Source organism: Actinoplanes sp. NPDC049802 (genome assembly GCF_040656595.1).
GTDB lineage: Bacteria > Actinomycetota > Actinomycetes > Mycobacteriales > Micromonosporaceae > Actinoplanes.
This window is the reverse complement of sequence record NZ_JBFAMR010000018.1, coordinates 1-57212: the sequence shown is the minus strand read 5'-3', so window position 1 is coordinate 57212 and position 57212 is coordinate 1. Positions and strand designations below refer to the sequence as shown.

Sequence of the window (57212 nt, the reverse complement as noted above, 5' to 3'; positions counted from 1 at the left end):
CCCGGGCAGTACCGGGTCTTCGCCGACTTCCAGCCCGCCGGGCGCACCGACGGGCTCACCCTCGGCGCCGACGTCCCGGCACCGGGTGACTACCAGCCCCGTCCGCTGCCCGCGGCCGAACGCAGCACGACCGTCGACGGCTACACCGTCACCCTCACCGGGGACCTGGTCCCGGGCGGCTCCTCGCGGCTGGCCCTGTCGGTGAGCAAGGACGGAGCACCGGTCACCGACCTGCAGCCCTACCTCGGCGCCTACGGCCACCTCGTGGCGCTGCGCGACGCCGACCTGGCCTACCTGCACGTGCACCCCGACGGTGCGCCCGGCGACGGCACGACCGCGGCCGGACCCGACATCGTCTTCCACGCCGACGTCCCGTCGACCGGCGCCTACCGGCTCTACCTGGACTTTAAGCACGGCGACACGGTGCGCACCGCCGAGTTCACCGCGACCGCCGGCAGCGTTGTGCCGCAGACCGGCGCACCCGCGGCCAGTCCGGCCCCGGCCACCCCGTCACCGGCACCGTCCGGGTCGGGGCACGGCGCCGACGGCCACACCCACGGTTAGGAGAAGCACTCATGGCGATCACGCGGCCGCTCCCGGTGGCCCCGAACCAGATCGAACTGTCGATCGGCGGCATGACCTGCGCCTCCTGCGCGTCGCGGATCGAGAAGAAACTCAACCGCATGGAGGGCGTCACCGCCACCGTCAACTACGCCACCGAGAAGGCATTCGTCACCGTCGACGGCGAGATCGAGGCAGCCGACCTGATCGCCACGGTGGAGAAGACCGGCTACACCGCCGCCCTGCCGCCGCCCCCGGCGTCCGCCGACAACCCGCACGAGCCGGAGCCGGTCGACGAACTGCGCTCGCTGCGGACCCGGCTGTTCACCGCGATCGCGCTCAGCGTCCCGGTCATCGTCCTCGCCATGGTGCCGGCCTGGCAGTTCACCTACTGGCAGTGGGCGTCGCTCACTTTGGCCGCACCGGTCGTCGTCTACGGCGGCCTGCCGTTCCACAAGGCCGCCTGGACCAACCTGCGCCACGGCGCGGCGACCATGGACACCCTGGTCTCGCTGGGCACCCTGGCCGCGTTCGGCTGGTCGCTGTGGACGCTGTTCTTCGGCACCGCAGGCGAGCCGGGAATGACCCACCCGTTCAGCCTCGCCATCGGCGGCAACGGGATGGACGCCATCTACCTGGAGGCCGCCGCCGGGGTGACCATGTTCATCCTGGCCGGCCGCTACTTCGAGGCCCGCTCCAAACGACGCGCCGGCGCCGCGCTGCGCGCGCTGCTGGAGATGGGGGCCAAGGACGTCACCGTCCTGCGAGCCGGCGCGGAGGTCAAGATTCCGGTCGCTCAGCTGGCCGAAGGCGACCGGTTCCTGGCCCGGCCGGGCGAGAAGATCGCCACCGACGGTGTCATCGAGGACGGCACCTCCGCCGTGGATGCGAGCATGCTCACCGGCGAGTCCGTGCCCGTCGAAGTCGGCCCCGGCGACACCGTGGTCGGGGCCACCGTCAACGCCGGCGGCCGGCTGATCGTGCGGGCCACCCGCGTCGGCGCGGACACCCAGCTGGCGCAGATGGCGAAACTGGTCGAGCAGGCCCAGACCGGCAAGGCCGCCGCGCAGCGGCTCGCCGACCGGATCTCCGGGGTGTTCGTGCCGATCGTCATCACCCTCGCCGTGGCGACGCTCGGCTGGTGGATCGGCACCGGCAACGGCCTCACGGCCGCGTTCACCGCCGCCGTCGCCGTACTGATCATCGCCTGCCCGTGCGCGCTCGGCCTGGCCACCCCAACCGCGCTGCTGGTCGGCACCGGCCGCGGCGCCCAACTCGGCATCCTCATCAAAGGCCCCGAGGTACTGGAGTCGACGCGCCGGGTGGACACGATCGTGCTGGACAAGACCGGCACCGTCACCACCGGCCGGATGACCCTGGTCGCCGCTCTCGCCGTCGAGGGCCAGGACGACGGTGAGCTGCTCACCCGGGTCGCCGCTGTCGAGGCCGCCTCCGAGCACCCGATCGCCCAAGCCATCGCCAAGGCCGGCGCCGAACGTGCGCCGCTGCCGGGGGTGACCGGGTTCACGAACCTGGAAGGGCTCGGCGTCACCGGCACCGTCGACGGCCACCAGGTGCTCGTCGGCCGCCCGCAACTGCTGCGCGAGCACGGCTACACCCTGCCCGCCGACATCGAGCAGGCACTGACGGCGGCCCAGCAGGCCGGGCAGACCGCGGTCGTCGCCGGCTGGGACGGCCACGTCCGGGGGATCCTCGCCGTCGCGGACGCCATCAAAGCGACCAGCCGCGAGGCGATCACCGCCCTGCGCGGTCTCGGGCTGACGCCGATCCTGCTCACCGGCGACAACGAGACCGTCGCCCGGGCGGTCGCCGCCGAGGTCGGTATCGACGAGGTGATCGCCGACGTGCTGCCGGCCGGCAAGGTCGACGTCGTCAAACGGCTACAGGATCAGGGCAAGGTCGTCGCGATGGCCGGCGACGGCGTCAACGACGCCGCCGCGCTCGCCCAGGCCGACCTGGGCCTGGCCATGGGCACCGGCACCGACGTCGCCATCGAAGCCTCCGACCTGACCTTGGTACGCGGTGACCTGCTCGCCGCCGCCGACGCGATCCGGCTGTCACGGCAAACGCTGCGCATCATCAAGAGCAACCTGTTCTGGGCGTTCGCCTACAACGTCGCCGCCCTGCCGCTGGCCGCGGCCGGGCTGCTCAACCCGATGATCGCCGGAGCGGCGATGGCGTTCAGCTCGGTGTTCGTCGTCGGCAACAGCCTGCGGCTGCGCCGCTTCACCAGCATCACCGCCCGGTAACCTGACGGCCGTGCGTTGCCCTGCCCACCTGCCCGTCGGCAGGGCAACGCCGCCACCGGAGACAACACGTACCTGCGGCAGAAGCCAGCAGGGTGCGGGTCAGGACTTGACGAGACGGGCGATCGCGGCGGTCGCTTCCTTGATCTTCTCGTCGGCGTTGCCGTCAGCGGCCGCCTGCATCACACAGTGCCGCAGATGATCCTCCAGCAGGCCCACCGCCACCGCCTGCAACGCCTTGTTCGCCGCCGAGATCTGCGTGAGCACGTCGATGCAGTACGTGTCCTCGTCCACCATCCGCGCGATTCCGCGAACTTGACCCTCGACGCGTTTGAGCCGCGCCAGCAGCGCCTGCTTCTCAGCGGAATACCCGTGCGGCCCGGTCGGCGTCGCCTCACTCATGCCCGCCAAGATACCCCACACCGGTATCCGCCGACCTCGGCGGCGAGGCCGGCGAAGACGCACCCGTACGCACCCGAGCGCAGCTGCCGGCCACGAGCCGGTCATGTCGTAACCTGACCGGTGTGAACCGCCGCCGGCCCGCCATCCGCACCCGAGTGCTGCGCTGGCTGCTGGTCATGGCCGTGCTGGCCGGCGCGGGAATCCTGCAAGCCGGCCACTGCCTCCCGCACACCGCCCCGATGGCCACCGCGATGACCGTCACCGTAGCGGCCGCGCACGTGAGCACCACAGGCTCCGGCGCACACGAACACCAGCATGCGCACAGCAGCGTGGCGCAGCACACCAGCACCACCGCGGACGACTGTCACCTGCAACCGGCGCCGAGCACCGCGGCAACCATCACCAGCGGCACACTCGCCCCGCCGCCAACCGCGATCCGCCTGCCCCCGGTTCCCGCGCCGGTCCCGGTGATAAAAGCCCGGGCCCCGGTCGCGGTGGCACTGACCGCGATCGGTATCAGCCGCATCTAGGACACCGGCCCCCGAGCCGCGCCACGTGATGGCCGCGGCCCCCGCCGGCCGGTCCCACGCCGGCCATCACACCGCGCTCGTGCGCGGTGGTGTCCGCATACTCCTTGTGCTGAAAGCCGAACCCATCCATGAATCTCTTCGCCGTCCTGCTCACCGGGCTGGTCGCCGGTGGTGTGTCCTGCGCCGCCGTCCAAGGCGGCCTGCTCACCGCCGTGGTGATGCGACACCGCACCACCACGCCTACCGCTGTCCCTCCAGCCGCTGCCGGTGGTGTCGCGCGGCTGGCCGATGACCTGGCCCCGGTCGCCGGGTTCCTCACCGGCAAACTCGTCTCCCACACCCTGCTCGGCGCGCTGCTCGGGACGCTCGGCGCCACCATGCAGCTTTCCGTCACGGTCCGCACCATGACCCAGCTCGCCGCAGGCGTCCTGGTCGTCGTGTTCGCTCTCGCCCAGCTCGGCGTCCCCGGATTCCGCAACGTGGTCATCGAGCCACCCGCCGCCTGGTCCCGGCTGGTCCGCGGCCGCACCCGTACCGCCGGTGCGGCCGCACCCGCAGTGCTGGGCCTGCTCAGCGTGCTCATCCCGTGCGGCGTCACCCTCTCGGTGCAAGCCCTGGCCCTGGCCTCCGGCTCCCCGCTGGACGGGGCCGTCATCATGGCCGTGTTCGTCGCCGGCACCGCCCCGCTGTTCACCGTCCTCGGATACCTGGCCCGCAAAGCCGCCGGAGCCTGGCGTACCAGGCTCGCCACCGCCACCGGCCTGGTCGTGCTCGCCATGGGCCTCTACACCCTCAACGGTGGCCTCGAACTGCTCGGCTCCCCGCTCGCCGCCTCACGCATCGGCGAAGCCCTCGGTGTCGGGCCAGCACCGGTCACCACCCGCGCCGCACCGGACGACGCCCCACCACTGACCCGCACCGCCGACGGGATCCAGCAGGTCATCGTCACCGCGGTCACCGGCGCCTACCAGCCCGCCAACATCGCCGTCGCCGCCGACATCCCGACCCGGCTGATCGTACGATCCGAGGACGCCACCGGCTGCGTACGCGCGTTCGTCATCCCCGACCGCAACCTGCAGAAGATCCTGCCCGTCGACGGCGACACCGTCATCGACCTCGGCACCCTCGAACCCGGCACGCTGCACTACTCGTGCGGCATGGGCATGTACACCGGCCGGCTCACCGTCACCGCGAAGGAGCCGGCATGACGCGGTCGCAGGTCCTCGCCACCGGCCGGCGGCCGCGGGCAGGGCAGCAGTGATGCCGACGAACCTGCCGCCGGTGCGCGCTACCCACCAGTTCACTGCCCCCGCCGGATCGTGGGGCTACGACACCTGGGGAAACAACGGCCGCCCGGTCGTGCTGATCCCGGCCGTGCTGTTCGACCGGACCAGCTGGTGGCCCACCGCAGCCGATTTGCGCCCGGACGCCACCATGATCGCCGTAGACCTGCCCGGACACGGCACCTCCAGCCGACGCGAGCGCTACCACCCTGACGACCTGGTCGACGAGCTCGCCGAACTCATCGCCGGCCTGCAGCTGCGGCGCGCACCCGTGGTGGTGGGTCACGGACCGTCAGCGACGCTGGCCACCCTGTTCGCCGCCCGCTACGCCACCCACGCCGTCGTCGCCGTCGACCCCTGCCCGCCCGCGGTGCTGACCAGTGGCCTCGACGCCTACCTGCACACGATGGGCGCCGACGCGATCCCCGAGCAGTACCGCTGCATCGTCGCGCCGGCCCGAGACCCCGACCTGCTACGCGGCTACGCCCGAGCACTGAGCGACCGGCGACCAGCCACCACCATCGCCGGGGTCACCCCGGCCCGCCTCGCCGTCCACAGCAGCACCCCCGACCTGCCCGCCACCGATCCCGACGTCGCGCAGCAGTGGCGTCACGAAATCTACGACGTCACCGGCCGCTTCGCCCACCTCAGCGCCACGGACCGCTTCGCCAATCACCTACGGGCTCTGCTCTGAGCAGCGGCCGAACCGTTCTCACCGGCATCGACACTTTCGAGGACTCCACCATGAACGGCAGCACCTTCACCTTCACCGTCACCGGCATGCACTGCGGCAGTTGCGGCCTGCTCATCGACGATGCACTCGAGGAGACCGCAGGGGTGCATCGGGCGCAGACCTCCGTGCGCGACGGTCGCACCGTCGTGGACGCCGACCCGGCCGTCGTAGCACCTGCGACGCTGCTCGCGGTGATCGAGACGGCCGGATATCAGGCCGTGCTTTTGCCGCACTGACCGGCGGGCCGCTGGAGCGATGATCCGCACAGGTGCGTATCCACCAGGCGCGAGACACATCAGCCACGGCCGACCGGAGCCGGTCTGGCCGTGGCTGTGAGCGCTCCGGCACAGCAGGGGGAAGGGAATCCGTCGCCCGCGATCAGGCCGGGCGGCAGCCCGCGATCGCTGCCATGACCGGGGTGCGGGACGCGCAGTCCTGAGCCGCGCCAGCATGGCTACTGCTCGGCACGGTGGCTGAGCTCGACGAGGCGACGCAGGCAGTGCTCGCGTAACGGCTCGGGGAAGTCGGCGGCGAGCCGGTAGTAGACCATTCTGCCGTCGCGGCGGGTGGTGACCAGCCCGGCACTGCGCAGCATCCGCAGTGCGTAGCCGGTGGCGTCCATGCTGGTCTGCAGGGCGAGGGCGAGGTCGCCGACGCACAGCTCCTCGACGGTGTCGAGGGCGTAGATGATCCGGGCGCGAGTGGGGTCGGCCAGCATCCGTAGCAGCGCCGTCAAGCGCTGTGCGTCATCATGGCTGATCAGCCGGGCCCGGGCAGCCGCGACCCGCTCCGGGTCGACCGGATGACTGTGCTCGGCAGCCGGCTGCGCTGCGGGTGACGACATGACAACCTCCTACTTCCGTGTTACCCGTGCATTCGTACGGGTATGCGGTTGACGAGTTCCTATCCCTAACGTGGAGGTCGTCATGACGAGCACCACCCTGCCCATGCTGGAGACCTACCCGCAGCCGATCAACCTGGACCGGCAGAAGCTCGCCGCCACCATCGACGCGCTGAACGCCTGCAGCCAGGCATGCACCGCGTGCGGCGACGCCTGCCTGAGCGAGGACATGGTCGCCGAGCTGACCAAGTGCATCCGCACTAACCTGGACTGCGCCGATATCTGCGCCACCACCGCGCGGGTGCTGTCGCGGCACACCGGCTACGACGCCAACATCAGCCGCGCCCTGCTCGAGGCGTGCATCGTGGCCTGCAAGTCCTGCGGCGACGAGTGCGCTGGCCACGCCGACATGCACCAGCACTGCCGGATCTGCGCCGAGGCGTGCCGGGCCTGTGAGCAGGCTTGCCGGGACCTGCTCGCCACCATCGCCTGACCCGCCCGAACTCCTCGCCCTCGGTGGGCCGGTACATCACCCGGCTCGCCGAGGCGCGGGCATCCTTACCGACCACGCTGACGCTCGCGGGCTCGCGCCCGCACGGGAGACAGCCATGAATCAGCACGACGACTCCGCCGGCGCTGCACACCACGGTGAGCACGCCGCGCACGACTCCGGTGGCCATCACTGTCAGGGCCTGGATCCTGACAGCCCGCCGGGCGGCGGGAACTGAACCGGCTGGCGATCTCCGCGACCGCGCACTGCCTCACCGGCTACGCGATCGGTGAGGTCCTCGGCCTGATCATCGGCATCGCGCTGGGCTGGTCCACGGTGCCGACCATCGTGCTGGCTGTCGCGTTGGCGTTCGTGTTCGGCTACAGCCTCACCATCGTGCCGGTCCTGCGTTCCGGGCTGGCCGTCGGCGCCGCCCTGGGCGTGGCGCTGGCCGCCGACACGCTGTCGATCACCGTCATGGAGATCGTCGACAACGCCATCATGCTGCTCATCCCCGGCGCGATGGGCGCCGGCCTGACCTGGTGGGTGTTCTGGGCGTCGCTGGCCGTCGCCCTCGCCGTGGCGTTCGCCGTCACCGTGCCGGTCAACCGGGCACTGATGCGCCGCGGCAAAGGCCACGCCGTCGTGCACCAATACCACCACTGACCCTTCGGCACTTACACCGGTCGATTGGACCGGCGTCGGGTAGCGGCGATCACGCTCGACGTAACCGCGCGGACGCCGGGCCGCCTTGCCTCGCGGGGGAAATGAGCAGAACTCACGACGAAGAAACGGAGCCTGAAGCAGTGATGGACAAGAAGAACTCGGACCGGGCCGGTCACGGCGACGGGCAGTCGCACGACAAGAAGATGTATCTGCGGTTCGCGGCGATGATTCTGACCGCCATGGTCGTCATGTACGCCGTGATGTTCGTCAGCAGCTGGCAGTGGAACCACATCCGGTTCAGCGAGAGCCGGGTGTTCATGGCGCTCACCATGGGCGGCACCATGGGCCTGATCATGCTCGGCTACATGCTGCACATGTACCGCAACACCAAGGCCAACCTGGGCGTCGTCGCGGCGAGTCTGCTTTTGCTCGGTACCGGCGTGTTCCTCGACCGCAGCCAGACCACCGTGCAGGACAGCGGGTGGATGAACTCGATGATCCCGCACCATTCGATGGCCATCACCCGCTCGGAGCGTGCCGAGATCTCCGACGTGCGGGTCTGCGAACTCGCCAAGCAGATCAGCAAGGCCCAGCGCGAGGAGATCCTCGAGATGAAGTGGCTGATCGAGGACATCGAACGCAACGGCGTGGCCGCGACTGCGCAGCAGGCGCAGGCCCGGCCGGTCCCCACCTTCGAGGAGTCCGCCGACCGCCAGTGCGGTAGCGAGTGACACCGCGGCGCTGATGGCCGACGTGCCGGGCGTTGAGCACCGGCCGGGCCCTGCCCCCGGTTGTGGTTCCGCGACGCTCGTCCTGGCGTGCGGCTTCTGGCGTTGAGCTGGTTCATGACTGCTCGGCGGGGCGGGCTGCCGCCAGTTCCTTGCCGATCTTTCGTCCTCGCCCGCAGGTCGGCGTGGGCCGCTTCCCATGTGTGGATCTGCATGCTGCGGCGGAGCGCTGGATCCGGGCCGGCTCGCAGGGCCCTCGCTAGGTCCAGCGAGCCGGCCGGTTCGGCAGGCGGCAGAGCGGCCGCCCGGTGCGGCGGTCGCCGTCAGCCGAGAGCCCGCCTGGGCCACCGACGCCTTGACGGTGTCGCTGCCCAGCGGTGTGGCGCTGGTGACCGTGACAGCGCCGGCGGCCACGTCGACGCTGACGTCGCTGACGCCCTCGATCTCGGCCAGCTGCTTGCTGACGCGTGCCGCGCAGCCGCCGCACGTCATTCCGGCAACCTCATACACCGCCTGCACGGCGCCGGGGCCGCCGTTCGCGACCGTGGTCGTGGTCGCCGCCGTGGTCGAGCAGGCGCAACCGGTCTCGCTGGTGCACATCGCAGCATCCCTTCGTCGATGGGTGAAATCCGGTGACGGCGAGCGCGGGGTCAGGACCGCACGAGCCGGGCGATGGCGTCGGAGGCTTCCTTCAGCTTCGCCTCGGCGTCCGGGCCGCCTTCGCGGGCCGCGTCGACCACGCAGTGCGCCAGATGGTCGTCGAGCAGCCCCAGCGCCACCGTTTCCAGGGCCTTGGTGGCCGCCGACACCTGCGTGAGGATGTCGATGCAGTACACGTCGTCGCCGACCATGCGCTGCAGTCCGCGGATCTGGCCTTCCACCCGGCGTAGCCGCTTGAGGTAGTCGTCCTTGTCCTTGATGTAGCCGTGCGCCATGACCCGCTCCCATCACCGGTCTTTACCGTACCCCCCTAGGGTATCTCGCGGAAGTGGCAGGGTGACCGGTGTGACGCGGATGCCACTTCCGCATCGGCCTTGACCGGGCATACCCCCAGGGGGTAACAATAGCGCCGAACAGCGATACCCCCCAGGGGTACTAAGGAGGTTCGGTCATGTCCCGCAGTCCGCAACGGTGGTGGGCTCTCGCGCTCATCGCCCTCGCCCAGTTCATGGTCATCATGGACACCTCGATCATCGGCGTCGCCCTCCCGCAGATCCGCGAAGACCTCGGCTTCACTCCGAGCAACCTGTCCTGGGTGTTCAACGCCTACGTCGTCGCGTTCGGCGGCCTGCTGCTGCTCGGCGGCCGCCTGTCCGACCTGTACGGCGCCCGCCGCATCTTCACCGCAGGCTGGGCCATCCTGCTCGCCGGCTCCGCCGCCGCCGGCCTCGCCGGCACCGTCGAGGTCGAACTCGCCGCCCGCGCCGTGCAGGGCGCAGGCTCCGCACTGATCGCCCCGTCGGCGTTGACGCTGCTGATGATGCTGTTCGGCAACCGGCCCGCCGAACTCACCAAGGCCCTGGCCCTGTACGGGGCGGCCGCCCCGGCCGGCGGCACCGCCGGCGTCTTCCTCGGCGGCGTCATCACCGAATACACCAGCTGGCCGTGGGTGTTCTACCTCAACATCCCGATCGCCGTCCTCGCCCTGATCGCCACCCCGGCACTCATGCCCGCCGGCGGCAACCGGCCCGGCAGCCTCGACCTCGCCGGTGCCCTCACCGTCACCGGCGGCCTCGCCGCCGCCGTCTACGCCATCGTCCGCGCCCCGCAGATCGGCTGGAACACCGCCACCACCTGGCTCACCCTCACCGCGGCCGCCGTCCTGCTCGCCGCGTTCCTGACCATCCAGGCCCGCCGCCGCCAACCGCTGATGCGGCTCGGGATCTTCGCCAGCCGCAACCTCTCGGCGGCCAACCTCGCCCAGCTGCTCCTCGGCGCCGCGTGGATCCCGATGTGGTTCTACCTCAACCTCTACCTGCAGCAGGTCCTCGGCTACAGCGCCTTCCCCAGCGGCGCCGCGCTGCTGCCGATGACCGTGCTCATCATGGCCGGCATGATCGTGCTCGCCCCGCGCGTCATCGCCCGGTTCGGCACCAAGACCACCCTCATCACCGGGCTGGCGGTCCTCGCCGCCGGGCTCGGCTGGCTCGCCCTGATCCGCCCCACCGGCAGCTACCTGACCGACGTGCTGCCCGCCTCCCTGGTCGCCGCCCTCGGCATGGCACTGGCCTTCATCCCGTCGCTGGGCACCGCCCTGTCCAGCGCCCGCCCCGAAGAAGGCGGCCTCGCCTCCGGCATCGTCAACACCAGCTACCAGATCGGCTCCGCCCTCGGCCTCGCCGCCATGACCGCACTCGCTGCCGCCCACGGCGCCGACGCACTCGGCGACCCGGCCGCCCTCACCAACGGCTACTCAGCGGCCCTGCTCGGCGCCGCCGGCATCGCCGCCGCAGCCGCCCTGCTCGCCGCGGTCACGCTGACCCGCGACAGCAACCCCACCGTCCCCGCCGAGAACACCCCGGTCACCCGATGAGCGACGGGTGCTGTCCCCACGCTGCGCCGGGGCCACCAGCAGCCGGCCCCGGCGCAGCACCGGGCACCCACACCCCAATCCGCTTCCCACCGCTGCGCTACGGCACCCCGAAAAGAGATGATCGAGATGTCCGCCCTCCTTGTCGACACCACACCGACCAGCCCCGTCTCGGCCCGCACCGCAGCACACGCCGCCCGCGTCGGCCTGTGGGCCCTGCCCGCGTACGGGCTCCTGCTCGGCCTGAGTACCTGGACCCACCAACCCTCGATCGACGACTTCGACGCCTACGCCCGCTACATCACCACCGACGTCTTCCTGGCCAGCCACCTCGGCGCCAGCATCCTCGGCGCCGCACTCGCCATCCTCGGCACCACCGCCGTCACCACCTACCTCGCCAACGGCCGCGCCGCCCGTACCGCCATCACCGGCCTCGTACTGACCACCATCACCAACGTGTTCCTGGCCGCCACGTTCGGCAGCGCCACGTTCGTCCAACCCGGCATCGGCCGCGCCCACCTCGCGGGCACCCCCGGCATGCCGGCCCTCAACGCCGACACCGCCTACGGCCCCGCCTTCGTCGCCACCGCCCTGGCCGCCACGTTCCTGCTCATCGTGTCCGCGATCGTCCTCGGCACCGCGATCGCCCGCACCAACCGGCGGCTACGCTGGCACGGCATCGCCTACGCCACGCTCCTTCCGGCCTTCGCCGTCTCCGGCTTCGCCCTGCAAGTAGCGCAGCCCTGGACCGGCTTCGCCCTGGCCGCCGCGGCCGCCGTACTGGCCCTGCGCCTACCGGCGATCATGGACGCCAGCACGCCCGCCCCGTGATGCTTCCCCTCCCGCTTCGCGGAAAGGCGCCGGATACCGGTCTACGCTCATCGGCCTCATGTCCACCGCAACAACGACCCCACCACCGCACTCTTCTGGGCAGCAACCGGGTCGCCGATACGAACCCTACGGTCGGCGATCCGGCCGCCGGGCCGTGTCGCTGTCGGCCAATGCAGTGGTGCCGGGCACGCGCCGGAGCCCGGCACCGGTGCGTCCTCGGTGAAGGCAACCGAGTTGCACCTGCCCGACTGATCACCCGATCGCGTCGTCGGACGATGAAGGACGGCTGATCGACGTCGCCGCGATGGCGTGGTGGGCCGGCAGTCCCACCGCTGTCACTCGTCCGGAGCAGGCTCCAGCGGCATCCATATACGTGAGGAACCAAGCCAGCGATGATGCGCCTATTCGCCCAGCCCGGCGCCAGCGCTGCAGAGACCGCGATCCTCCCTCAGCGCGCCAGAACGGTTACGACCACCGCCATGGCGCTGGCCTTCGCCGTCAGCGCGTGCTTCGGCGTTCAACCCGCGTACGCCGCGCCGCCCGTAGAGACCTCGACGTCGAGAGTTCTCGATCGGTACTCCGCCGCCTCGGTTGCCGGCGGCGCGGCGCTGTCCGCTCGCGGCGGCATAGTCCTGAATACCACCGGCGCTCAGACTGCAGCGTTCCAGACCCGGCTCAACGGCGCGCTGCAGAACATGCTGGACGCGGTACTCGGACCAGGCCGCGCCGTGGTCACCACCAACGCCGAACTCGACTTCGATCAGATCGACACCGTGACCACCACCTACAGCCAGGATCCCGCTGTCGGCGCACTGTCGGAGAGGCTCAGCGAGAAGTCCTACACCGCCAACAGTGGCAGCACCCGATACGACAGCAGCAGCACGGCCCGCACCAACGCCCTGAACTCGCTGCGCGAAACCCGCCGCAACGCCCCCGGCGACATCACGAGGCTGACCGTCGCAGTGCTGATCGATGCCACCGCCGCCGAGAACCTCGACCTGGCGCAGGTGGAGAAGCTGATCGCTGCGGCCGCCGGTATCGATGCCCGCCGCGGCGACACGGTGACGGTCGCCGCCATGCCGATACACACCAGCGCGACCCCCACCGACAGCACGCTCACCCCGCCGGTCACCGCATCGGCAACCGGCCGCCCATCGGCGCTTGTGGCCGCAATCCCGGTACTGCTCGTTGCGATCCTGCTACTGGCCGGCCGCCGCTACCGTAGCCTCCGGACACGGAGGCAAGTACAGCGTGACCAGCTCGAACGGGTGCGTGCCGAGCTTCACCAGCAGCGGCCCGCCGCGGCGGGCGCCACCGTCGCCGCCTCGGCAACGGCAGCTGGCCTTCGGTCCGACCGCCTCCAAGGGCGTGAGATCAGCCGATGGGCCGCCGACAGCCCACAACAGGCCGCTGCGGTGCTGCGCGACTGGACCGGATCCGAGCGGTGACCCCGCCCCTGCACGGCGGGGAAGACCCAGGAAATCGGAGGCGCTGCCCGCCCGACGGCTGCCGCAGACGCCCGAGCCCGTTCGGCGTTGCCTCGTCACGCCCGTAGCCGCCGAACAGCAGGATCCTCACAGCGGTACCAGCGCGAGGCTCGGCTGCGCCCGTACGAACGCCCACCCCGCACGGGTTCGCGGCACCGGGGCGGCGGTCGCTTGCGCCAGGCGCGCCCATGGCGCGATACGGCCGTCGTAGATCCACACGTAGCCTGTCGGACGGATCACCCGGCGCAGCTCGCGGACAGCGGCGGGCACGTCGGCCCAGTGGTGGAAACTGACGGAGGAGACAGCCAGGTCGACGCTGGCATCGGCCAACGGCAGATCCGCGACGTCGGCTCGGGACACGTGGACCCGGTCGGCCACACCCGCCGCCGTTGCGCGCTGGCGTGCCTGCTCCACCATGCTGGGCGAGATGTCGACCGCGTACACCGTCAGATCAGGCCGGCGTCGCGCCAGGGCGACCGCGACTCGGCCGGGCCCGGCGCCGACGTCCAGGACGACACCGTTCACCGGCGCGGCGACCGCCGCGTCGTCCAGCACCCGGGCGTGCAGGCGTCCGAACGCGGTGCGAGTCAGTCGGTCGTAGCCATGGCCGTGGTGGTTGAACAGGTCCTGCATGCCATCCATGAGTGTCCGCACATCACCCTCCTGAGTTGTATGATGCAACCGTTGTTGGTGAGCGTAGCGCGGCAGAGTTGTATGGCACAACCATTGAGGGGTGGCGCAGGTGGCCGATGGGCCGGACGTCCTACAGCAGGGCTTGGGGTGGCTGTTCCGGATGCGCGGGGTCCTCGATCCCGCGCAGGCCATTCCCGGGCTCGGCGCATCACTGTCCGAAGCGATGGCGCTGCAGGAACTGCGGGCCCGCGGCCAGGCCACTCAGTCGCAACTCGGCGACTTCCTCGGCCTGGAGAAAAGCACGGTCAGCCGGCTCGTCGAAGCCATGTCCGGCAAAGGCTGGGTCGTCAAGGAACGCGACCCCGCCAACCGCCGCTTCGCTCAGGTGCGACTCACCGAGGCTGGCGAACGGGTCGCCGCTGAGCTCGCGGCCACGATGCGGGCCCGGCACGAACGCATCCTGGCGGCACTCACTCCGGCCGAGCGGGACGCTGTGGCCGTCGGGCTGGCGGCACTCGGGCGGGCAATGGCCGCCGAACTGGGTCCTTCGCACGTCGACGGCACTCAGTCCTGAACCCTGCACCACCCCGACGGCACCGCCGATGCCGAGGTCGCGCGGTGCGAGCGGTGGCGCGGGCAGGTGAGGCGCCTGTCCCCATGTCGCCGCCCTGCAGAGTATGCCGATCCCGGCGGCTTCTCTGTTCGCCGCAATGCCGCACGAGCAGGTGCGGCAGGCGGCACCGACCGCTGTGGCCCTGTTCCCGGCACAACGCCGTCTCGCCGAAACGCTGCCCGCCGAACCGATGCGCCGGTGAACAGGTCCGAGGGCAGCGGCCTCGATAGAGGGCGTCAATCCTCGGCGTTCGACCCTGATGAACGGCGGTCCGGAACTCGGGCGGCGAGGCCGGTCCGTCTTCCGGCGATCAGATAGATGACGACGCTCGCGAGGGCGAACGATCCGACCCCGAGGAACATGGCCGTGGCGCCGTACGCACCGAGGAGCAGACCGCCGGTGAAGGGTCCGATGAAGACGCCGAGCTGAGCGAAGGTCTGTGCACCAAAGTAGGCGCCGCGGTTGTCCTCCGGCGCGATCCGGTCGATGATCGCGAACTCGGCCGGATAGATGAGGACCTCGCCGAGGGAGAACACCACCATCGCCGCGACGAACTGCCAGAGTCCGTCCGCCAGAGCGAAGCCGACCATGCCGGCGACGGTCAGCAGCCCGCCGACGGTGATCGACGTGACGGGATTGCGTTTCGTCGTGAACCGGGACACGGACACCTGCAAAGCCACCACGGTCACCGCGTTGGTGGCGAGCACGTACCCCAGGATCGTGACACCGTCGGCGAACCCTACCGACAGATGCTGGGCCAGCAGCGACGAGATCCGGCCGTGCACGGCCTCCAGCAGCAGCCCGGCAATGATGAGGAACAGCAGCCTGCGGTCGACCCTGACGATCCGTGCGCTGTCCGCCAGTCCACGGAGCACACTGCCGACACGCTGCCTCGGCCCGTCGCCGGCGGCCGTCGCCCTGGCGGCGGGTTCGCGCAGCAGGACCACGGACAGCCCGATCAGATAGATGCCGTAGCCCACTGCCCCGGCGAGGAACGCCCGCCGATCGCCGGCCAGCCCGACAGCCGCGCCCGCGACCGGGCCGACGGCGTAGCCGATGTTGGTCGCCACGTACTGGTAGGAGAACGTCTTCGCCCTCCGCTCCCGCGGCAGCAGGTCGCCGAGCAGCGCCTTACCGACCGGGGCGAAGACGCCGCTGCTCAACGCCAACGTCGCGTTGAAGGCGAACACCGTCGTCGCGCTGTCGCTGAGGTACAGCCCGACAAGAGAGCCGATCACACCGCACAGCGAGATCAGCAGCAGCCGGGCACGTCCGAGGACGTCGGACAGCGAGCCGCCGACGAACCCGGCGAGGATCGAGAAGAACACCGACGAGCCGATGATGAAGCCGATCAGCGCGGGTTGCAGGCCGACGTCGGTGCGCAGGAACACAGCCAGGAACGGGATGGTGACCGAGTTGGCGAGGCTCATGATGCCGGCCCCGGCGATCAGCATCCGGGCAAGCACCGGCAACGGCGCGGCCTTCGTGGTGGAGGTCATCGCGCTGTCGTCTCCCTTCCCGGTTCGGGTGCCGGCCTGCCGCCGGGATCTCTCGGTCTCGCCGTTTGTGACTGGTGAAGATGACGGTGGAGAACCGGCTGTCCGGCCCGGCCGCCGAGGGAGATCCGTAGCGGCCGGGCCAGGGTGGTGATCAGCCAGCCGGGTGCCGGGCGGCCGGGGTCAGCAGACCCGCGACGACGGCGGCGCCGGCCGCGGCGAACGCCGCCACGAGGAACCCGTCGCGGAAGCCGTCGAGGCTGTCGCCCACGAGGCTGACGGTGGCGACGCTGGAGACGACGGCGGCACCGATCGAGGCACCGAACTCGTGGAACGTGCTCACGATGCCCGAGGCGATGCCGGCTTCCTGCGGGGCGACCTGCCCCAGAGCGGTGGCCGAGGCGATCACGAACAGGGCGCCGGTCCCGGCACCGGCGACCGCGATGCCGACGGTGACAGCGACCGGCTGCATCGTCAGCGCGGGGACTGTCATGCCGGCCGCCGCGATCAGCAAAGCCACGACGGCCAACGGTCGGGCCCCGAACCGGCCGAGGATCCGGCCGGTCAGGTTCGCGCCCGCCATCGTCGCCACGGCGACGGGCAGAAACAGCAGCCCGGTACGCATGGCACCGTAACCGCGAGCATGCTGGAAGTAGAACGTGCCGAGGAAGAACACGGCCACCATCAGCGCCGTGGCCATCAGGATCAGGAACGCGCCGGTCGTGACCGGACGCCGGGCCAGCAGCGCGACATCCATCAACGGTGAGCGGGCACGTTTCTGCCAGCCCGCGAACGCCACATAGCCGATCAGCGCGAACAGCACCAGCCCACCGGTGACCGTGGTGAGCCAGCCGTGGTCCCCGGCCTGAATCAGGGCGTAGATCAGGGCCGTCGACGCGCCGGTGACCAGCAGGGCGCCCACAAAGTCCAGCCGAGGCCGCGGCCGCATCCCTACGCCGGCCGGCAGCATGACGGCGAGCGCGGCGAAGATCAGCAGGCCGATGGGGACGTTGATGAAGAACACCCAGGGCCAGCCCGGGCCGCCGGTGATCAGGCCACCGAGCAGCACGCCCAACGCTGCGCCGCCGCCGCCGAGCGCGGACCACACACCAAGGGCCTTGTTGCGGTCGTCGCCGTCGAACAGCGTGACCACCAGCGACAGCGCCGCCGGTGACAACAGGGCCGCGCCGACGCCCTGGCCGATACGGCCGCTCACCACCATCTCTGCGGAACCGGCCAGCCCTGTCAGCAGCGACGCCCCGGTGAAGACCAGCAGGCCGGTGAGCACCACCCGCTTGGCGCCGACCAGGTCGGCGATCCGTCCGCCGAGCAGCATCAGCCCGCCGAACGTGAGGGTGTACGCGCTGACCGTCCACGTCACCGCGGCGCGGCTCAGGCCGAGGTCGGTCTCCATGTGCGGCAACGCGATCGCGACCACGGTGACGTCCAGGATGAGCATCAGCTGGGCGATACCGAGGAACCCCAGGATGCGCCAGCGTTGCGGATGCGGTGCCGTCGTCTCGTGTATGTCGTGTGTGGTCATGCCACCCTCCACCGGAACTCGTATACGCCTGTACGACTTGCAACGGCGAGGGTAACTCGTACATTCCCGTACGAGCTAAAGTGGTGGCATGGTTCCCGCCGAGACGCGTCCACGCCGTCGCGCCGACGCCGAGCGCAGCATCACGCGCATCGTGTCCGCCGCCCGTGACTGCCTCAGCCGCGACCCGGACGCCACCGTCGACGACATCGCCAAGGCCGCCGGCGTGGGCCGCATGACCGTCTACGGACACTTCAAGACCCGGCCCGAGCTGGTCGAAGCCGCCCTGGTAAATGCCTTGCAGGCTGGGGAGCAGATGCTCGTCGACGTCGGCCTGGACGGTGACGCCCAGCAGGCGATGGACCGGCTGCTGACATCGAGCTGGTCACTGGTCGCCGAGTCCGCGGCACTGCTGACCGCGGCCCAGGCGGTCCTGCCCGCCGGGCGCCTGCGAGAACTGCACACCGGCGCGGCCGACCGGGTGGAACACCTCATCCGCCGTGGCCAGCAGCAGGGCGTGTTCCGCGCCGATCTGCCCATCGCGTGGCTGGTCAACGCGGTGCACTACCTGCTCAACGGTGCCGCAGAGGAGACCCGCCTCGGCCGCCTCGACCCGGCGAGCACCGCCGAAGTCGTCACCGCCACCGTGCAGGCGGTTCTCGCGATACCACCAGAGCCCAACGCGCACCCACCACACTGACACCGCCGCAGCGATCAGCCGTGGTGGCGAGTGTGCCCTCCGGCAGGGATGGAATGGGACGGGCCCGGCTGCGGTGCGCTGTTCCCGGCACCGCGCAGTGCCGGGCCGATCACCAGAGTCGACCCGGCGAACATGGCCGCGAACAACAACACCGCGACGCCGGGCGCCCACCACGAGCTGAACCGGCTGCGCAGCCGCAGCAACATCGGCGTCATCATGGCCAGCCCGAGCACGCCGAACAGCACGGTGCCGGCGAGCCCGGCCACCAGTGCCGTGCCGGCGAACAAGCCGACGTGGTGCAGCAGGTGCGGCGCCAGCCCCATCGCCGCGCCGAACACCGCACCAAAGCTCCACCGGCCTGCCCGGCGACCCGTAGCTGTGCTCTGCGTGGCGTCAGCCGACGAAGCGGTCATCGGAATCTCGCCCCAGTGCCGGGCCGGCAGAGCCACACCAGCCGGAGCTCCGGCTCGCCGGCGGACCTCAGGGTAGGTGTCCTAGCGCAGTGGCCCATCGCGGTGCAGCCTCGCGAGGACGCCCAACCTTCAGCCACGTGCCGGCCCGCCTGCATCCGACGTGGCCAGCTGTCCGCTGGCGGCTTCGACCAGAGTCGTCAACGCGTCGATGATCGCCGGACGCTGCTCAGCAGGAATGTTACGCAGCAGGTCGGCGAAGCGTGCCGCACGAGCAACCGCCAGCTCCCCGGCGGCACGGCGACCGTCCGGCGTCAACTCCAACCACACCAGGCGCCCATCACCACCCCGGCTAGCCCGACAGACCCAACCCCGAGCAGTCAACTGCGAGACAAGGCGGCTGACCGTGCTCTTCTCCAACCGCAGCCGCTCACCCAACGCAGTCTGCGTCAACGAGCCATCCCGATCCAACTCGCCCACCGCGTGCGCCTCAGAAGTCGGCACCGGCGTCCCACACGGCGTGCGATCCGGCTGATGCAACCCGAACGCCCGCACGAACGCAGTAATCCGCCCCTGCAAGGCAAGGGCTTGATCGAGATCATCATCTAACATGGTTCGACCATACAACTAATTAGTTCGACGATGCAACCTTCCACTGTGGCGTTCGAATTAGCGCCGTATGGGCTGATTCGCCTTGTGGGCGGCCTGCTTCCGTCCACGCAGTTCCGGTAACCAACGCGAGTGAGATACGACTGTCAGTCCCGCGTTCAGGCTTGGGTCATGGTGCCGACTGAGGGCTCTGAGTGGTTAGCGCTGGTCCTCGAAGGCGTAGTGTCCTGCTTCTACCCACCTGGGTATTCCGCTTGTTTCAATAGCGGACTCCACCATCAAGCGAGGCCCTGCAGCTGGTTCGGGCCTGGTACTTCGCAAACAGGGGCGAGCACCTGCTGATCGCGACGACCCAAGCCGCCAACGTACAGTCTCGCCGACTGCTTGAACGGTCCGGTGCGGTGCTCGCGGGGGAATTCCAGCAGTACGGTTTCACCCAACTTCGATTCGAGTTCCACCGCCTCGGCCGACCCTAGCCACCCGGTCGTCCCGTACCCGTTCCTACGGCTCGTCGTCCCCTGCCAGATGGTCGAGGAACGGGGCCTCCGTGTAAAGCCGACGTGCCTCCGCCTCCAGCACCTGTGCGTACCGCAAGGGCGTGCCGGCCTCGTCGCCAGCCGGCTGCCCGAACTGGTCCACGATTGTGGACGCCAGCTCCTTCGCGCGCCACCGGCCAGATCGACGGCTCGTTCCCGCGAGGAACGAGGTGTGGAACCAGGCATACCAGTACTGAAGTCGGGGCTTCTCCGCTACGTCCTTGCAGCAGGCAGGTGGACCTTGAGCGCGGCGCGACCCCGGAGCCGTTCACCGGCACGTTGGAGGTCCCAACGTAGGCCAGCATGTGGGCTGCCGCTGAGGCGTCACGCTCAAACGCTCCGGCGGCAGCCTCAAGGGCCTGTGCCTGTTCCGAGACGAGGAGGGCGTGTCCTTCCACGTCAACCCGGCCCGCAACGCCCACAAGTGCTTCGGCTGCGACGCTGATGGCGACGTCATCCGCTTCATTATGGAGATCGACGGACTCTCCTTCATTGGAGCCATCGAACGCCCCCGCCCCGATCGCCGCATCGACCTCACTACACCGACAGCGCCCCCGAGGATGCCGCCGCCCGGGCCCAGGCCCGCACCCAGCGCCAGCGGCTGCTCGACGCCCATCGCCTCGCTCAGAAGTCCTACGCCGACGAACTCATGGAACCCGAAGCCGGCGAAGTCCGTCGATCGGCTGATTCGGCGCCGTCGGGAGATCACCGCTCAGCAGCGGGCGCTGTAGGCGGCGGTAGGTTCTCTCGCGGAAAGCCATCCTCCGCACCGGCGGGCGAGGAATGAAGCCGCCTGACGTCCTCCGTCCAGATCGTCAGGTGTGCGACTCAGTCGGATGTGGTGTCAGCCTCGACTCCGGCTGCCCGGAGGATTCTGCGTACCTGTTCCCTGCTGTACCCAGTGACCTGCATGATGTCGACCTGGCGGGCGCCGGCGACGGCCGCGGCGACGATTGCCTCACCGAGAGCCATTCGTGCTGGCGGAACGGCGGCACGGGCTTCTGCCAACTGTAGCGCCGCGTTGGAGACGCGTTTCCGTGCGTCGTCGTAGCCGCGTACGGCTGCCTCCAGGTCGTCCAGCACAAATCGTAGTCAAGCATCCACGCTGCGACGCCAACTCAGCGAGATAAAATGTGGCCTACAAACGAAACTAGATGAGGCCACAACAGTTATTCATGTGTGGCATCGTTGAAGTGGGTCGTTCGTTCTGTTGTGATTGCCGGAGTGTCGAGATGAAGGCGCATGCGGCACGCGCCGTGGCTGCTGGCATGCCGCCCAGGCCCGAGGAGTCTATGTGCTCCTGGCTCCGGCGGCTGGCCGTGCATCAGGCGGTGCCGATCGCCGACCTGCTGCGGCGGATAGGCATCGAGAGCGGGTCCGCCGGACTAGGTGACCTGAGTACCTGGCTTCCCGTCCGGACCCGCAAGCGCCTGAGCGCGTTCACCGGGGTCGAGGAGCAGCGCATCGATGGTCTCCTGCTCGGGCGCTACCACTCGACGGTCCTGGACCTGCGGTCGAGTTTTCCCCGGCGATACCGGCTATCGCGGGTCACCATGTTGCCGCTGTTCGTACGGAATCGACTCCGCCTGCTCCCGTGGGACCGCGAGGAGTCCTTGGCGGAAGGGCGTCAGACCGACGGACGCTGGCTAAGACACAGCCGGTATTGCCCGAAATGCCTCGTCGAGGATGGGGGCGTATGGAGGATCTCTTGGCGCCTCGGCGGCACGTTCGTCTGCGTGAATCATGGGGTGCTGCTGTGCGAGCAGTGCCCGGCCTGTGGAGGGTTTGTAGGTCAGGACGATGTCGGTGCAGAGAGCGGCGCGCGATTGACCGCGTCGCAGTTGCTCGAGTGCGGGAACCGGATAGCGTCGTCGGGCGGCGTTTGCCGGCAGCGCCTGGACGACTCCCCAACCGTTCAGGTGCCGCAGACCGTGATCGAGGTCCAGCGGCTGTTCCTGGGGGCGGCTGAGGGCGGCGACATGATGCTGGCAGGCCAGCGGCTGACTGCTTCCGCCTGGGCCACTCTCTACGACGTCATGATTCGCTTGGCGCGCGACGCGGCGGAGTACGAGCCGGACCTCTACCTCGACCCCGATGTCGTGGGCCTGGTCGAGGATCCCGGAAGGCGCCGAGAGCCTATGGAGGGCGGCCTGCGTCCCTACCGATGTCCGTACTCGCTCACTGACGGCCTACCCCGGTCGCCGGCGCGCATGGCTGTTGCGGCGGCGGTCGTCGCTCCCGCCTTCTCGTTCGAATCCGTTGAGGCGGTGGATGGGGCCCTCGCGAGCCTGGCCTGGGATACCTACGGGCACCAGGCCCGCGATTTGAGCAGTTACATCACCGCGCAGTTCCCTGTGAAGCGGTCGAGCGCACTGCTGTGGTTCTCCATCCACCGTCACCTCTGGCAGGAGGAATCAGTAGACCTCGACGCCGACGGGTTCATTCTCCCGTCGATGCGGGTTCTGGCGGCGCGTATCGGGTCACCGTGAGCGATCCCGAAGGCTCGACGCCGTTGGACCCTTGCCGAGGCGGCCGATCGACCGATGGTAGGCGTCGGCCATGCCCACGCCAGCATTGCGGTGTCGCTCGTACGCTTCGGCTTGCTGGTCGCGGAGTCCGACGGGCCGGGCGTACGACGATCCCGTCGTCCGTTCGGGGCTGGCGCCGTAGGCCACGACGCGATCAATCGCCGAGGGCTCTCGATCGCCGACTGTCGTCCATATCGTTGTCCGTCCTGCGGCGTGGCGAGCCAGGAGATCGGTTCTGGCGGATGCGATGGTGAGGAGTGCCGGGTGCGAACCCGCACGCCGAGCGGCTCGTTCTGCCCGGTGGGCGGCCTCTGTGTACGCGACCTCAGTCAGGCAGCCGAGGCGTCCGGTTGCCCAGATCAACTGGTCCAGCAGCGGCTGGTCCGGGTGCTCCTGAGCGCGTACCTCCCGTAGCCACGCCACCAGAGCCGGGTGCGGCAGGGGATAGCGGAGAGCGGCACGGCGCCGGTACGGGGTTCGTCTTCTCCGGGACAGCCTCCAGAGCCTGCCGGGTGTTCGAAGACGGGCTCGAGCCGCGGCTTGCGCTGGTGTCCTTCCGTCCATGCGGAGGATGTCGTACCAGCCGGCCTGTGCAGCATCCAGCCCGTCCGGTGCGGCATAGGCGCGACCGACATCCGCATGGTCAAAGTCGCTGTAGGTGATGCTGATCTCGACCAGGTCGAAGTCTTCCTCTGGCCACCAGCGATCGGGGTTCTCCCATGATGAGGTCACGTCGTTCGTGGCGCCGTGGAGGTCCAGCCACTCAACAGGCAGGAGTTGAGGCTCGACACAGACGATCTCCAGATCGGTCACTTGCCTGCCGCCGGCGTGCTTGAAGGCTTTGGAGAGGGCTCGATCGAGAGCAGACCCGAACGAGCGAGGGCTCAGCCGTCCTGCACCGAGCGCCCAGGCGATCCGATCACGTAACCCCTCGCTGCCGGTGCCAGGCCGTCGACACACCTCGGCGTACCACCGGGCGAGGAACTTTCGGCCGTGGTGGCTGTACATGCCGACAAGAGTAACCAAATTAGGCCACATTTCGTTCAGTAATGTGGCATAAACGTTGGAGGGCCTCGCAAACTGGAGTGTCGAATTGAGCAGCTGTGACCAAGCAACCCGGCGACCTGCCCCCTGGGCCGGCCCTCGTACGACCGCCCGGTACGCCACCACATGCGGCGGCTGCGGCGAGGAGATCAACCCGGGAGACGTGATCGGGCGGGTGCCCCGACAGAAGGCGCGCTACGGGGACCCGGGCTGGGTCTGTAGCCCGTGCCAAGCCGGCTACAGCGTCCCTGGTCGCCCGTCCCTGCACGAGGTTGTCGCCCGGATCTATCTACGGTGGGCGGTGGGTAAACCGGTCAGCCTCAACAAGGCCGAGACGGAGACCCTCGCTGAAGCGGCGCTCGAGATCGACCCTGACCTCGTGCCGGCTCGCCGATGGCAGGAAGTCATAGAGACAGGCGAGTATGCGGCTGCGTGGCGGTCCTGGAGTCAGCTCGACACGTCGGTCGAGGAGATCGTCGGCTACATGGTCGACTCGGTCGACGGTGAGTTCGCGTGCAACCTCATGACGTCGTCAGCAGTCACCCTGCTCAGGCATATGACTGCTCGTGCCGCCGGCGCCCTGCCGTCTCCCGAACTCGCTCGGGCCTACGAGTTCCTGGCGATGGTCGGGCTGTGGGACTCACTCGACTGGCGAGATCCGCTGCGACGAGGCGGTGTCCCGCGCTTCCTCGAACGGTATCCCCGGAAGTTCCTACCCGGGCTGCCATGACTGGCGCGAGGCCAGGACTCCACACCGTCGTTTATCACCTTGAAAGGGCGCCGTGGCCGACGAGCCCGTGACCGAACTGGAGGGACGAAGGTCCCAGCCAAATACCTTCCTCCGCACTGCCAGCGACCTCCGAGCATGGACCAGAAAACAGACCTTCGAGGCCCTGGACCGTCTGCTGGACGACCGCTCGCGGTACGTCGAGCTTCACGCGGAGGTCACCGGGCAGGACCACCTCGGAACTGTGGCCGTACGGATGGAGGCCCTGCGGCAGTTTGAGGAGAACCGGGCGGAGATGCGCGCTGCACACCCGGAAAGGATGCGACGGGTCCAGCGATGGGCTCGTGATGTGACCCGCGAGGCAGCGGCACGCCAAGCCCGGCTGCCTCGACCCGCCGGCCCGGTCGACTTCGCTCGTGCGCTGAGCAGGCGGCAGAGCGCGCCTCGGTTCTCCTGGCCACCGGCGAGCATCTCCCGGCGACAGCCGATCTGATCGCGCAACTCGCTGATCCCATCGTTTACGGACCTGTCGTCGCCGAGGAGGAAGCACCTGCGATCGGAATCATCAGGCTTCCATCATCGGACGACGACCTTGCCCGGTACGGCGATGACAAGGACGACTCGAAAGAACCGGATACCGCGGCGGAGGAACAGCCGGCTCCAACGTTGCTGCCCGCCGGTGCACGTGAGGCCATCGCCGCGCAGGTCCTGGCACTTCTTGCCGTCTGCGTCCACCAGATCGGTCGTTTGCTCGTGCTCGTGGACTCTGTTGACCGGCCGGACATGATGTCTCCTCTGCCGAGCGGCATGCTGTTCCCGAGTGATCTCAACCCGACCGTCCTGCTGGATATCGCTGTCGAGGTGGCGGGTCTTCGTGCCGCCCAGCGCGCCCGCGCGCACGTGCGGGTGCAACGGGCGTTAAAGCAGGCCGGCGTCCGTGCGCCCGAGGAACCCGATGGATCCTGAACCTGTCGAGCCGACGCCCGGGCCGCGGCATGTCGGCGATGCATCCAACGTCCCGGTGGCGATAGAGGTCGGTCGTCTCCTTCTCGATCCGGAGATCCACGAGTGGATCATCGACCACGGCCACCGGAACGGCGGCGAGAGGTGGACGCCCGGCGAGGCCATCCGTGACCTGCTCGGTATCGCATACCGAAGCGAGATGAGCCAACAGGCAGGCAAGAAAGACCAGGAATCGTGGCTGCGGAAGTACAAGACGGCCCTGGGCGCGATGACGGAAGAGCAGCTGCATGCTCTCGCCGTCGACAACGTATGTCTGAACCTGGCGATCGCCGTCGGTGAGGCTGAGAACGCCCTTGCGGCGGCGGAACGACTTGGCCTGAGAGTGCGCTGGTATGAGGGAGACAGGGAGGTAGAGCGTCCCGGGGCCTGGCCGCTGCCACGGCTGCCCGATCCCGGGGCCTGGTGAGTACCGAATTAGACCGGCACCGAGGTTCGACCTGATGGATGGGATTGAGGCGGGCGTTCTCGGCGAGGCAGGAAGGTTCAGCAGGAGCCCCGGCCCGGGGTGGGATAGCGGTGTCCCTATGCCGCGGACCGGCGAAACCCGAAATCGAAAGGCGACGAATGAACGGTCAGGACTGGCGCGTCGAGATGACCTTCGATGCCGTCCCGCCCGCCGAGAAGCGAGAGCAGATCTGTGACGGCTTTCCTCCCCGAACGCAGACGATGTTCGACGACGACACGAACCGTTGTCACATCGCCATCACCGTTCGCGCCGATAGTGCTGCGGGTGCTCACGCCCCAGCCGAAGCAGCCATCCGCCCCGGGTTGGAGGCGCAGTTGACCGCACCGGATCCGATCGTCGTCACGATCATGACCTGGGCAGAGTACAGCCGGGGGGGCTGGCTGGGAACCAGCAGCGAAAGGGGCTCAGTGAGGCGGTCTCGCCACCGGCGCCGAGAGCCGCTCCGGCGTACGAAAATCTAGGGAAGGGCTGGTACAGCGAACCGCAGGGTCTGCCGATACCGTGAACACGTGATCACCGAGACCTAGAGGTTCCCGTGTTCGAGACGTACCTTTGCACTTCGGCTCGTCAAGTCGCGCGGGCGTTATCTGCTTGGACCGGCCAGACACCTACCTGCATCATCGACAGGTGACCTCACTGAACGACGACCAGGAGTTGGAGCGCCTTGCAGCGCTGCACCTGGCGGCAGCCCATGCCTGCCTTGACCACTGGCGCACGGCACCCGCGTTCGTAGTCGACGCCGAGTCGACGAGAAGGTTCAACGCCACCTACCCGGTTGTCGCCCATGCGATGGCGCAGGTCGTGGCGGCCCTCAGTCTGCATTCACAGGGCTTGGTCTACGCCGCCCGTGCGAATATCCGCGTGGCTTTCGAGCACGCCCTCGCCGCCCAGTGGGTGGTCCATACCGACCAAGGCGAGGAAGCGCTGATCGGGTCGATGAGCCGTCTCCACCGCAACGTCGTCCGGGGCATGCGCGATGGTGGCGCCGTCATCCCGCCGAACCTGCTAGCGGATCTCAACCACCCCGTCGGGGAACCTCAGCTCAAGATCGAAGTGGTGGCAGAGCGTTTCGACGGCGGGACCAAGAGCATCTACGGCCTGTACCGCGGGCTCACCGGCGCGGTTCATGTAAGCCTGGCGACGCTGGCGACATACATCGAGTGGCGAGGCGACGATCAGCCACCGGCCCTTCGGCTCGCTGCTGAGCCCGACGCTGACCCTGACCAGCTACTCGTGCTGGGGTGGAGTCCCGTGTTGGCCCTGAGCGCCATCGAGAGCCTGCGAAGCGGACAGCCGTACCTGGCGAAGATCCGCCACCTCGCGGCGGCTCACGAGCTGGTCGCCGACCTCGGACAGTTCGACAGCCAGCCAGATCTGCAACCTTCTCGGCCATGAGAACGCCTCACGGGCAGTATCAATCTGCGCCGAGGCGGGGGCAGTGGCCACTCGGTCCTGGCGGGTGTTCCTCGCCTGGTACAGGTGCTGGTCGGCAAGGAGTGTCAGTTGGTCCATGTCGGTGGGGATGCACGCCCCGTCGGCCGAGACGGTCACCGTGATGGCGGTGTCGGCGACAGCCAGATCGGTATGTTGAGGACGGCGGCGTGGGATGCGGTCTGCGATCGCCCGCGCATCCTTCGGAGAGGCATCGGGGGAGCAGGATGGTGAATCCTTCGCCGCCGCAGCGGGCGACGACGTCGTGAGAACGAAACCGTTCCGGCTCAAGCGGTGGGCGACCTCGCGCAGACCCGATCGCGTCGTCGTGGCCGTATGTGTCATTGACGAGCTTGAGGTGGTCAACGTCCAGCAGCCGCGTGCCAGGCCGCAGGAACGAGGCGCTCTCGGTACTTTCGAACACATCAGGCCCTAGGTTCCTAGGATGCTTTAGCGAGTGTGACGAGCCGCGCGCTCCCGACAGCAGCTCGTCGAACGAGGACCTTGCCGCCTCTACCCCCCCCGAGGGGCGGGAGGCCAGAAGTCAGTCCGAAGTTTCCCCGGTGCTGCCGGCCTCACCGTCATCTGCGACCGCTACGTTCCGTCCGCCGCGCTCGACCTGCTCCGTGGCGTCCCCGCCCCGATCCTCTGGTGACTGCACGAGGACCTGCCGCAACCGGACCTCGCCGTGATCCTGACCGCCGCCGAACCCACGGTGACGAACCGGGTCCGCCAACGCGGCCCACATAGCCGATGGCAGACCCGGCCTGGCACCGCCGCGCAGGAAGCGGCCGTCTACCGTCTCGTCCGCGACCACCTGCAGCAAGAGGGCTGGCCGGTCGTCACGGTCGACACGACCTCCATATCGGCTGCCGATGCAGCAACGGAGATCATTGCGAAAGTCAGCGGAGTCCGCCGCCCCTGCGCTCCCCGCTAGACCCGCCGGGCTGGTTTGAAGTTTGGACGGCTGGAAGCGTCGACTCACTCCTTTGCGGTGCTTCGACGAAGTGCCCCCTCTCGCCCAGCCGGTCAACTCTGGTGACATGGGAGACAACCGACCGGGCGAACTCGGTCCGTCGGCTGCTCTTGTGACGGTCGAGAACGGCGCGATCACCATCGGGAGAGCGAAGACATGGCCGAGTCTTCCTGACGGGAACAACAGATCACCGCGACTCCTGATCATCGACAACTGCGTCATCGGCAGCAGCGTAGGGAGTGGCAAGACCGCCATCCTGACGCAGGCCATCCTTGCTGCGCTTCGAGACGCCGACTCCATTGCCGTGACAACCGCCCGCGAACTGCGGATCGGCGACTCACGATTCGGCCTAAGCACTGACCCAACCGGCGGGTACCAGCTACACACCGCAGCAGGAAGTCAGGTCGGACCGGCTCCCTGTCACCTAGTCACCCGGCTTCCTGGACCGGCATCGAATTCGGTGCTTCATCGGATCACACCCGTCGAACAACGCGCGGCCAGCGCAGATGCCAATGATCGACCAGTACCGACCGAGCCGGAGAAGGCAGAGCCTCGGTACGGGCGCCTCATCCAACGGGCCGCGGTCCGCCTGCAACGGCAAATCCGGCGGGCCGGGCAGAGCATGACGGTCGCCTGGCTACGGCGGCGAGTACTCCGCGCGGCGATCCGGATCCTGCTGCAGATCCTGCGCCTGCAGCGTCGGCAGCACACCGATGTCCCCGAAACGGCGCGGCACAGCCATACCGTCGATCAACACCGCACCCGAGGCCCAAGCGGCCACCGGACGACCTCATCCTTCATGGTCATCCGGGAGCCGGTTGCCGCCTGACAGGCTGCGCACTCCCACACCGAGGGAGCGCGTTTCCGGTGCCTGCCTGGCTGCTCGAACTAGTAAAGACCTCGCCCTACCTTGCCGTGCCGCTCGGCGGCCTGTGGCTCCTGACGAAGAACTGGTGTCACCTCGTCGCCGGCACCTATGCCGTCCTGCACCCCGATCCCCAGCGGCGAAGAGACGCTCGCGCGGCTATGCGGATTCTCCAGAGCAACGGCTCCGAGCCAGAGGAGCCGGAGCAGCCGGAACTCAGCAGCGCTGAGCCGGACCGACGACGTCGTCGGCGAAGGCGATCCCGGACCGACTCCGATCCGGGGACAGAGAACACCGGCGGATGACCTACCTGTGCCCTCGCCCCCGGAAACGCGACCCAAGGTGTTGCGCCGTCCGGGACAAGAGCGGTTGACCGCAGGACCGGAACACCTGGCGGGCGTGACTCGCGAACCGGCGGTACATCAGATCCGCAGTCCTGACGCGTAGTCTCACGGGCGTCCCCGGACCCCGTAGCCCTGGTCTCACCGGAGTGGTCGCCACCAATGCCAAATGGTCAAACCGGACGTGCGGAGCGGTACCTGTACGAGCGGCTGGGAGAGAAGCGCTTCCAGCAACTCGTCAACGCGGTGCTGGCATGGCACTACCGCGACGTCGTCTGCTTTCCCGTCGGGCAGAAGGACGGAGGCCGCGACGCGATCCGCAGACGCGACGGCAAGCCCGTGATGATCTACCAGGTCAAGTGGGCCAAGGAGTCGATCAAAAGCCCGGTCACCTGGCTGACCGCGACGATCAACGCAGAACGAGCCAACATCCAGCGCTTGGTGGCCGACGGCGCGCAGGCGTACATCCTGGTCACCTGCGTGGCGGGCACGAGCGCGATGCGCACAGGCACCATGGACCAGCTCGACCAGAAACTGGCGGAGTACTCGAGAGAGTTCGGTATCCCGGTGACCTGCTGGTGGCGCGCCGACCTCGACGCCCGCATCGACAGCGCCCCACGGGACCTCCTCTGGTCCTACTCCGAGATGCTCGCCGGCCACGACGCCGTCCGGTACGTCATCGAAGCCGACAAGATCGAATCCGAAGAGCAGGCGCTACGCGGATTGCTGCTTCAGGTGATCGCGACACAGGGGGAAGAGGACGCCAAGGTCAAGTTCCGGCAGGTCGAGCTGGACACCTACAACCTGCTTGACCTCTTCGTCGATGTGGAGGCCATCCGGACCGCCCGGGCACGTCAGGACCCCGCCTCGGCTACAAGTCAGGCGGCCCGCCGTGATCCACAGCGTCGTCCCGTTCCACTTCCACCATCAGCCCGACCAGTGCCGGTCCGACTCGGCGAACTCAGCCGGGCGAGCGACGAGCCAGCCGAGGTCGGCGGCGCGGCGACGTACCTGCTCAGCACCCCCCAGCCCTTGACTCTGGTGCGCGGCGAACCCGGACAGGGCAAGTCGACTCTCGCGCAGTACCTCTGTCAGGTGCACCGTGCCGCATTCCTACCCAAGACGCACTACCTCTCCGGCCCACGGCCGGAAACTGTTGTGGACCAGCCGCGGCTGCCGCTGCGCGTAGATCTGCGCGACTATGCCCGATGGCGAGCCGGCGAGGATCCCTTCGCCGAGGGCGACACACCACCGGCCCGACGCCCGCGTCCCCGTGCCCAGCCATCGCTGGAGAAGTTTCTCGCTCACCTGTTGTCGGCCCGTGGTTCGGGGTCCGAAGTCTCAGTCGAGTTCGTCAACGACATGATCGGCCGGTTCCCGATGCTGATCGTGCTCGACGGACTTGACGAAGTAGCCCACCAGGACACCCGAACTCGAGTGGTCAAGGAGATCAACGAGTTCGCCGCACGCCTCGGAGCCGGTGCTTTGGCACCCCAGTTGATCGTCACGACCCGTCCGAACGCTTCCGACCTGGCCGAACCCTCCGCGGACAAGTTCGAGAGCCTCGCGCTGCTGCCCCTCAGCGCGCAGCTGCGGACCGACTACCTGCGCAAATGGGCGGACGCCCGTGGGCTACGCGGTCCGGCGCGCCGCGCATTGGAGGGGACATTCCGGCAACGATCGATCGAACCGCACATCGAGCAACTCGCCGACAACCCGATGCAGTTGACCATCCTGCTGTTCCTCATCCAGAAACGCGGCGAGTCTGTCCCGGACGGGCGCACCCAGCTGTTCCAGGCGTACATGGAGACCTTCCTCGACCGCGAGTCTGAGAAGAGTTCATCCGTTCACGAGCACCGCGACGACCTGGGGGAGGTCACCGCGTTCCTCGGCTGGTTCCTGCAGTCGAACGCCGAGACCGACGCAGCGGCCGGTCGGATGCCGACGCGGACGATCCGCAAGGCGATCCTGAACTACCTCGATGACGTGGACAAGGACACGACGCTGGTCGATGATCTGTTCACCGCGGTGACCGACCGCGTCTGGGCACTGACGAGCAAGGTCCAGGGCACCTTCGAGTTCGACGTCCAGAGCATGCGCGAGTTCTTCGCCGCTGCCTACCTGTGGCGTTTCGCTGGTGCCGAACTGCGGGCCTTCGACAAATCGACGATCCTGGGAGAACTGGCCCGACGCGCCTACTGGCTCAACACCTGCCGGTTCTTCGCCGGATTCGCCGACCCGAACGAACTGTCCGGACTGGTTGACGTCCTGGAGGAAGAGTTCGAGAGTCACACCCGGCCGATGCAGGTCCGGCAAACCGCCTGGGCGCTGCTGGCCGATGGTGTCTTCGCCGGTCAGCGGCGGGCGCAGAAGCGTGCTGCTCAATTGTTCGTCGACGACCTGAGCGTCCGACTGATCCTGCACTCGCTGACCACGATCGAACGCGCGGCCAAAGACTCGGCCCAGACACGCGCCATCCGCCCGCTTGCCCGCGACCGCGGAGCCGAGCACTTGGTCTCGCTGCTCGTCCAGCGAATCGAATCGACACCCGGCGACGCCGTGAACCGTGAACGGATCGGCCTGGCCCGGCTGGCCGGCGGCCTCCCGACTGGCTGGTGGGCAACGCAAATGACCGCTGCCGCCGGCACCGAGCACGAGACGGCCTGGCTCCGCCTCGGAGGGCCTCTCCGCGGCGCCACGGGAATGGACGCGAGCCAACTCGACAAGCTCGCGCTCCATTCCGGGGAAGCCGCCGAACTCGCGCTGAGCGCCGGAGTCAAGGCCAGCCCAGGATCGGACCTCGAACGCAAGCTGATCCGAGCCGTACTCGACGGCCAGTGTTCAGAAGCGACGCTGGACGCCGTCAGCGGAACCGCCGGTGATCTCATTCAAGCGCTCACGCCTCGCCGGTTTCTGGCCAAGGCCGTCAAGGACGACTGGGAGTCGGCGGCCGCGAATGCCATCCGCGCACTGGAAGGGCCACACGTCGACCGGGCGCGGCAACAAGCCCAGCGGCGGCTGCGGGACCAGGAACCGCGCTTCGACCGGATCATCGAAGCGATGCGAACCGGGCGTGGGCAGACTGGAACCACCGCCGTGTGGGGCGACACGGCACGAGAGATCGCCGCACTTTATGGACCATGCTGGCTTGCCGCGGAGATCGCTGTGATCGGCGCGGCCATGTCCGACAAGGACTGGACGATCGGCGGCACCATCACCAAGGGCGCCGAACCGTTCGGTCCTGACCCCGACTACGGCGCCCTGTTACAGGACGCCCGATTCGGCCGGTCCGACCCCGGTTGGTGGCAGTGGCACTTCGACGCACACACGGACCCCCTGTCGCGAGCCACTTGGAGCCTCGCCCTGATCTGCGTCGCCACCGGCAGCGTCGTGAACGCCATGATCGAACAGCTAGACGACGCCGTGAAAGACCTTCCGTACGACATGCGGCGGGCACTCGCGTTCAGTTCCAGCCGGATCAGCCAAGCCGGAATCGGTCGCCTCCTACCTAGGAACGTCCTCGACCGCGCGGCCTCCCTCAACACGTTGACAGCCCTGCTTCTAGCCCACCATCAGCATCTCGCCACTGACTCGGAGGCCATGCCCGACGAACAACTGGCCGATATGGCGCGATACGGCGATGCCGGCTGGCCGGGCCTGCGCAACCTCAGCGGCCGTATGCTGGAACGCCCTTCGGTCGCGCTGGTCGATCATCTGCGTGCCCACGGCGGCGGAGCGGTCATCGACATCACCGGCAGCGTCGCCGAACAGGTCCCTCGGCCCATCCTGGAAAACCTTTTGGAGGAACCTGGGGCCTACCCGCTCGGCTGGGTCCTCGCAGCAGAGAAGGCTCTTTCCCACAAACATCACGAGGCCCCACTGGCACAGACTGCCCGGACCGAGCGCTGGTTTCCAGGATCGCTCTGAGCCGTCTCCGTGCGGGAAAGTTCCTGACGACCATTCATCGATGCTGCTCCGACTGGGTGCCCGCTGGCCGGCCAGCGGGCGCATGCTCCCATATTCGAATGCGCCCGGAGCCCCCGATCGAGGTCAGCCCGAACCACCCAATGTTCGGCATCGCCGCCATCAGCCACACCCCCAGCACCGGCATCGTCGAGATCGAGTTCACCGACGGCCGCAGGTCGCAAGGCGACATCGGCCTCATCACCGAAGCTGACTACATCCGCCACACGATCTTCGACATCGCGACATCAACCCTGCGGGTCAACCTGCTCAACGGGTCGGACGTCACCATGAAGATCGGGACGGTACGGACGGCGGTTGACCACCCGGTCGTCTACCTCGACCAGAACCACTGGATCGACATGGCACGCCACGCCGTCGGATCACCACAACTCTCACCGGAACGACGCCAGGTGTGCAAGCGGATCGCCGAACTCGCCGAAGCGGGGCAGATCATCCTGCCGGTATCGGCCGCTCACCTCGGCGAGATCGCGAAGAAGGCAGACCGGCAGCGCACTGAGGTCGCGCAGGTCATGCTGAAGCTCTCCCAGGGCTGGCAGATGTGCAGCCCGCTGCGCGTCGAAGACCACGAGCTAAGCCAGATCTTCGCATCGGGGCCGGCACTCACGAAGTCGCAGGTGTTCACCGTGGAACCCGGCGCCATGTGGAGCAGCCGAACCGAACAGCAGCTGCCAGCCCCATCAGAGCAGGATCCGCTGCCAGCCGACCTCGAATCCTTGGTCGGCCGCCTGACATGGGCTACCGCGATGGTGGAGACCTTCGTCGACACGCGGCGGTTGGTGTCCGACGCCGGCCTGCGCAAGACCGACCGATGGGCCGCATCGTTCCAGGAACTGGCCGTGCACGTACGCGGCAACCCGAAAGCCCGCCAGCAACTGCGGCTCGTGACCAGAGTCCGCTTCATGTCCGACATCAACGACGAGCTGACCGCCGCAGCCGGAGCCGCCGGGCTGACACCGGAACAGTTCTACCAGTGGAGCCTCACCCAGTCCGAACACGACCTTGCCGCAGTGCCCATGCTCGGACGCTTCCGCGAACTCGTTCACCTGCGGGTCTCCAACGCCGATGACAAGTGGGAGGGCAACGACCTCAACGACACCCTCTACCTCTGCTGCGCCAGCGGCTACGCCAACATCGTCGTGGGGGAGAAAAAGACGGTCAGCTACCTGCTGAGGATGAAGGGCAAGGTCCCCGACGGCGCCGAGGTGTTTCGGAGGCTGGAAGACGCGCTCCCCAGCATCGAAGCAGCACTGGAGTGAGGGCGCCGACAACATCGATGGGAGAACCCACCGTAAACCAGAAGCCGCCTCATCGGGCACGCCTGATGATGAGGGCGGTTCCGTCGGCACCGACGGAGATCACCTCGTTGCCTGAAGGCGCCGGCTGGGACCACCGGCGCCACAGCCGGTTCGACGCCCGAATGTAGGGGCCCACCCTGCCCTCGGCGAGATAGCCGTACAGGCGGGACTCGACACCGCGGAACACCTCGAGCTCCGAGTTGTCAGGAAGCGCCATCCGGCTGGCCGTACCCTCGAAACTCAGACCGTCGGCGAGCCGGACAGTCTTCGTCGTATCGCCCCGCCACCGCGGCTGCACGTCCAGCAGCAACTGATGATCGCGATCCTCCTCGGCCCGTTGACGCGGCGTTCCCAATTCGGCGGCAGCCGCTGTGTTCCCAGCGAACGCGAGCGCGGTGGCTGCCGCGGTTCGGGCAAGTACCCGGAAGAACCAGCTCCTTTCCTCCTCGGGAATCTGGTAGATCGGCGGAGCACCGGGAACCCAGTCATCCGCCAGCGACGACTCCACCGTGTCGTCTTCCGGTGCCCCCTCCTCCGACCCTTCGCCGGCCGCGGTGGTCGTGGGCTCGGGGATGGTCGGATACCAGGACCTGTCGCCCGGGTTCTCTTTCAGCAGCCGGTCCATCTCCTTCCCCGAGCCCTGCCACATCTCATCGACACCGGGAGGGTCCAGGGCGTAACTGATGATCTCGGAGCCGGACAGGTACGAGCCGATCATGAAGCCGGTAGGTACCCGGTTGCCGATCTCCACGGTGCGCACCTGAACCGACGCCCGCGCCAGTTGTTCGATCACGAAAGCCTTGCTCCTGTGGGTGCCCTTGCATTCGAGGATGACCATCTTGAACGCTCCGCCCTTGCCGTAGAGTCGGCGCCCCACCAGGAAGTAGTCGGGACGCTTCCTCGTGCCCGCCACCTGCCGGATCGGTCCGACGCCCTTGATGAAGCCGACGTCGAGGGCCACATCAGCGTCCACAGCAGTGAACTCCCAGCCCGGGTGCAGCCGATGGAGCGCGTCCTTGGCCACCACGATGGCCAGGCCGATGCCCAACTGCTCCGACTGGACCTGCTTGTGATGGTGCACGACGTCGAACCCGTACCGGGACAGCGTGAGGAAGTTCTCGCTGGCCAGCGTGGTGCAGTAGCGAAGATGAGCCCAATGCCGGGCAGCCTGCGCGAACGGTGAGTCGTCCAGGAACACAGTGGCGCGGCCGAGTTCGTGGAGAATCCTCGCGGGGCTGACCCTGATCAGCGGGGGCATTTTGAGGATCGGGCCGGCATCCTTCGCGAACTGGAAGCCGGGATCGTCCTCCAAAAACTCCTGGACCTTGTTCCGGACATCCTTCGACAGGTCCTCGTCAGAAACGACCCGAAGCCTCGCGGACCGCTCCAGCGAGCGTAGAACCCATCCGATGTCCACAGCGCTCCCGTGGTGCCAGACCATGCTCGACTGCATCGAGTATCGATGCCCGCACACTGAGCAATCAATGGTCGTCTATGCGACAGCGTTCAAGGCGCCCACCTGCTACCGACACCTCCCGCCCTCATGCCGAACGCCACTGACGGCCGCGGAGGCACCGCGCTCTGACGCCGGACAGCATCAGCACGCCCCGGAACGGGTCCGCCGAGCGGCCGGGACCGCAATCGGCCGACACAAAGGTGCCCTGAGCTGCTGAAACGCTCCGCTGCCCGATTCGGGAACCGGACTGCCGAGAACGGATGGGTCCGACCCGTCCGACACATCGGAGCAACGCAGATGGCCACCAACAAGACCGCACGCCCCCTGAACACGATCGGCACCGCACTGTCCGACGCCGTGTGGGAGCAGATCCGCGAGGCAGCCGCCGCCACGGTCGCCAAGCGGCCGCCGATGACCGCCGGGCGGCAGGAGCGAGCAGCGCACCGGTACGCCGAGGCAGCCCGGTAAGGCTCGGCCGCAGAGATCCACCCATCGGGCGGGGCCTCTGCCCACTCGAGGCCGCGGCCAAAACGAGGTTCACAGGCACAGAAAATCCCGCACAGGCGGTACGGCCGACACCTCAACCAGCCGATAACTGCCTCGTCGGACCACATTGATGAAGGAGTAGACATGACAGCGGTCGACATCACCAGCCACGCGTTTCCGGAACCGCTCCCCGATGATCCCCAATACTGGAGCGATGTTCCGCCGGAAGTCAGCGCTCTCGCAGCAGAAATGGTTCTGGAATACAAACGGGAGACATCATCCGCCGAGCCGGACTGGATGACGGCATGGAAAGCCCTCCTGCGAATAGGGGCGATGCCGTACCGGGGTGTAGCGAACCTGCCAGAACGCGTTTATCCCCCAGATCAAGTTTCCCAGCCAGATCCTCCCTTCCCTCTCCAGGACGAGATCGACACGGTCCTTGAGTACTTCGCGGCGTCCGTGACACCGCGCGAAGCCGTCGCCTGGCGACGTGCACTCCTGGTCACCCAGTCCGGCTACAACGTGATGCAGCCGCTCGCCCTCCGCCTGGCATACGTTCGGGCGATCGACTCCTGGAAACGCGCCGGCCGGACGATCCAGGACCTCAACCCTCGGAACCCCGAGACACGCTGGCTGCGCGCCGGCGTTGCCCTCGACGAGATTGCAGCCTGGCAATCCGCCTACCCTCGGCAGAACCTTCTCGAACAGCCTGGATTCGAAGCCTTCGTCGCGGAGGGGGGAACGCCGGAGTACGCCGCCGAAATCCAGCGACACTGGCGCGAGGCGAAGAGCCGAGGCGTCGTCGAGGGTGACTTTCGCCTCTTCGAGATCGGATGGGCTATGAAGTTCGCCTGCGCCCTTCCGGGCGCCCTTCCATTCCACCTCGGCGACTGGAGTCCGCGAATAGTCTGTGCCGACGAAATCGAAGCGTACTTCGGCAGGCGGTGGCGGCCCTATACCGACGCCTGGGACGATTCGAAAGATGCCGCCAGTCAAGGAATAACAGTCGATGAAATGTTCCAGCGCGAAGCCTGGGAGGCCGTTCATGGTAACGAACTGAAAAACGTCTCCGGAGAAATGCGAACCGCCTATCGATACGCACGTATACCACCTTGGGAGATTCGTAAGTGGGAAGATCGAATGGCGATCGAGCCGGGCCTCCGGAACTCAATTCTTCGTCATGTTCCACAGACTGGCGTTGGGGGTCCGGGCGAGCCGCCATTCTGATCGAGAAGGTCCTGCCCTCCAGAGAGACGCGGCAGCCCTCTCCCGACCCCGCTGGCCGTCGGTGATCGCCGTGAGATGTGAGCGGCAGACGTAGATACGAAGGACCCCCGCCCACCGGGCGGGGGTCCTGTTTGCTAGCGGTCACGCCAGACGATCTCGATGTCGTCGGGACAGAACTTGGTGCCCCTGCTGGCCGGCTTGACGATCACCGCGACGATGTGATCCGACAGCCAGTCCTGCCGCCACTGCAAGTCGGCCTGCGCCTCCCACTCGCCTCTCGGGTCAGCGGGAATGCCAACCTGGCGAACCTGGGACGCGTACCACCGGTCACGGTCCAGTTGAGCCTCGCGAACCCGGCGTTCCGCCCCGGGTAGCAGACTCGCGTAGAACAGGTCCGGAGAGATATCCGGATTCCGGCCGTCACTCCAGGCGGTCATCAACGCAGCCCGGGCCGCCAGCGCCGCATCCAACTCAGGCCCGCCGGACCACTCCTCGACCGGGACAGTGGGTTCCGTACCGCGGACCCGCTCCAACTCCTGCATGATCGTCTCGACGACATAAGCGTCCACCCGATCCCGGTCCCGCCCGATTCCGTTGCAGCCACCCTGCGCCTTGGGCGGGCACCGATACTGCCACCTGTCCTTCTGCGTAGGGTGCGGCCCCGTCGTGAGTTGGGTGTTGCACCTCGGCCCGCCCGGCTTATCAGGGGCGGTCGGCTTGCCGCACCGGACGAATCCGCTGAGCAGGTACTTCCTGCCCTTGCCGATCGTTCCGTACGACGAAGGGTCGATCAGCGCTCCGGGTTGATCATTCTTGATGTCCCACTTGCGCCCCTTCGACTCCTCCATCCGCGCGTTGATCTTCTTCCAGACCTCCGGCGTGCAGTAGGTCTGCCAGTCCCCGATTTTCTCCTCGCCGGTGTCGGGATCGAGAACGATCCACCCGGTGCGATTCATCCTCCGCAGGCCAGACGGCTTGGGGTTCCGCAGCCATGTCCGAACAGCCGACACCCGCCACACGCCCCCCACCGTCGTGCGGGCGCCTTGGTCCTGAAGCCACCGGGTGATTGACGTGATGGAGTGCCCCTTCGCTGCACGTTCGATCATCTCCGCCGCGATCGGGGCTTCCTTGGGGTTCTTACGCTTTCCGTCAGCCATGTACCCGAAAAGGCGCCGACCGGGTACGGGAGCACCGGCGATCGCCCGGTGCATGTGGTCACGGGTGACGCGGATGCTCGTCTTCTTCGGCTCGCGCTTGTTGCCGACCATCTCCAGCGCGCCCATCATCTCGAACCCCTCGCCGTAGGGGTCGAGCATTGACGTGCCCTGGATGTACACCCGCTCCGGCACGTCGGTCAGGGTGTCGGTGAACCGCTCCCACTGGTAGAACTTCCGGGCGAGCCGCGACTGCTCGACGACGATGACGCCCTGGAAGGTGTGATCATGACCGGGCTGCCGGCACTTGCCGCCGTGCGCGAGCGACCAGATCAGGTCCTCGAAACCTTCGCGGTATTGATCCTTCGACGCGGACTTGTTGTTGTCCGTGATCTCGCAGACGACCTCACACCCGAACCTTGCGGCAACGGCGCGGTTCTCGCGGTGCTGGTTCGAGACGCCCATCTCGAACGGCCGGAACTTCCCGTTCTTGGCCTTCTTCTTGGCGACGCTGATCCGGGCGTACGAGACGACCGGAACGGGGCCGGACGGAATGCCGGCGGCCCGGTTGAAACTCTGGGGGGAGTACACGCATCCTCCTGCTGACCGACGGCGGCGGGCGGGCACCCGCTGCCGAGACTGTCGGCCGTGCGACTGGATGCAGCAGTAAAAGACCAGTTCAGAACCTGTTTGCTACCTAGTCACTCCGCTGGACGTGGTAGCGCGAGAATCTGGTCCCAGTTGAACAGGACGTCGAGGCCCAGATCCTCGGCCTCGGAGGCGGTGCGGCGGATGGTGGCGTAGTCCATGTGTTGCGGCTGCAGTTGCAGCCCGATGCGAACCGGCCTATCGATCATGTTGTGAGCCTACGTCCAGACGTGTCCTGTTCTGGCTGGGACAGCGCAGGACACGCTGTCCCAGGATGCCCCGGACGGGCGGCTCACCCGGTGGTCGCCCCGCTCCGGGCGCTCGACTCCGTCGACATACCGGGCAGCGCACGTTGTCCCACGCTTTTCGGAATCGGTTGAACAGGCCATATTTTCGACCGTGTATCCCCGGGGCGTCGGTCGCGCACACGGTGTCTGATGGAGTTTCGAGGCCGTGTCGTCATTCGTCGGCTCCACCCGGGGATGATCATTTCTCGGGGTGGCGGAATTGTCGGCGGATTGATCGATTCCGGCCGCGGATTCGTGAGACTGGGCAGAGGCGACACGACAGCACGGAGGGAGACGGCCTTGCCGGTGATCTCCTCGGTGCGACCCGAATCCGCCGATGACGGCGGCCTGCACCTGATCACTAGGTGTCATGGGTATCCTTTCCGAGCCGGGCGGAAGACCCGCTGTGTCCCGGCCCGCCCGGTAGGCAGGCAGGCATGCCATGAATTCCGAGGACTAGCGCAGATGAGCAGACACGACGACGGCAGGGACGGCGTCCAGGCGAATCCGTTCTCGCCCACCGCGATCGCGCGGGTGTCCGAGGCCGCGGCCGACTTCTTCACCGTCGGTACGACCGCGACCCAGGCGGCACTGAGCCTGTTGACGAACCTGCTCGATCGTGACGCCGGCGCGCCGGGCCACGAGCCGGACGAGCCCTTTCTGGTCGCACTGCTCGGCGACCACGGCACCGGGAAGACGCATCTCTGCATCGAACTGATGCGGCACGGGCGGCGGCACTCACCGGGACGGGTTCACACCTTCTATCTGGACGCCCCGGCGGCCACCTTTCTGGCCCTGCAACGTGAGCTCGCCGAGAAGATCAGCCGCGACGACCTGGTGTCCGCGATCCGCCACCTTCCCGATCCGTCACCGCGGGCCCTGGCCGAGCACGGGATCCGCCATCACGGCCTTGCCGTCTGCCTGAGCCTGCTCTCCGGCGGGGAGCTCGCCGACGACGCCTGGTCCTGGATCCGGGGACGGCTGCCGAGCGCCGCGCTCGCCGCCCGGGGCGTCTCCGCCGGGTTGCTGGACGAGCACGACGGCATCCAGGTCATCGCCGACCTCGTCACGGCGCTGGGCCTGGACGGCTCCCGGGTGCTGCTCGTCGTGGACGAGGTCGAGAAGATCCTTTCCGCGTCGAACCGCAGCAACGCCGAGGCGGGCGCCGCATTCGGGGTCTTTCTCGAGGCGATGCGGCGGACCCCGGTGATCCCGGTTCTCTCCGGTGTTCCGGATTGGCTTCAGGTGCTGCAGGAGGACACCCGGCAACAGGTGCGGCGCGGCATCGTCACGATGTCGTTGATGACCGTCGGCAACACCGTCGATTTCATCCGCGCGGCACAGGACCGGGCGTTCGGCACCCCTATGCTCGCACCCTTCTCGGAGAAGACCGCGGAGTATGTCGCCCAATTCTGTGACGGCGTTCCCCGACGGATCGCCCGGATGTGTTACCAGCTCTACCGCAAATCCACCGAAGACGGGGTGCCCGTCTCGTTCTCCATGGTCCGTGACGTTCACGCCTACTTCGACGTGATCGGTATTCAGGATGTGGCGGCGGCGATCCGGCAGATCCTGGAACGCGACGGCCTCCGGTTCTCCCGCCATCACCTGCCGGGGCCATGCACGGCGGTCGCCGTCGACTTCTGGCTGCCGGTGGGCGACGAACGATCGGGTGTCTGCATCCTGCTGAGCGACAGCGTGCTCAAGTCCGAGGACGCCGACAGGCTGATCCTGCGTGCCGACGCGGTGCGATCAGAGGCGGGGCCTGTCGAGATCCAGCTCGTGGTGGCCGGGCAGCTGCCCCCGGAGCTCGCTCGCACCCTCGCCCTCGGGTTCGGGACCGATCCGCTGGTCCACGATCCGCTGCATTTCGCCGACGACCTGTCCACCACCGTGCAGGACTTGGTCCGGCGTCTGGAAACGGCCGTCGGTATCGATCCGCTGACCTCCGTCTCCAATCAGCTGCAGCGGATGCGCCGCCGCAACCAGCACGGCGACCGCGCCATCGAGCAACTCGCCGACCAACTGGACGAGATCCGGCTGAACGTCGACCGGCGATTCGCGTCCCTGCATCGCGCGGTGATCGAGACAGCGGGGGACCGCCGTCCCCGGGCCGCGGTGGTGGAACCGCCGGCGGCCACGGCGCGGCCCGAGCTCCCCGAACGGGTCGGATCCCTGTTCGACAGCGCGCTGGAGACCCTCGACGGGGTCCGCCGGGTGCGTACGGTGTTCCGCGACACCTTCCGCCTGGTCGAACAGGACGTGTCCCGGGGTGACGCCACCCGCCTCAGCGTGCGCTCGATGGTTCGCTCGCCGGAGGTTCTGCCGGCACTCGGCGTCACGACTCTGCTCCGGGCGATGGTGGAGACGTTCCGCGGTGAGGTGGCGACGTGGATGTCCGATCACCGGACGTCGGCCGGGCCGGACGAACTGGCCAGTCTCAACGCCATCTGCCGAACCTACGAGAGCGAGTTCGAGGAGGTTCCGCTGTTCCGGCTGGACGGGCTGGGGGAGCTGGCGGCGCGCAGTTCCGGACACGTCGACACGATCGGCCAGCTCGCCTGGTCCCGGCAGCGCGTCATCATCCGGGAGACCCTGGAACGTCTCGCTGAGCGGGTGGAGGCAGAGTCGTTGCGCGCGGTTTCGCCGCCGGCGTCGGAGCTGTCGGCCCGGTCGTGACCCCGGACCGGCTCCGGCTCGCCGACAGCGCGTTGGCGCCCGCGTGGAGCATGTTGATGCACAGGATCGCGGGTGCGACGGTGCCGATCGTGCCGGGGAACAACGGTTCCAGCGCCAGCGCCAGGATGATGGCGGTGATGCCGTTCTGCTGGCCCAGTGCGATGTGCAGACGCTCCGGACCGGGGAATCCCGTGGTGACCACCAGCCCGACCACGATCTGGGCGAGATAGGCGAACACCCCGAGGAGCGCACCCCGGGCGAGGTCGACACCGTCGATCAGGGTGAGCCCGAGGGCGAACGCCGCGACGAAGAAGGCCACCCGCGTCACGGCCGGCAGAACACGCATGGCGAGGTACGGGCGCATGAACAGCCCCACCAGAGCGAGACCCAGCATCCAGAACGTGCTGACCGCCACCGTCACCACCGCGATCAGCAGCGTTACGGCGAGCACGTCGACCGCCAGGTGGGACTCACCGGGAACCGGTGGCAACGCCGAACGCCGGAGCAGCTTCCGCCACAGCAGCCACAGCACACCGGCGAACACCAGGTTCGCGGCGAGGGCGCCGGCGAACGTGCCGAGACCCGCCGTCTCCTCGCCGTCGAAGCCGCCGGCAGCGAGCACGAAACCGGACAGGTAGACGGCCAGTAGCGTGGTCACCGGATCGTCGAAGGACGCCCAGGCGGACAGCAGCGAGCGGGCCCGGGCCGAGAGCCCGGTCAGCGACTGGTCGGCCGCCGTCGCCAGCGGATCGATCTGCGCCACGACCACGCCCAGGATGAAGCAGACGGGATCGCCGAAAACCAGGTACAGGCCGCCGCCGATCAGCAGCACCTTGGCCAGGACACCCAGGCTGACCGCAAGCAGCACCCGTAACCCGTTCCGGCGGAGCTCGTCGACGGAGACCTGTGCGGTGCTGCCGAGCAGCCCGATCGCGAGCAGCAGCGTGATCGCGACCAGATAGCCGGGGCTGTCGACGGCGTCACCGAACTGCGGGAGCAGACCGGTGACCGTACCCGCGAGCAATGCGGCGAGGAACAGTGACAGCGCCCGGATCCTGGTCATCGGCAATCGACGGCAAGAGCGGCGGCATGGTGATCAGCCGCTGCCACGGCGCTCTGGTCGAGCGTCATTCCGATCAGGTGACGGTCGTCGCCGACCCGGTAGTAGAAGATCGCGCCCTGCTCCACGTCGAAGACCGCCCTCAGCAGCGGCGCACCGGTCGCCGCGGCGCTCACCCGGGCCAGCTCCGCGACGTTCCGTTCGGCGAGTCTGCCGAACTCCCGGTAGAACTCGCGGCGGATCTGCGGCGGGATCCGCGTCAGGAACTGCTTGACGGTGTTGCTTTCGAACGTGTCGACTTCCAGCAGTTGGTCGGTGCCGCGGAACAGGGCGGCGTACTGCAGCGAACCCCGGGCGACCGCGTTCCGGAACGATGGGAGCGCCGTGCCGCCGTCGGGGTGCAGGGCCTCCTCGTGGACCGCCTCGGCCGGAACCTCGTCGGCGTGCTCCGACTCCGGCGGAATCTCGAACCAGCCGCCCGGGTTCAGGCTCGGTTGCCCGACCAGCTCCCGGATCCGGTCCACCAGCTTGGAGACCGCCTTGTCGACGTGAGACACCCGCGCCGGCGAGGACGGGTCGACGTCGCCGCCCGCGGTCGTGGACGCCATCACGTACTCGTCGAGGAAGATCGAGTTGGCGAAGAACGCGCCGCCGGCACCCTGCAGCACCATTCGGATCAGCGATCCGGTCCGGAAATGCTGGAGACTTCGGTCCAGAGCCCGCATCTCGTCGGTGACGGCCCGTACGATCCGCAGGTGCGACGTCCGTCCCGTCTCGTCGCTCTCGGCCCTGTCGATGCTCAGGCTCCGGCGCCGCATGTTGACATGGGTGAGGAAGCGGATGTCCGGTTCCGTCAGCACCGTGATCCGGCAGAGATCCGCGCGCGTGTCGAACTCCGGTCCCAGATCGTCGGCTCGGTCGATGTGGACACCGGTCGCTGGCATCAAGCTCCCCTTCTGGCCGAATCGTCGGACGTACGAACGAGACAGTCATACTCACGTTTGAGGTATGTCGATGTCCAGCGTCACCCACTCGCTCGGCGGCGCGCCCTTCTCCAGGAGAGTGAGGTTCGTCCGGGCGGCTCTGGTGTACGGATGTGTCTCACCCAGCCGGCCGTGCGAGACGCCCGCGGTGCTGCTGAGCAGCGATCGCGCGTCGTCGGTCTGACGATCGGAGTACTGACAGGCGGCGAGGTTCACGGCCGCGGCGATGGTCCACTGGTGGTCCACCCCGAAGCGGTCGTTGAGACTGTCGTGTCCCTGCCAGGCGGACTGGTACGCGCCCGCGCTGTCACCCAGCTGCCGACGGTACATCGCGAGGTTGGCGAGGGCGGCCGCCTGGAACGGATGGCCGGCGGTGTGTATCCGGCGGTAGACCTCCAAGCAGGCGGTCGCCGTGCTGACTGCCAGGTCGGCCCGGCCCTCGACACCGTAGGCCGCGGCCAGCGACAGCCGGCAGGCCACCGTGTAGGGATGGTCGGCGTTCAGCACCTCGACGTAGTTGTCGCTGATCTCCTCGATGTCGGCCGCCGTGAACCCGGGCTCGCTCAGGCAGCGCCGGGTCACCTCGATGGCCCGGCGGATGCGGAGCACGTCGACGTGGTTGCGGTTGTCCAGCCCCGGCACCCGGCGGATCCCGATGGCGGCTTCCTGGAGCGTCGACAGCGACTCGTCGAGCAGGCCCAGCTCGCGCTGGTAGATGCCGATGTTGCACAGTGTGCGCCAGACCCCTAGCTCGCTGCGGCCCATCAACCGCAGGTAGGCCTTGTAGACCTGCTGCTCGGTGGTCAGGGCCTGGAGCGGGAAACCGGCCAGGAACTGGGAGATCGCCAGGTTGTGCTGGGACATCAGGGTGTCCAGGTGGTCCCGGCCGAGCAGGGCCAGCAGACCTTCCTGGACCAGTTTGTCGTGTTCCCAGGCGTCGATGAACGCGCCGTCGCCGCGCAGGTCGCCGGCCAGCCCGCGGCGCACCCGGAGCATCCAGAGCGTCGGGGGCTGGTCGGCGCCGGGGTCGGATGCCGCCAGCAGCTCCTCGTCGATCTTCCGGGCCCGGGCGTTGTCGCCGAGTGCCCGGTACAGGTTCGCGACCTGCCCGCGCAGGCGGAAGAGCTGGGCGTCGTCAAGGGTGAGGCCCTGTGCCTGCCACGCGTCCGCGGCCGTCTCGGCGATACGCAGAGCCGCCTGCCAGTTGATCCGGTCCCGGAGCCGGTACAGGTAGCGGACCTGCTTGTTGACCCAGTGGCGGACCGGCTCCTTGTCCGACCCGGTGGCCTCGCAGTAGTCGAAGTGCCGCTGCAACTCGGCCATCCGCGCCGCGTGGGCCGGCTCCTCCACCTGCGGGTCGCTCGGCGCGTACGCGGCAAGGGCGTGCTGGATCTGATCACGCCGCTGCCCCCGGTCGCCGTTCATACGGGCTTTGAGCAGCTCCTGGACGGCGCGGTGGATGCGGACCTGGCCGCGCCAGCCCCAGTCGACCTCGAACAGGCCGTACCGGGTGCCCGACCACAGCACCACGTCGATGTACCCCTCGTCGGCGACGATCGCGGAGGGCTCGGCGACGTGGCCCTGCTTCTCGTCGGGAACGGCGACCTTCTCGTCGGCCAGCAGCCGCAGGATCGGCCCGGCACGCAGCAGGTCCAGGGAGGCGCCGTCCGGGGACAGGAACGCGGCGAGCTCGGCGAGGCGGACGGTCAGATGCAGGCGTACGACCCCCATGGAGTTGAGAACCATCGCGAGGGACCGTGCGATGGTCGTCATCTCGGGGCTGGACAGCAGTTCTGCGGGGAACGTCCGGTCCTCCGCGCGGAGCCGGGTGATGACCTCGCCGGCGAGTTCGGAGGTCGCCACCAGCTCGGTCAGGTTGCCGTTGCGCCGACGGATCGGGATGCTCTCCCGCAGCCACGCCGAGACCATCCGCAGTGCCAGGGGATGCTGGTGGGCCGCCTCCGCGATCTGCCCGGCGAGGTCGTCCGGCAGCGTCGGCACCCGCTTGGTCAGCATCGCCACGCTCTCGGCGCCGGCGAAGGCGCCGACCGTCCACACCTGCTGATCCGCGTCGGCACGCCGGGAGGTGACCAGGACATGGCAGGCGGGACCGCGGGGGACGAGGCCGTCCAGCTCCTCCGGGTCGTCGGCGTTGTCGTAGATCAGCAGGGACCGGGGCGCGTCCGGTCTGCCGAGCGCTTCGACCGCGGCGCGCGGAGCGTCCGCCCGGTTCTTGATCGACATCCGGTCGGCGAGCGCGGTGAGGGCCGCCAGCGCCGACCGGGCGGTCTGCGCGGGGATCCACCACACGATGTCGTAGTCGTAGGCGAACCGGTACGCGTACTCACGTACCACCTCGCTCTTGCCGATGCCGGGGCCACCGCCGAAGAACACGTGCTCGTCGCTGTCGCTGATCAGCCGGCTGCGCAGGTCGTTCAGGAGATCCTCGCGCCCGACGAACGCGGGGTTCCGCGCCGGCAGGCTCATGGTCTGCACCGACGCGGCGGCGGGGAACCGGGGCTCGCCGCCGGCTCTCTCCTCGGCCAGCTCGATCAGGCCGAACCGGGCGCGGATGATCGAGGACGGCGTCCACGTCAGGGGCTCGGTGAGGTCGACGGTCAGCCGAGGCCGCCGGGTCGGTGGGGGACCATCGTCACCGACCTTGATCCACACCAGATCGTCGGCGCCGGTGGTCATCCGGCGCAGGATCGGGCGCATCGTGGCGGAGCCGAGCGCGGCGGAGGAGATCACGCACACGGTCCCGCCGGCCGTGGCCTGCCCGGGCTCGAACTTCTCCACGGTGATGCCGCCCCGGCGCAGCAGGCCGGCCAGCCAGTCCGCGGAGCCGCGGTCCTCCGGGGCGTACAGCAGCGACACGCTCTGCATTCCCGGGACGCGGAATCCGAACATCTCCTGATAACGCGTACGGATGAGAGACGGGATCTCCGGGAGGCCCACGGCGCCCTCGGTGACGGCCTCGGCGAGCCGTGCGTACGGCGCCAGCTCCTCGCGGGTCTCCAGCAGCAGCGGCAGGACCTGGTCGATCCCGGCCATCTGGTAGCCCTTCAACCGGACCTCCACCGCGGCGTCCGGGGGCTCGCCGAAGTTCGACGGCGGCTCGGCGGGAAGCGGTGTCCCGGTCCGTACGCCGTGCGGCGTGGGCAGATGCACCCAGCGGCTGTCCACGTCAGGAGCCGGCACGGCGCCGACGGTCACGATCCGTGGCGAGTCTCCGGAACGCCGTGCCTGCAGCCGGCCGAGGATGCCGGCGGCCTGATCGATCTGCCGTGGCGTGTAGCAGAGCACGGCGACATCGCACAGCGCCGCGAGGTGTGCCTCGAAGCCTTCGCCCGTCTCGGCCGGATAGTCGATGAGGACGTAGTCGTAGGGCATCGCGGCCAGATCCCGGCGAAGCTCGGTGGCGGCGTTCTCGGAGGTGCCCAGTGTGTCCGCCGCGATCCGGTGCAGATCCAGATCTCCGAGTCCCATCGGCAGGCCGTAGTGGACCGGTGGGACGCCGTGCGCGAGCTGATCGACGGGTACCGGCGGGCGGAGGCTCGCCTGCCGGCCGGCGGACTCCGGGAGGCCTGCCGGCACCAGGTGGAACGGCCAGAAGTAGTTGTGCAGGGTGATCCGCTGGTGGTATCCGTCCAGCAGCAGCACGCGCCTGCCGCCGGCGGCGAGCACGGTGGCGGTGGTGGCCAGCATTCCGGTCCGGCCGCTTCCCGGCCCCGGGGACAGGAAACCGATCACTCGCGCCCGCGATGGGCCACCGGACCGCTCCTCCCGCGTATTCGACAATCCGGGCACCGCCGTCTGCTTCCTTCCTGCCGGGAACTCCCGGACCGCTCGTGACTAGTCCAGGTCCCGCGGGTCGGATCCGATGACGCTGTCGAAGGCCGCGTACTGGTTGATGTCGTCCTTGTTGTCCAGCACCCGGCAAACAGAGTTGGTGAAGACGTTTCGCGGAAGCGAACGGACCGTATTAAGATCGACGGCAGTGAGATCCACCAATACCGACTCCATGACAACCGATTGCACGGCGTCTGGGTCGGCATTCATGTGCTGGCTCCCGTGTCGAAGTCGAAGATCATGTTATTTGTCCGGGGCCGCCGACGGCGGATGGCCGGGAATCGGTCGGCCGACCACATCATATAGGCGCTCCCGCGTTGTTGGTCCAGATCATCGGCCGGTGCCGGGGTGTGCGTTCTGATGTCGGGAACCCGACAGAGGCGGTGGATGTCGGGGCCGGCTGCGTCTTCATATGGATGCACGTCGGTCGCAAATCTCACCGGGCAGGGCCGTCCGGACAGGGCTGCGTGATGGCGGGAGAGCAAGTGGAAGAAGTGATCCAGGCGACGACCCCGGGCCCCGCCCCGCGACCGCGGCCGATCCGGCAGTTCATCGTCAAAATCCACGGCCGCTGCGACATGGCCTGCGACTACTGCTACGTGTTCCGGATGCCCGATCAGGAGTGGCGCAACCGTCCACGGTCGATGTCCGCCCCGGTCGTCGACGCACTTGCCGGGCGCATCGCCGAGCACGTGCGCCGGCACCGGATCCCGGCGGTCGAGGTGGTGCTGCACGGGGGTGAGCCGCTGCTCGCCGGTGAGCAGGCCCTGGAATACACGGTGGACACGATCCGCCGGGCGGTCCGCGGCGCCGGAAAGGTCCGTGTGGTGGTGCAGACCAACGGCCTGCGCCTGACCCCGGCCGTGCTCGACATGTTCGTACGGCACCGGATCGGCATCAGCGTCAGCCTCGACGGCGACCGGGACGCCAACGACCGGCACCGCCGGACGGCCGGTGGCCGGGGCACCTTCGACGCGGTGGCGGCCGCGCTGCACCGGGTGAACGCCGGACCCGCCCGCGAACTGTTCCGGGGCCTGCTGTGCACGATCGATCTGGACAATCCACCGGTCGAGACGTATCTCGCGCTGAAAAGCTTCCGCCCGCCCATGATCGATTTCTTGTTGCCGCACGGCAATTGGACGCAACCGCCACCGGGCCTGCGCGCCGGCTCCAGCCGAACGCCGTACGCGGAATGGTTGATCGCGGTCTTCGACCATTGGTACGCCGAGCCGGCGGAGGACACCCGCATTCGCCGGTTCGAACAGATCATCGGCCTTCTTCTCGGCGGGCATTCCGGACTCGAGGGCGTCGGTCTGTCGTACCCCGGCTCGGTCGTGATCGAGACCGACGGAAGCCTGGTCGCCTCGGACTCATTGACCAGCGCCTTTCCCGGCGCCACCCGATCCGGCCTGCATCTGCACCGGGACGATTTCGACGCCGTGCTGAACCTGCCCGAGATGGCCGAGCGCCGGTCGGGACGCGCCGGCCTGCCGGCCACCTGCCGGGCCTGCGCGCTGCATCCGGTGTGCGGCGGCGGCCTGCGCACGCACCGGTACCGCAGCGGCGCCGGATTCGACAACCCGTCCGTGTACTGCCGGGATCTCGCCCGGCTGATCGGTCACATCCGGGGCCGGCTCCAGCAGGACGTCACCCGCCTTCAGTCGGAGGTCGCGTGACCGTGCCCCACCACCGGATGCCGGTGGACATGTTCACCGCCATCGCCCGGAGCCGCGCCGGTGTCTCCGCCGTCGAGACGCTGGCACGCGCACAGGAGAGCAAGGTGAAGCTGCTGCTCCGCGAGGTCGTCGACCGGGTGACCGGGCCGCGGGCGGTTCTCGTGGCGGCGGCCTACGATCAACTGGCCTCGGTGGGGCGCGACGACCCGGCCGTACTGCGGGAGGTGCTGCGGCATCCGGTGGTCGGCGCCTGGGCGGTCGAGGCCGCGAACACCGCACGGCTCGACGGCTCGCCCGGCCCGGAGCGCATGGCGTACGTCGCCGCGGCCGCCGCGATCAGGTCCGGCGGCCGGTACGAACTGTCGCTGCCCGCACCGCGGACACCCGAACCGATCGTGCCGTTGCCGACGCTCGGGCACGTCGTCCTGCCCGCCCGCGCCGCCGGGCCCGTCGTGCTGCGTACCGGATCAGGCGGGGCGCGGCTGTGCCAGGGCACGGTGTCCGTCACCGTCGGCGCCGGCGATCCCCGGTTCATCCCGGTGCCGTGGATCCGTGCCGAGGCGGACGGCCTGCGCATCGGCCTGCAGCTGGACCGCGCCAGCTGGCTGCTGGCACCCGGACTGACCGGCCGCGGGCAGCATCCGATCGAGCGGTGGGGTCAGGACACCGAGGCATGGGCCGGTCACCTCACCGCGGCCTGGCAGGTGCTGGTCGCACGGCACCGGCCGGTCGCCGAGGAGGCCGCGGCGACCTACACCCTGCTCACTCCGCTGGCGAGCCCGTCCCGGGGCCAGAACAGCGGCACCTATGAGGACGCGTTCGGCTGCCTGGCCATGTCGCCGCCCATCCACGCGGTGTTCGGCGCCGCCACGGTGGCCCACGAACTGCGGCACGCCGAACTGGCCGTGCTGATGGATCTGTTCACCCTGGTCGAACCGGACGACGACGGCCTCTACTACGCGCCCTGGCGTCCCGACCCCCGACCGGCCCGGGGCCTGCTGCACGGGGTGTACGCCCACCTCGGCCTCTCCGCGTTCTGGGCGGCCGAGGCGAGCGCCGCCGGTCCCGGTTCCGAGGCCGAGATCCAGCTGGCCCGGTGGCGCCAGGCAGCGGCCAGCGGCGCACAGACCCTGCTGGACGAGGCCCGGCTGACCGAACTCGGCCGGCTCTTCGTCACCGCCGTCCGCGACGAACTGCGGCGCTGGGGGCAGGTCCCGATCTCCGCGGCCGCCGCCGAGTCGGCGCGACGGCAGGCCGAGACACACCGCCGGGAATGGCTCAGGAGAAACTGCGTGGACCGTTAGGCCCGCGTTTCGTCGCGGCGAGCGTGGTGAACCGGTCGGTCTGCAGCCAGTCGGTGCCCTCGTCGTTGACCGGGCAGCCCGCCGTCGACAACCGCTGTTTGAAGGTCTGGAGCACCTTGGCGTCCCCGCTGTCGAGCCGCAGCACGCTGCGGCCGACGATGTCCGAGAAGGGCCGTACCTCACCGACCTGCACGATGATCGTCTGATCGGGCTTGACCCCGAGCGCCATGCCGATCTCGAAGAACACGTTCGGCCTGCTCTGGCAGCCCGTCTCCCGGTCGTGCGGGGCGTCGGTGCCGCGCCGCAGGTCGGCGTGCAGGGAGACGGTCTCGTCCGGGGTCAGCAGGGCCACCACGGCCTGCGCGTACGGAAAGATCTGGCTCACCGTGTTCGGCACCAGCGGCGCCGCGGAGTTGCTCAGTTGTTCCACCTCGCCGAACTCCACCGGCAGCAGGCCGAGGTCACGGATGAAGTCCTGGACCGCGCGCAGCGCGTCGGAGTCCCGGCCGTAGATGACGAAGACCCGGCGCGACCGGTCGGGATCGACCGGCCGCGCCGGGTCGGCGGCCGGCGCCGACGGCGGGGGGAGCCGCTGGCCCGCCACCGTGCCGGCCCGCCGCGGCAGCGGGATGTTGAGGGTGAGCAGGGCACGATCCCGGACGTCGGCGAGATGGAGCCCGGCCCCGGTGATGATCCGGGCCGCCTCGGTGCCGGCGTCGGTGATGGACAGCAGCAGGTCTTCCCAGCCGGCCACGCGCCGCCCGAGATCCTCGGCCCGCTTGGCGGCCCGGTCGAGCGACCCGGTGAGATCGTCGGAGTCACCCGGGCCCGCGCCCTTGCGCGTGGAACGTGCCGGCAGCCCGGCGCGGACCATCTGCTCGGTGAGGCCGCTGTCGGTGAGTTTCTGTCCCGCCGGGGTCACCGGGTCAGCGAGCATGGCCAGCAGGATGTGCCCGGAGTTCGGCGAGTGACCGTCCAGGGCGGCGATGTGACGTGCGGCCGCGACGAGGCTGTCCACATCGGGACCGAAATCAGCAGACACCGGGGGTCCTTCCGGGTACGACATCGACGGGATCCCAGACGCTACTCTCCCGAACTCGGGTGCAGCACACCTCGGGCGGGACCTCGCGTGAGCGCCCGGCCGGCCGTCAGTCGTCCCAGCGGCGCTCCAGCGCGGTCAGGCCGCGGAACCTGCCCAGGTCCATCCAGTCCGTGCCGTCGGTGTTCACCGCGCATCCGGCATGGCGCAGCCGCTGAACGATCTTGTGGAGGCTCGTCACCCCGCCGTCGAAGTGGATGGTGTTGAGCCCGGCCAGATCGGAGATCGGGCGCAGATCACCGAACTCGATCAGCACCGTGCGGTCCGGCTGCAGGCCGAGCGCCATACCCGCTTCCAGCAGGACGTTCGGCCGGCTCTGACCGGTCAGCCGGGCCTCGAACGGCTTGTCGGACCGGTTCCGCAGAGCCGGATGCAGGAGGGCGCCGTCATCGGGGGTCATCAGCACCACGGCCGCCTGATTGTGCTGGAACGCGGTCCGCAGAACCTCCAGCATGTACGGCATCGGCTTGCCGGTTCGCCGTACCACCTCCTGCCAGTCGAGCGGGTGCAGATCGAGGGACTGCAGGAAGCCCCAGATCGCCCGGCGTACCTGCTCGTCGCGGCCGTGGACGACGAAGACGTCGCGCGGCTTCACAGCGAGTCCACGAAGGCTTGCAGCTCCAGCCGGTCGATCTCCTCGAACTCGGCGGGCGGGACGACGATCCGCAGATGGGTGGTGCGCACCCGCTCGCGGGAGGCGGCCACGAACGAGAGCAGGATCAGGCGGAGCAGAGACCGGCGGTCCAGCGTGTCGACGCGGGCGAGAGCGGCGCCGATCAGCGGCATGGCCAGCGGCCGGCGCTGACCGTGCTCGTCGACGGCTTCCCACAGGCGGCTGAGGCTGTGCCAGAGGATGTCCACCGACGACCGTGCGGTCAGGCCGGCCGACATCGAGCTGTACGCGAGACAGAAGAAGTGCCGCCGTGCCGTCCCGAGCACGGCGACCGTGCCCAGCGGATATCGGTCGAGTTTGCCGAGTGTCTTGTCCGCCCGGCTCACCGTCTCCCGGACCGGGACACCGGCCAGTGCGGTAGCCAGGTCGGCGTCCAGCCGGTCCAGCTCCGCGTCGTAGACCCGCCGGAGGAGCTGGGCCTGGACACTCTGCTCGTTGACGATGCGGCTGTCGCCGGGATCGGTGTCGAAGACGTCGGTGAAGCCGATGACCAGGTGGAAGTCCTCCTGGTCGAACAGGTCGCCCGGCACCACCTCGACCCGGCAGCGGGGTGTTCTCAGATCGCGGGCGACGGACCGGCCGGGCCGGGTGCGGTAGAGCCCGAACCCGATCGACGCCACCGCCACCGCGGCGGTCACCTGGCCGGCGAACCCGGGGAACGCCGCCCTGTCCCAGATCGCCTGGTACGACTGCAACAGCAGCGCGAAGACACCGAACGTGGCGAAACTCTGCGTGGTCCAGATCCGCAGTGCCTGCCTCGTCATCGGCTCCCCCCACAGCGGACGTGTCATCCGCCTGCAAGGTACCAACCGGATGCTCCTTCCCGCCCGTACCGCTGCGGCGCCCCCGCCGGTGACCGGGACGTGGAGAGGACCCGGGGCGGTCAGGCGCAGGTGCCGTCGATCTTCTGCCCGATGGTGGCGAACTCGCCGGTCAGGAACGCCTCCGGGTCCGGCTGCCGGGACGCCTCGGTGAGAGCCGCGGCGATCTCGTCGGCGGCGTCGCGCTGAGCCGGGTCGGCGCTCTGCTCGGCCGCGGCCGTCACCTGTCCGGCCATGTCGGCGAAGGTCTTCTGCAGACCGGCCGCGTCGTCGTTCGCGGTGTGCTCGGCCAGCCGGACCGCGCCCTCGGTGAGGATCTTGTAGACCGTGCTGCACACGTATCTCGGCTGCCCGGCCGACGCGGACGGGACCGGGGCGATGCTGACCGGGGCGGGCAGGGAGCCGGCCGGAACCTCGATCTCGATGCCGTCGCATCCGGCGGCGGAGACGGCCAGGGCCGCGATCAGGGTGACGGTCACGGCCGTGCGGCGACGCTGCGGCACTGCATTCCCCTCCTTCGATGGCGTACGGGGAGCATAGTGCCCACCGCGACTTTTGCGGATCTCGGAAGTTAGCTCTGACGTGGCCAATATCCCCAAAATCGGAAAAACCGCCGTACGGCGTGCGATGATCACCGGCCTCGCGACAGTCCTCGTCGCGGCCGGTGGCACGGCGTTCGCGGAGATCGTCTCGTCCCAGCCGTCGATGTCCCCCTCGTTCAACGGCCCCGTCCACGCGGTCGCCTACCACGGTGACACCGTCTACGTCGGTGGCGACTTCACCACCGCCTCGGTCAACGGGCGCACCGAACAGCGGACCCGGCTCGCCGCGTTCGACGCCCACACCGGGGCGCTGCGCGACTGGAGACCGTCCGCCGACGCCAACGTGCGGGCCCTCGCCGTCGACGAGGGGGTGGTGTACGCGGCCGGCGACTTCGACACCGTCAACGGCGAGACCCGCGACGCGGTCGCCGGCATCAACCGGTCCGACGGGCAGGTCACCCCGCTCCAGCACACCGTCGTCGGGCAGCCGAACGCGATCGCCGCCGGGCACGGCCGCGTCTACCTGGGCGGCCGGATCAGCAGCGTCGACGGACAGCCGCGCCGCAACCTGGCCGCCTTCACCGCCGCCGACGGGGCGCTCGACGCGTGGGCGCCGACCACCGACGACACCGTCAACGCGCTCGCCGTCACCGAGGACCGGGTCTACCTGGGCGGGGCCTTCCACCGTACGAACGACGTCCGCTCGACCCTGCGGCTGACCGCCGTGGACCCGGCCACCGGCGTGCTCGACCGCGGGTTCACCCCGAAGCCGGTGTCGCAGGTGTTCGCGCTGGCCGCCCACCCCGAAGGCGTGTACGCGGCACTCGGCGGCCAGGGCGGGCGGGCCGTCTCGTACACCCGCGACGGTCAGACCCGCTGGACCCGGGTGTTCGACGGCGACGCCCAGGCGGTCACCGTTCTGTCCGGGACGGTCTACGTGGGCGGCCACTTCGACAAGGCCTGCACCACCACCAACAACGGGGCGCGCGGCATCTGCACCGACGGCTCGGTGGTCCGCGGCAAACTCGCGGCCGTCGACGCCGACGGCAACCTGCTCGAATGGGCGCCGCAGGCCAACGGCGTCGCCGGCACCCGGCAGTTGGCGGCCAGCCCACGGCTCGGCGCGGTCAGCGCGGTCGGCGACTTCACCCAGGTCGGCGGGCTGAGCCGGAAACGGTACGTCGAGTTCACCGGGGTCATGCCGCAGGTGGAGGAGGCGGCCGTGGACAACGTGGCGGCGTACAACTTCGACACCACCATCGCGGACGGCACCTTCGACGACGGCTCCGGGCACGGCCATCTGCTGCGTGCCGTCACCCGCAACGGCGGCGCCCCGCGCATGGTGCCGCACGGCGCCGGCCAGGCCCTCGGTTTCCCGGCCAAATGCGCCGGCGACGCCTGCCCGCGCCTGATCCTCCAGGCCGGCGACACTCCCGATCTCAACCCCGGTACCAGGCCGCTGCGGTACGGGGCAGGCGTGCTGCTGTCCCCGGCCGAGACCGGCCGTGGCGAGAACATCCTCCAGAAGGGCTACTCGAACGGCGGCGGCCAGTACAAGCTCCAGGTCGACGGGCTGTCCGGCAAACCGAGCTGCGGCATCAGCGACAAGACCGGCACGACCGTCCATGTCGCCCGCAGCCGTACCTCGGTCGCCGACGGCCGCTGGCACCGCCTGGAGTGCCGCCGCACCGGCCCCACCCTGGCCATCGTGGTCGACGACCGCCTGGAGACGGTCACCGCCGTCCCCGCCACCCTCTCGGTGGAGTCCACCCAGCCGTTCACGGTGGGCGGCAAGGGCGTGGGCCAGAACAACGACCAGTTCCACGGCACCCTCGACGACATCTGGGTCCAGATCGGCTGACATTCTCCGGTACGCGTGACGCCGCCCCGTCCCGTTTGGACCGTCCCGCCTGTTCGGCGCGCGCTCGCCGCCCACTCCAGCCCGTGCCGCGCCCGCCGGGCCGAGATCGGTGGTCCCTCGGGCCGGCCGGGCGCCTCCCGGCAGCCTGCCGCCGCTCCCGGCTGTCTGCCGTCGTTCCCGGCTGTCTGCCGCCGTTCCTGCCCGCGGGCCGGGATCTCGCGCCGGCCCGTTCGGTCCTCCGGCGGCGCCGCGGAGAACCCGGCGTGTGGAGTTTGGGTCTGATTCGCGCCCGAACTCCACACGCGGGAGGCCCCGGCGGCCGGTGCGGACGGCAGCTGGCCGCCGGGGCGGGAGGCGTGTGCCGGACGGAGGGCCGGCACACGCTGCTCACTACTCACACACCGCCGAGGCAGGCCCCGGGCGGCCGGGGATTCGGGCCGACCGGTCCGGGGAGAGCGGGAGCGGGATCTCACCGGCGAGGACGGTGCCGGCGGATCCCGCGTGACCGGATGGCGCAGAATCGAAGGTCATCGTTGCAGTCATGTTGCGCGGATGCAACAGCTTGTTTCTGCCGCGGTCATCGAAAAGCCTCCGTGGAAACCCCCGGCTTTAGCCGTGGGGAGGAATCGGATTCCCTGCGGAGCAGGGCAGGGAAAGCCGGTTCGCCGCCAAGGCGGATCCGGCGTCTCACCGATGGGGCGCAAGGGAACAGGCGTGCTAAAGTTTCGCGTGTTCCAGCCGGTGAGAACCAAGCCGATCGGAATGAACGTGTTTTGCCACGGCGGAGCGTAACCGTGCCAGTGCTGACGACGTGAGACATGCGGCTCGCCTCCCC

The 57212-nt window shown here is 68.8% G+C and carries 51 protein-coding genes and 2 pseudogenes (1 of these 53 running past the window's edge); 29 read left to right on the top strand and 24 right to left on the bottom strand.

Translation table 11 applies throughout. The features are described 5' to 3' along the window. Nucleotides 1-564, top strand: partial view of a hypothetical protein gene (locus AB0I88_RS15295; protein WP_361023528.1) — the 3' portion only. Its footprint begins 429 nt before the window's first position; only the last 564 of its 993 coding nucleotides appear in the window; the start codon falls outside the window, past its left edge; the stop codon is at nucleotides 562-564. A gap of 11 nt (nucleotides 565-575) precedes the next feature. Continuing rightward, entirely contained in the window at nucleotides 576-2831 is a 2256-nt protein-coding gene (locus AB0I88_RS15290; RefSeq protein WP_361023525.1) for a heavy metal translocating P-type ATPase, read from the top strand. A 99-nt stretch (nucleotides 2832-2930) separates the two neighbouring features. Here AB0I88_RS15290 and AB0I88_RS15285 read toward each other — a convergent pair whose 3' ends face one another. Continuing rightward, nucleotides 2931-3230 (bottom strand): metal-sensitive transcriptional regulator, encoded by a 300-nt coding sequence (locus AB0I88_RS15285; RefSeq protein WP_361023522.1) that lies wholly within the window; start codon nucleotides 3228-3230, stop codon nucleotides 2931-2933. Nucleotides 3231-3352: 122 nt separating this feature from the next. On the opposite strand from AB0I88_RS15285, the gene AB0I88_RS15280 reads away from it, so the two are divergent. The 4 genes from AB0I88_RS15280 (at nucleotide 3353) to AB0I88_RS15265 (ending at nucleotide 6012) form a co-directional block, all read left to right on the top strand. Continuing rightward, on the top strand, nucleotides 3353-3760 hold the full coding sequence (locus AB0I88_RS15280; RefSeq protein ID WP_361023520.1) for a hypothetical protein: 408 nt from the start codon (nucleotides 3353-3355) through the stop codon (nucleotides 3758-3760). Between the two features lie 128 nt (nucleotides 3761-3888). Continuing rightward, complete coding sequence (locus tag AB0I88_RS15275; protein WP_361023517.1) at nucleotides 3889-4968, top strand: sulfite exporter TauE/SafE family protein; 1080 nt, start codon at nucleotides 3889-3891, stop codon at nucleotides 4966-4968. Nucleotides 4969-5020: 52 nt separating this feature from the next. Continuing rightward, nucleotides 5021-5737: an alpha/beta fold hydrolase gene (locus AB0I88_RS15270; protein WP_361023514.1), complete on the top strand. Its 717-nt coding sequence runs from the start codon at nucleotides 5021-5023 to the stop codon at nucleotides 5735-5737. Nucleotides 5738-5787: 50 nt separating this feature from the next. Continuing rightward, nucleotides 5788-6012, top strand: a complete 225-nt coding sequence (locus AB0I88_RS15265) for a cation transporter (RefSeq protein ID WP_361023511.1) — start codon at nucleotides 5788-5790, stop codon at nucleotides 6010-6012. A 218-nt stretch (nucleotides 6013-6230) separates the two neighbouring features. Here AB0I88_RS15265 and AB0I88_RS15260 read toward each other — a convergent pair whose 3' ends face one another. Then, on the bottom strand, nucleotides 6231-6620 hold the full coding sequence (locus AB0I88_RS15260) for a metalloregulator ArsR/SmtB family transcription factor (RefSeq protein WP_361023508.1): 390 nt from the start codon (nucleotides 6618-6620) through the stop codon (nucleotides 6231-6233). 82 nt (nucleotides 6621-6702) lie between these two features. Between AB0I88_RS15260 and AB0I88_RS15255 the strand changes: the two genes are divergently transcribed. The 3 genes from AB0I88_RS15255 to AB0I88_RS15245 all read left to right on the top strand — a co-directional run bounded on the left by AB0I88_RS15255 (nucleotide 6703) and on the right by AB0I88_RS15245 (nucleotide 8504). Continuing rightward, nucleotides 6703-7110 carry a four-helix bundle copper-binding protein gene (locus AB0I88_RS15255; protein WP_361023505.1) on the top strand — a complete coding sequence of 136 codons (408 nt, stop codon included), beginning with the start codon at nucleotides 6703-6705 and terminating at the stop codon, nucleotides 7108-7110. 231 nt (nucleotides 7111-7341) lie between these two features. Beyond that, nucleotides 7342-7773, top strand: coding sequence for a DUF4396 domain-containing protein (locus AB0I88_RS15250; RefSeq protein WP_361023707.1), 432 nt, complete (start codon nucleotides 7342-7344; stop codon nucleotides 7771-7773). Between the two features lie 143 nt (nucleotides 7774-7916). Continuing rightward, nucleotides 7917-8504, top strand: a complete 588-nt coding sequence (locus AB0I88_RS15245; protein ID WP_361023502.1) for a DUF305 domain-containing protein — start codon at nucleotides 7917-7919, stop codon at nucleotides 8502-8504. A gap of 330 nt (nucleotides 8505-8834) precedes the next feature. Here AB0I88_RS15245 and AB0I88_RS15240 read toward each other — a convergent pair. After that, nucleotides 8835-9020, bottom strand: a pseudogene (locus tag AB0I88_RS15240) (heavy-metal-associated domain-containing protein); the annotation flags it as partial. Between the two features lie 131 nt (nucleotides 9021-9151). Continuing rightward, entirely contained in the window at nucleotides 9152-9436 is a 285-nt protein-coding gene (locus AB0I88_RS15235) for a metal-sensitive transcriptional regulator (protein ID WP_361023499.1), read from the bottom strand. A 176-nt stretch (nucleotides 9437-9612) separates the two neighbouring features. Between AB0I88_RS15235 and AB0I88_RS15230 the strand changes: the two genes are divergently transcribed. The 3 genes from AB0I88_RS15230 to AB0I88_RS15220 all read left to right on the top strand — a co-directional run bounded on the left by AB0I88_RS15230 (nucleotide 9613) and on the right by AB0I88_RS15220 (nucleotide 13310). Beyond that, entirely contained in the window at nucleotides 9613-11034 is a 1422-nt protein-coding gene (locus AB0I88_RS15230) for an MFS transporter (protein ID WP_361023496.1), read from the top strand. Nucleotides 11035-11160: 126 nt separating this feature from the next. Next, entirely contained in the window at nucleotides 11161-11862 is a 702-nt protein-coding gene (locus AB0I88_RS15225; protein WP_361023493.1) for a hypothetical protein, read from the top strand. A 479-nt stretch (nucleotides 11863-12341) separates the two neighbouring features. After that, a complete protein-coding gene (locus AB0I88_RS15220) occupies nucleotides 12342-13310 on the top strand; it encodes a flagellar M-ring protein FliF C-terminal domain-containing protein (protein ID WP_361023490.1) in 969 nt (322 codons plus the stop codon). Between the two features lie 126 nt (nucleotides 13311-13436). Here AB0I88_RS15220 and AB0I88_RS15215 read toward each other — a convergent pair whose 3' ends face one another. After that, nucleotides 13437-13982: a class I SAM-dependent methyltransferase gene (locus AB0I88_RS15215; protein WP_361023487.1), complete on the bottom strand. Its 546-nt coding sequence runs from the start codon at nucleotides 13980-13982 to the stop codon at nucleotides 13437-13439. A gap of 100 nt (nucleotides 13983-14082) precedes the next feature. Here AB0I88_RS15215 and AB0I88_RS15210 point away from each other — a divergent pair, with 100 nt between their 5' ends. Continuing rightward, nucleotides 14083-14556 (top strand): MarR family transcriptional regulator, encoded by a 474-nt coding sequence (locus AB0I88_RS15210; RefSeq protein WP_361023485.1) that lies wholly within the window; start codon nucleotides 14083-14085, stop codon nucleotides 14554-14556. Nucleotides 14557-14831: 275 nt separating this feature from the next. On the opposite strand, the gene AB0I88_RS15205 is transcribed toward AB0I88_RS15210, so the two are convergent. Next, a complete protein-coding gene (locus AB0I88_RS15205; protein ID WP_361023482.1) occupies nucleotides 14832-16094 on the bottom strand; it encodes an MFS transporter in 1263 nt (420 codons plus the stop codon). A gap of 151 nt (nucleotides 16095-16245) precedes the next feature. Next, nucleotides 16246-17634 (bottom strand): MFS transporter, encoded by a 1389-nt coding sequence (locus AB0I88_RS15200; RefSeq protein ID WP_361023479.1) that lies wholly within the window; start codon nucleotides 17632-17634, stop codon nucleotides 16246-16248. 88 nt (nucleotides 17635-17722) lie between these two features. Between AB0I88_RS15200 and AB0I88_RS15195 the strand changes: the two genes are divergently transcribed. After that, complete coding sequence (locus AB0I88_RS15195; protein WP_361023476.1) at nucleotides 17723-18331, top strand: TetR/AcrR family transcriptional regulator; 609 nt, start codon at nucleotides 17723-17725, stop codon at nucleotides 18329-18331. 14 nt (nucleotides 18332-18345) lie between these two features. Here the strand turns inward: AB0I88_RS15195 and AB0I88_RS15190 are convergent, their stop codons facing one another. Together AB0I88_RS15190 and AB0I88_RS15185 are read right to left on the bottom strand one after the other, a co-directional pair. After that, nucleotides 18346-18669, bottom strand: coding sequence for a hypothetical protein (locus AB0I88_RS15190; RefSeq protein WP_361023473.1), 324 nt, complete (start codon nucleotides 18667-18669; stop codon nucleotides 18346-18348). Between the two features lie 204 nt (nucleotides 18670-18873). Further along, nucleotides 18874-19353 carry a MarR family transcriptional regulator gene (locus AB0I88_RS15185; protein WP_361023470.1) on the bottom strand — a complete coding sequence of 160 codons (480 nt, stop codon included), beginning with the start codon at nucleotides 19351-19353 and terminating at the stop codon, nucleotides 18874-18876. 868 nt (nucleotides 19354-20221) lie between these two features. On the opposite strand from AB0I88_RS15185, the pseudogene AB0I88_RS15180 reads away from it, so the two are divergent. Further along, a pseudogene (locus AB0I88_RS15180) lies at nucleotides 20222-20617 on the top strand (CHC2 zinc finger domain-containing protein); the annotation flags it as partial. Nucleotides 20618-20714: 97 nt separating this feature from the next. Here the strand turns inward: AB0I88_RS15180 and AB0I88_RS15175 are convergent. Next, complete coding sequence (locus AB0I88_RS15175; protein WP_361023468.1) at nucleotides 20715-20969, bottom strand: hypothetical protein; 255 nt, start codon at nucleotides 20967-20969, stop codon at nucleotides 20715-20717. A 149-nt stretch (nucleotides 20970-21118) separates the two neighbouring features. On the opposite strand from AB0I88_RS15175, the gene AB0I88_RS15170 reads away from it, so the two are divergent. After that, a complete protein-coding gene (locus AB0I88_RS15170) occupies nucleotides 21119-22375 on the top strand; it encodes a TniQ family protein (protein WP_361023465.1) in 1257 nt (418 codons plus the stop codon). Here the strand turns inward: AB0I88_RS15170 and AB0I88_RS15165 are convergent. Further along, nucleotides 22367-23422 (bottom strand): hypothetical protein, encoded by a 1056-nt coding sequence (locus AB0I88_RS15165; RefSeq protein ID WP_361023462.1) that lies wholly within the window; start codon nucleotides 23420-23422, stop codon nucleotides 22367-22369. The genes AB0I88_RS15170 and AB0I88_RS15165 overlap by 9 nt on opposite strands. A gap of 337 nt (nucleotides 23423-23759) precedes the next feature. On the opposite strand from AB0I88_RS15165, the gene AB0I88_RS15160 reads away from it, so the two are divergent. From AB0I88_RS15160 to AB0I88_RS15150, 3 genes are all read left to right on the top strand, one after another. Next, nucleotides 23760-24188: a hypothetical protein gene (locus AB0I88_RS15160; RefSeq protein WP_361023459.1), complete on the top strand. Its 429-nt coding sequence runs from the start codon at nucleotides 23760-23762 to the stop codon at nucleotides 24186-24188. Between the two features lie 663 nt (nucleotides 24189-24851). Beyond that, nucleotides 24852-25151: a hypothetical protein gene (locus AB0I88_RS15155; protein ID WP_361023456.1), complete on the top strand. Its 300-nt coding sequence runs from the start codon at nucleotides 24852-24854 to the stop codon at nucleotides 25149-25151. Beyond that, nucleotides 25141-25614, top strand: a complete 474-nt coding sequence (locus AB0I88_RS15150; protein ID WP_361023452.1) for a hypothetical protein — start codon at nucleotides 25141-25143, stop codon at nucleotides 25612-25614. The genes AB0I88_RS15155 and AB0I88_RS15150 overlap by 11 nt, the downstream gene beginning before the upstream one ends. A gap of 116 nt (nucleotides 25615-25730) precedes the next feature. Here AB0I88_RS15150 and AB0I88_RS15145 read toward each other — a convergent pair whose 3' ends face one another. Continuing rightward, nucleotides 25731-25946 (bottom strand): hypothetical protein, encoded by a 216-nt coding sequence (locus AB0I88_RS15145; protein WP_361023449.1) that lies wholly within the window; start codon nucleotides 25944-25946, stop codon nucleotides 25731-25733. Between the two features lie 355 nt (nucleotides 25947-26301). Here AB0I88_RS15145 and AB0I88_RS15140 point away from each other — a divergent pair, with 355 nt between their 5' ends. Next, nucleotides 26302-27069, top strand: coding sequence for a hypothetical protein (locus AB0I88_RS15140; RefSeq protein WP_361023446.1), 768 nt, complete (start codon nucleotides 26302-26304; stop codon nucleotides 27067-27069). Nucleotides 27070-27088: 19 nt separating this feature from the next. Here the strand turns inward: AB0I88_RS15140 and AB0I88_RS15135 are convergent, their stop codons facing one another. Then, entirely contained in the window at nucleotides 27089-27529 is a 441-nt protein-coding gene (locus AB0I88_RS15135; protein WP_361023443.1) for a hypothetical protein, read from the bottom strand. A 664-nt stretch (nucleotides 27530-28193) separates the two neighbouring features. Here AB0I88_RS15135 and AB0I88_RS15130 point away from each other — a divergent pair. The 3 genes from AB0I88_RS15130 to AB0I88_RS15120 all read left to right on the top strand — a co-directional run bounded on the left by AB0I88_RS15130 (nucleotide 28194) and on the right by AB0I88_RS15120 (nucleotide 34530). Further along, a complete protein-coding gene (locus tag AB0I88_RS15130) occupies nucleotides 28194-28910 on the top strand; it encodes a hypothetical protein (protein WP_361023441.1) in 717 nt (238 codons plus the stop codon). A gap of 539 nt (nucleotides 28911-29449) precedes the next feature. Then, nucleotides 29450-33214: a hypothetical protein gene (locus tag AB0I88_RS15125; RefSeq protein ID WP_361023439.1), complete on the top strand. Its 3765-nt coding sequence runs from the start codon at nucleotides 29450-29452 to the stop codon at nucleotides 33212-33214. A gap of 98 nt (nucleotides 33215-33312) precedes the next feature. Continuing rightward, a complete protein-coding gene (locus AB0I88_RS15120; protein WP_361023436.1) occupies nucleotides 33313-34530 on the top strand; it encodes a hypothetical protein in 1218 nt (405 codons plus the stop codon). A 49-nt stretch (nucleotides 34531-34579) separates the two neighbouring features. Here AB0I88_RS15120 and AB0I88_RS15115 read toward each other — a convergent pair whose 3' ends face one another. Continuing rightward, a complete protein-coding gene (locus AB0I88_RS15115) occupies nucleotides 34580-36022 on the bottom strand; it encodes a hypothetical protein (protein WP_361023433.1) in 1443 nt (480 codons plus the stop codon). 300 nt (nucleotides 36023-36322) lie between these two features. On the opposite strand from AB0I88_RS15115, the gene AB0I88_RS15110 reads away from it, so the two are divergent. Then, the gene (locus tag AB0I88_RS15110; protein WP_361023431.1) at nucleotides 36323-36493 is read left to right on the top strand and encodes a hypothetical protein; all 171 of its coding nucleotides are present in this window, start codon (nucleotides 36323-36325) and stop codon (nucleotides 36491-36493) included. Nucleotides 36494-36655: 162 nt separating this feature from the next. Beyond that, complete coding sequence (locus tag AB0I88_RS15105; RefSeq protein ID WP_361023428.1) at nucleotides 36656-37738, top strand: hypothetical protein; 1083 nt, start codon at nucleotides 36656-36658, stop codon at nucleotides 37736-37738. Nucleotides 37739-37872: 134 nt separating this feature from the next. Here the strand turns inward: AB0I88_RS15105 and AB0I88_RS15100 are convergent, their stop codons facing one another. Together AB0I88_RS15100 and AB0I88_RS15095 are read right to left on the bottom strand one after the other, a co-directional pair. Then, nucleotides 37873-39519, bottom strand: coding sequence for a recombinase family protein (locus tag AB0I88_RS15100; protein WP_361023426.1), 1647 nt, complete (start codon nucleotides 39517-39519; stop codon nucleotides 37873-37875). A gap of 74 nt (nucleotides 39520-39593) precedes the next feature. Next, entirely contained in the window at nucleotides 39594-39749 is a 156-nt protein-coding gene (locus AB0I88_RS15095) for a hypothetical protein (RefSeq protein WP_361023423.1), read from the bottom strand. 378 nt (nucleotides 39750-40127) lie between these two features. Between AB0I88_RS15095 and AB0I88_RS15090 the strand changes: the two genes are divergently transcribed. Then, nucleotides 40128-42506, top strand: coding sequence for a hypothetical protein (locus AB0I88_RS15090; RefSeq protein ID WP_361023420.1), 2379 nt, complete (start codon nucleotides 40128-40130; stop codon nucleotides 42504-42506). Here AB0I88_RS15090 and AB0I88_RS15085 read toward each other — a convergent pair. The 4 genes from AB0I88_RS15085 to AB0I88_RS15070 are packed head-to-tail and all read right to left on the bottom strand — an operon-like array spanning nucleotide 42409 to nucleotide 48611. Further along, nucleotides 42409-43569 carry a hypothetical protein gene (locus AB0I88_RS15085; RefSeq protein WP_361023417.1) on the bottom strand — a complete coding sequence of 387 codons (1161 nt, stop codon included), beginning with the start codon at nucleotides 43567-43569 and terminating at the stop codon, nucleotides 42409-42411. The genes AB0I88_RS15090 and AB0I88_RS15085 overlap by 98 nt on opposite strands. Continuing rightward, nucleotides 43566-44510 carry a hypothetical protein gene (locus tag AB0I88_RS15080; RefSeq protein WP_361023414.1) on the bottom strand — a complete coding sequence of 315 codons (945 nt, stop codon included), beginning with the start codon at nucleotides 44508-44510 and terminating at the stop codon, nucleotides 43566-43568. The genes AB0I88_RS15085 and AB0I88_RS15080 overlap by 4 nt, the downstream gene beginning before the upstream one ends. A gap of 51 nt (nucleotides 44511-44561) precedes the next feature. Continuing rightward, nucleotides 44562-48359, bottom strand: coding sequence for an FxSxx-COOH system tetratricopeptide repeat protein (gene fxsT, locus AB0I88_RS15075; protein WP_361023411.1), 3798 nt, complete (start codon nucleotides 48357-48359; stop codon nucleotides 44562-44564). A gap of 45 nt (nucleotides 48360-48404) precedes the next feature. Beyond that, nucleotides 48405-48611 carry a hypothetical protein gene (locus AB0I88_RS15070; RefSeq protein ID WP_361023408.1) on the bottom strand — a complete coding sequence of 69 codons (207 nt, stop codon included), beginning with the start codon at nucleotides 48609-48611 and terminating at the stop codon, nucleotides 48405-48407. A gap of 275 nt (nucleotides 48612-48886) precedes the next feature. Here AB0I88_RS15070 and AB0I88_RS15065 point away from each other — a divergent pair, with 275 nt between their 5' ends. Further along, nucleotides 48887-50077 (top strand): FxsB family cyclophane-forming radical SAM/SPASM peptide maturase, encoded by a 1191-nt coding sequence (locus AB0I88_RS15065; protein WP_361023405.1) that lies wholly within the window; start codon nucleotides 48887-48889, stop codon nucleotides 50075-50077. Next, nucleotides 50074-51381: an HEXXH motif-containing putative peptide modification protein gene (locus tag AB0I88_RS15060; protein WP_361023402.1), complete on the top strand. Its 1308-nt coding sequence runs from the start codon at nucleotides 50074-50076 to the stop codon at nucleotides 51379-51381. The genes AB0I88_RS15065 and AB0I88_RS15060 overlap by 4 nt, the downstream gene beginning before the upstream one ends. On the opposite strand, the gene AB0I88_RS15055 is transcribed toward AB0I88_RS15060, so the two are convergent. From AB0I88_RS15055 to AB0I88_RS15040, 4 genes are all read right to left on the bottom strand, one after another. After that, entirely contained in the window at nucleotides 51356-52423 is a 1068-nt protein-coding gene (locus tag AB0I88_RS15055; protein ID WP_361023399.1) for a TIR domain-containing protein, read from the bottom strand. The two genes, AB0I88_RS15060 and AB0I88_RS15055, sit on opposite strands and share 26 nt — an antisense overlap. 106 nt (nucleotides 52424-52529) lie before the next feature. Further along, nucleotides 52530-53075 (bottom strand): nucleotide-binding protein, encoded by a 546-nt coding sequence (locus AB0I88_RS15050; RefSeq protein WP_361023396.1) that lies wholly within the window; start codon nucleotides 53073-53075, stop codon nucleotides 52530-52532. Further along, nucleotides 53072-53944, bottom strand: a complete 873-nt coding sequence (locus AB0I88_RS15045) for a macro domain-containing protein (RefSeq protein WP_361023393.1) — start codon at nucleotides 53942-53944, stop codon at nucleotides 53072-53074. The genes AB0I88_RS15050 and AB0I88_RS15045 overlap by 4 nt, the downstream gene beginning before the upstream one ends. Nucleotides 53945-54036: 92 nt before the next feature. Further along, nucleotides 54037-54477, bottom strand: a complete 441-nt coding sequence (locus AB0I88_RS15040) for a hypothetical protein (protein ID WP_361023390.1) — start codon at nucleotides 54475-54477, stop codon at nucleotides 54037-54039. A 124-nt stretch (nucleotides 54478-54601) separates the two neighbouring features. On the opposite strand from AB0I88_RS15040, the gene AB0I88_RS15035 reads away from it, so the two are divergent. Beyond that, the gene (locus AB0I88_RS15035) at nucleotides 54602-56377 is read left to right on the top strand and encodes a LamG domain-containing protein (protein WP_361023387.1); all 1776 of its coding nucleotides are present in this window, start codon (nucleotides 54602-54604) and stop codon (nucleotides 56375-56377) included. The last annotated feature ends 835 nt before the right edge of the window (nucleotides 56378-57212 follow it).

What these genes read in the sequence shown, in the direction of transcription:
- AB0I88_RS15290 (WP_361023525.1), top strand. Translation starts at nt 576, where the DNA reads ATGGCGATCACGCGGCCGCTCCCGGTGGCCCCGAACCAGATCGAACTG.
- AB0I88_RS15285 (WP_361023522.1), bottom strand. Translation starts at nt 3,230, where the DNA reads ATGAGTGAGGCGACGCCGACCGGGCCGCACGGGTATTCCGCTGAGAAG.
- AB0I88_RS15275 (WP_361023517.1), top strand. Translation starts at nt 3,889, where the DNA reads ATGAATCTCTTCGCCGTCCTGCTCACCGGGCTGGTCGCCGGTGGTGTG.
- AB0I88_RS15270 (WP_361023514.1), top strand. Translation starts at nt 5,021, where the DNA reads ATGCCGACGAACCTGCCGCCGGTGCGCGCTACCCACCAGTTCACTGCC.
- AB0I88_RS15265 (WP_361023511.1), top strand. Translation starts at nt 5,788, where the DNA reads ATGAACGGCAGCACCTTCACCTTCACCGTCACCGGCATGCACTGCGGC.
- AB0I88_RS15260 (WP_361023508.1), bottom strand. Translation starts at nt 6,620, where the DNA reads ATGTCGTCACCCGCAGCGCAGCCGGCTGCCGAGCACAGTCATCCGGTC.
- AB0I88_RS15255 (WP_361023505.1), top strand. Translation starts at nt 6,703, where the DNA reads ATGACGAGCACCACCCTGCCCATGCTGGAGACCTACCCGCAGCCGATC.
- AB0I88_RS15245 (WP_361023502.1), top strand. Translation starts at nt 7,917, where the DNA reads ATGGACAAGAAGAACTCGGACCGGGCCGGTCACGGCGACGGGCAGTCG.
- AB0I88_RS15235 (WP_361023499.1), bottom strand. Translation starts at nt 9,436, where the DNA reads ATGGCGCACGGCTACATCAAGGACAAGGACGACTACCTCAAGCGGCTA.
- AB0I88_RS15230 (WP_361023496.1), top strand. Translation starts at nt 9,613, where the DNA reads ATGTCCCGCAGTCCGCAACGGTGGTGGGCTCTCGCGCTCATCGCCCTC.
- AB0I88_RS15225 (WP_361023493.1), top strand. Translation starts at nt 11,161, where the DNA reads ATGTCCGCCCTCCTTGTCGACACCACACCGACCAGCCCCGTCTCGGCC.
- AB0I88_RS15220 (WP_361023490.1), top strand. Translation starts at nt 12,342, where the DNA reads ATGGCGCTGGCCTTCGCCGTCAGCGCGTGCTTCGGCGTTCAACCCGCG.
- AB0I88_RS15215 (WP_361023487.1), bottom strand. Translation starts at nt 13,982, where the DNA reads ATGCAGGACCTGTTCAACCACCACGGCCATGGCTACGACCGACTGACT.
- AB0I88_RS15205 (WP_361023482.1), bottom strand. Translation starts at nt 16,094, where the DNA reads ATGACCTCCACCACGAAGGCCGCGCCGTTGCCGGTGCTTGCCCGGATG.
- AB0I88_RS15200 (WP_361023479.1), bottom strand. Translation starts at nt 17,634, where the DNA reads ATGACCACACACGACATACACGAGACGACGGCACCGCATCCGCAACGC.
- AB0I88_RS15195 (WP_361023476.1), top strand. Translation starts at nt 17,723, where the DNA reads ATGGTTCCCGCCGAGACGCGTCCACGCCGTCGCGCCGACGCCGAGCGC.
- AB0I88_RS15185 (WP_361023470.1), bottom strand. Translation starts at nt 19,353, where the DNA reads ATGTTAGATGATGATCTCGATCAAGCCCTTGCCTTGCAGGGGCGGATT.
- AB0I88_RS15170 (WP_361023465.1), top strand. Translation starts at nt 21,119, where the DNA reads ATGAAGGCGCATGCGGCACGCGCCGTGGCTGCTGGCATGCCGCCCAGG.
- AB0I88_RS15165 (WP_361023462.1), bottom strand. Translation starts at nt 23,422, where the DNA reads ATGTACAGCCACCACGGCCGAAAGTTCCTCGCCCGGTGGTACGCCGAG.
- AB0I88_RS15150 (WP_361023452.1), top strand. Translation starts at nt 25,141, where the DNA reads ATGGATCCTGAACCTGTCGAGCCGACGCCCGGGCCGCGGCATGTCGGC.
- AB0I88_RS15125 (WP_361023439.1), top strand. Translation starts at nt 29,450, where the DNA reads ATGCCAAATGGTCAAACCGGACGTGCGGAGCGGTACCTGTACGAGCGG.
- AB0I88_RS15120 (WP_361023436.1), top strand. Translation starts at nt 33,313, where the DNA reads ATGCGCCCGGAGCCCCCGATCGAGGTCAGCCCGAACCACCCAATGTTC.
- AB0I88_RS15115 (WP_361023433.1), bottom strand. Translation starts at nt 36,022, where the DNA reads ATGCAGTCGAGCATGGTCTGGCACCACGGGAGCGCTGTGGACATCGGA.
- AB0I88_RS15110 (WP_361023431.1), top strand. Translation starts at nt 36,323, where the DNA reads ATGGCCACCAACAAGACCGCACGCCCCCTGAACACGATCGGCACCGCA.
- AB0I88_RS15105 (WP_361023428.1), top strand. Translation starts at nt 36,656, where the DNA reads ATGACAGCGGTCGACATCACCAGCCACGCGTTTCCGGAACCGCTCCCC.
- AB0I88_RS15095 (WP_361023423.1), bottom strand. Translation starts at nt 39,749, where the DNA reads ATGATCGATAGGCCGGTTCGCATCGGGCTGCAACTGCAGCCGCAACAC.
- AB0I88_RS15085 (WP_361023417.1), bottom strand. Translation starts at nt 43,569, where the DNA reads ATGACCAGGATCCGGGCGCTGTCACTGTTCCTCGCCGCATTGCTCGCG.
- AB0I88_RS15080 (WP_361023414.1), bottom strand. Translation starts at nt 44,510, where the DNA reads ATGCCAGCGACCGGTGTCCACATCGACCGAGCCGACGATCTGGGACCG.
- AB0I88_RS15070 (WP_361023408.1), bottom strand. Translation starts at nt 48,611, where the DNA reads ATGAATGCCGACCCAGACGCCGTGCAATCGGTTGTCATGGAGTCGGTA.
- AB0I88_RS15045 (WP_361023393.1), bottom strand. Translation starts at nt 53,944, where the DNA reads ATGACACGTCCGCTGTGGGGGGAGCCGATGACGAGGCAGGCACTGCGG.
- AB0I88_RS15035 (WP_361023387.1), top strand. Translation starts at nt 54,602, where the DNA reads ATGATCACCGGCCTCGCGACAGTCCTCGTCGCGGCCGGTGGCACGGCG.